Annotated in this window: 56 protein-coding genes and 1 pseudogene (2 of these 57 only partly in view); 23 read left to right on the top strand and 34 right to left on the bottom strand. The window is 63.2% G+C overall.

Annotation, left to right across the window (positions count from 1 at the left end; all coding sequences use genetic code 11):
• The 3 genes from AC0NIH_RS16360 to AC0NIH_RS16350 all read right to left on the bottom strand — a co-directional run.
• Nucleotides 1-227, bottom strand: the 5' portion of a protein-coding gene (locus AC0NIH_RS16360) for a peptidoglycan recognition protein family protein (protein ID WP_287272223.1). Its footprint begins 529 nt before the window's first position; only the first 227 of its 756 coding nucleotides appear in the window; the start codon lies at nucleotides 225-227; the stop codon falls past the left edge of the window.
• On the bottom strand, nucleotides 224-943 hold the full coding sequence (locus tag AC0NIH_RS16355; protein ID WP_023778030.1) for a J domain-containing protein: 720 nt from the start codon (nucleotides 941-943) through the stop codon (nucleotides 224-226). The genes AC0NIH_RS16360 and AC0NIH_RS16355 overlap by 4 nt, the downstream gene beginning before the upstream one ends.
• Before the next feature lie 160 nt (nucleotides 944-1103).
• Complete coding sequence (locus AC0NIH_RS16350; RefSeq protein WP_023765142.1) at nucleotides 1104-1313, bottom strand: hypothetical protein; 210 nt, start codon at nucleotides 1311-1313, stop codon at nucleotides 1104-1106.
• A 181-nt stretch (nucleotides 1314-1494) separates the two neighbouring features.
• Between AC0NIH_RS16350 and AC0NIH_RS16345 the strand changes: the two genes are divergently transcribed.
• The 5 genes from AC0NIH_RS16345 (at nucleotide 1495) to AC0NIH_RS16325 (ending at nucleotide 7987) form a co-directional block, all read left to right on the top strand.
• Nucleotides 1495-5244, top strand: coding sequence for a hydantoinase B/oxoprolinase family protein (locus AC0NIH_RS16345; protein WP_473462203.1), 3750 nt, complete (start codon nucleotides 1495-1497; stop codon nucleotides 5242-5244).
• 31 nt (nucleotides 5245-5275) lie between these two features.
• A complete protein-coding gene (locus AC0NIH_RS16340) occupies nucleotides 5276-6574 on the top strand; it encodes a BtaA family protein (protein ID WP_473462119.1) in 1299 nt (432 codons plus the stop codon).
• Complete coding sequence (locus AC0NIH_RS16335; RefSeq protein ID WP_473462121.1) at nucleotides 6571-7254, top strand: class I SAM-dependent methyltransferase; 684 nt, start codon at nucleotides 6571-6573, stop codon at nucleotides 7252-7254. The genes AC0NIH_RS16340 and AC0NIH_RS16335 overlap by 4 nt, the downstream gene beginning before the upstream one ends.
• A gap of 119 nt (nucleotides 7255-7373) precedes the next feature.
• Nucleotides 7374-7670 (top strand): type II toxin-antitoxin system RelE/ParE family toxin, encoded by a 297-nt coding sequence (locus AC0NIH_RS16330; protein WP_352708925.1) that lies wholly within the window; start codon nucleotides 7374-7376, stop codon nucleotides 7668-7670.
• Between the two features lie 8 nt (nucleotides 7671-7678).
• A complete protein-coding gene (locus AC0NIH_RS16325) occupies nucleotides 7679-7987 on the top strand; it encodes a HigA family addiction module antitoxin (RefSeq protein ID WP_013894649.1) in 309 nt (102 codons plus the stop codon).
• Nucleotides 7988-8021: 34 nt separating this feature from the next.
• Here AC0NIH_RS16325 and AC0NIH_RS16320 read toward each other — a convergent pair whose 3' ends face one another.
• Nucleotides 8022-9401 carry a serine hydrolase domain-containing protein gene (locus AC0NIH_RS16320; RefSeq protein WP_473462125.1) on the bottom strand — a complete coding sequence of 460 codons (1380 nt, stop codon included), beginning with the start codon at nucleotides 9399-9401 and terminating at the stop codon, nucleotides 8022-8024.
• A 258-nt stretch (nucleotides 9402-9659) separates the two neighbouring features.
• On the opposite strand from AC0NIH_RS16320, the gene AC0NIH_RS16315 reads away from it, so the two are divergent.
• On the top strand, nucleotides 9660-10460 hold the full coding sequence (locus AC0NIH_RS16315) for a glycoside hydrolase family 25 protein (protein WP_023778025.1): 801 nt from the start codon (nucleotides 9660-9662) through the stop codon (nucleotides 10458-10460).
• Between the two features lie 241 nt (nucleotides 10461-10701).
• Entirely contained in the window at nucleotides 10702-11880 is a 1179-nt protein-coding gene (locus AC0NIH_RS16310; protein WP_473462128.1) for a lytic murein transglycosylase, read from the top strand.
• A 78-nt stretch (nucleotides 11881-11958) separates the two neighbouring features.
• On the opposite strand, the gene AC0NIH_RS16305 is transcribed toward AC0NIH_RS16310, so the two are convergent.
• Nucleotides 11959-13179 carry an alanine racemase gene (locus AC0NIH_RS16305; RefSeq protein WP_013894645.1) on the bottom strand — a complete coding sequence of 407 codons (1221 nt, stop codon included), beginning with the start codon at nucleotides 13177-13179 and terminating at the stop codon, nucleotides 11959-11961.
• Nucleotides 13180-13402: 223 nt separating this feature from the next.
• On the opposite strand from AC0NIH_RS16305, the gene AC0NIH_RS16300 reads away from it, so the two are divergent.
• Nucleotides 13403-14320, top strand: coding sequence for a DMT family transporter (locus tag AC0NIH_RS16300; protein WP_224686145.1), 918 nt, complete (start codon nucleotides 13403-13405; stop codon nucleotides 14318-14320).
• A 380-nt stretch (nucleotides 14321-14700) separates the two neighbouring features.
• Here the strand turns inward: AC0NIH_RS16300 and metF are convergent, their stop codons facing one another.
• Both metF and AC0NIH_RS16290 read right to left on the bottom strand, forming a co-directional pair.
• Nucleotides 14701-15618 (bottom strand): methylenetetrahydrofolate reductase [NAD(P)H], encoded by a 918-nt coding sequence (gene metF / locus AC0NIH_RS16295; protein WP_473462131.1) that lies wholly within the window; start codon nucleotides 15616-15618, stop codon nucleotides 14701-14703.
• Nucleotides 15618-16640 (bottom strand): ArsR/SmtB family transcription factor, encoded by a 1023-nt coding sequence (locus AC0NIH_RS16290; protein ID WP_473462134.1) that lies wholly within the window; start codon nucleotides 16638-16640, stop codon nucleotides 15618-15620. Before AC0NIH_RS16290 ends, metF begins: the two co-directional genes overlap by 1 nt.
• Nucleotides 16641-16831: 191 nt before the next feature.
• Between AC0NIH_RS16290 and tsaA the strand changes: the two genes are divergently transcribed.
• Both tsaA and AC0NIH_RS16280 read left to right on the top strand, forming a co-directional pair.
• On the top strand, nucleotides 16832-17371 hold the full coding sequence (gene tsaA, locus AC0NIH_RS16285) for a tRNA (N6-threonylcarbamoyladenosine(37)-N6)-methyltransferase TrmO (RefSeq protein ID WP_473462136.1): 540 nt from the start codon (nucleotides 16832-16834) through the stop codon (nucleotides 17369-17371).
• The gene (locus AC0NIH_RS16280; protein WP_023765154.1) at nucleotides 17368-17682 is read left to right on the top strand and encodes a DUF2293 domain-containing protein; all 315 of its coding nucleotides are present in this window, start codon (nucleotides 17368-17370) and stop codon (nucleotides 17680-17682) included. The genes tsaA and AC0NIH_RS16280 overlap by 4 nt, the downstream gene beginning before the upstream one ends.
• A gap of 6 nt (nucleotides 17683-17688) precedes the next feature.
• On the opposite strand, the gene AC0NIH_RS16275 is transcribed toward AC0NIH_RS16280, so the two are convergent.
• Complete coding sequence (locus AC0NIH_RS16275; protein WP_473462138.1) at nucleotides 17689-18198, bottom strand: hypothetical protein; 510 nt, start codon at nucleotides 18196-18198, stop codon at nucleotides 17689-17691.
• A 156-nt stretch (nucleotides 18199-18354) separates the two neighbouring features.
• Here AC0NIH_RS16275 and AC0NIH_RS16270 point away from each other — a divergent pair.
• Together AC0NIH_RS16270 and AC0NIH_RS16265 are read left to right on the top strand one after the other, a co-directional pair.
• Nucleotides 18355-19318, top strand: a pseudogene (locus tag AC0NIH_RS16270) (D-amino acid aminotransferase).
• Between the two features lie 132 nt (nucleotides 19319-19450).
• Complete coding sequence (locus AC0NIH_RS16265; RefSeq protein WP_473462141.1) at nucleotides 19451-20293, top strand: SDR family oxidoreductase; 843 nt, start codon at nucleotides 19451-19453, stop codon at nucleotides 20291-20293.
• Between the two features lie 50 nt (nucleotides 20294-20343).
• Here AC0NIH_RS16265 and AC0NIH_RS16260 read toward each other — a convergent pair whose 3' ends face one another.
• Together AC0NIH_RS16260 and AC0NIH_RS16255 are read right to left on the bottom strand one after the other, a co-directional pair.
• Nucleotides 20344-20961, bottom strand: coding sequence for an MOSC domain-containing protein (locus AC0NIH_RS16260; protein ID WP_473462143.1), 618 nt, complete (start codon nucleotides 20959-20961; stop codon nucleotides 20344-20346).
• A gap of 4 nt (nucleotides 20962-20965) precedes the next feature.
• On the bottom strand, nucleotides 20966-21535 hold the full coding sequence (locus AC0NIH_RS16255) for a TetR/AcrR family transcriptional regulator (RefSeq protein WP_249490893.1): 570 nt from the start codon (nucleotides 21533-21535) through the stop codon (nucleotides 20966-20968).
• 199 nt (nucleotides 21536-21734) lie between these two features.
• Here AC0NIH_RS16255 and AC0NIH_RS16250 point away from each other — a divergent pair, with 199 nt between their 5' ends.
• From AC0NIH_RS16250 to AC0NIH_RS16240, 3 genes are all read left to right on the top strand, one after another.
• Nucleotides 21735-22157: a tautomerase family protein gene (locus AC0NIH_RS16250; RefSeq protein WP_287272198.1), complete on the top strand. Its 423-nt coding sequence runs from the start codon at nucleotides 21735-21737 to the stop codon at nucleotides 22155-22157.
• A 19-nt stretch (nucleotides 22158-22176) separates the two neighbouring features.
• Entirely contained in the window at nucleotides 22177-22575 is a 399-nt protein-coding gene (locus tag AC0NIH_RS16245; protein WP_023765161.1) for a VOC family protein, read from the top strand.
• 105 nt (nucleotides 22576-22680) lie between these two features.
• Nucleotides 22681-23247, top strand: a complete 567-nt coding sequence (locus AC0NIH_RS16240; RefSeq protein WP_473462147.1) for a methyltransferase family protein — start codon at nucleotides 22681-22683, stop codon at nucleotides 23245-23247.
• Between the two features lie 21 nt (nucleotides 23248-23268).
• Here AC0NIH_RS16240 and AC0NIH_RS16235 read toward each other — a convergent pair whose 3' ends face one another.
• The 3 genes from AC0NIH_RS16235 to ettA form a co-directional block, all read right to left on the bottom strand.
• Nucleotides 23269-24390, bottom strand: a complete 1122-nt coding sequence (locus AC0NIH_RS16235) for a beta-ketoacyl-ACP synthase III (protein WP_287272193.1) — start codon at nucleotides 24388-24390, stop codon at nucleotides 23269-23271.
• A gap of 148 nt (nucleotides 24391-24538) precedes the next feature.
• Nucleotides 24539-25309: a trans-aconitate 2-methyltransferase gene (gene tam / locus AC0NIH_RS16230; RefSeq protein WP_473462149.1), complete on the bottom strand. Its 771-nt coding sequence runs from the start codon at nucleotides 25307-25309 to the stop codon at nucleotides 24539-24541.
• A 47-nt stretch (nucleotides 25310-25356) separates the two neighbouring features.
• The gene (ettA, locus tag AC0NIH_RS16225; RefSeq protein ID WP_013894629.1) at nucleotides 25357-27006 is read right to left on the bottom strand and encodes an energy-dependent translational throttle protein EttA; all 1650 of its coding nucleotides are present in this window, start codon (nucleotides 27004-27006) and stop codon (nucleotides 25357-25359) included.
• Nucleotides 27007-27249: 243 nt separating this feature from the next.
• Here ettA and AC0NIH_RS16220 point away from each other — a divergent pair, with 243 nt between their 5' ends.
• The gene (locus tag AC0NIH_RS16220; protein ID WP_473462152.1) at nucleotides 27250-28536 is read left to right on the top strand and encodes a GGDEF domain-containing protein; all 1287 of its coding nucleotides are present in this window, start codon (nucleotides 27250-27252) and stop codon (nucleotides 28534-28536) included.
• Between the two features lie 46 nt (nucleotides 28537-28582).
• Here AC0NIH_RS16220 and AC0NIH_RS16215 read toward each other — a convergent pair whose 3' ends face one another.
• The gene (locus AC0NIH_RS16215; protein WP_473462155.1) at nucleotides 28583-29584 is read right to left on the bottom strand and encodes a ribonuclease T2 family protein; all 1002 of its coding nucleotides are present in this window, start codon (nucleotides 29582-29584) and stop codon (nucleotides 28583-28585) included.
• Nucleotides 29585-29772: 188 nt separating this feature from the next.
• On the opposite strand from AC0NIH_RS16215, the gene AC0NIH_RS16210 reads away from it, so the two are divergent.
• The 3 genes from AC0NIH_RS16210 to AC0NIH_RS16200 all read left to right on the top strand — a co-directional run bounded on the left by AC0NIH_RS16210 (nucleotide 29773) and on the right by AC0NIH_RS16200 (nucleotide 33609).
• Complete coding sequence (locus AC0NIH_RS16210) at nucleotides 29773-30705, top strand: alpha/beta fold hydrolase (RefSeq protein ID WP_473462157.1); 933 nt, start codon at nucleotides 29773-29775, stop codon at nucleotides 30703-30705.
• 82 nt (nucleotides 30706-30787) lie between these two features.
• Nucleotides 30788-31963 (top strand): CaiB/BaiF CoA transferase family protein, encoded by a 1176-nt coding sequence (locus AC0NIH_RS16205; protein ID WP_352714868.1) that lies wholly within the window; start codon nucleotides 30788-30790, stop codon nucleotides 31961-31963.
• Complete coding sequence (locus tag AC0NIH_RS16200) at nucleotides 31960-33609, top strand: thiamine pyrophosphate-binding protein (protein WP_473462160.1); 1650 nt, start codon at nucleotides 31960-31962, stop codon at nucleotides 33607-33609. Before AC0NIH_RS16205 ends, AC0NIH_RS16200 begins: the two co-directional genes overlap by 4 nt.
• A 35-nt stretch (nucleotides 33610-33644) precedes the next feature.
• On the opposite strand, the gene AC0NIH_RS16195 is transcribed toward AC0NIH_RS16200, so the two are convergent.
• From AC0NIH_RS16195 to AC0NIH_RS16175, 5 genes are all read right to left on the bottom strand, one after another.
• Nucleotides 33645-34085: a CHRD domain-containing protein gene (locus tag AC0NIH_RS16195; RefSeq protein ID WP_023765172.1), complete on the bottom strand. Its 441-nt coding sequence runs from the start codon at nucleotides 34083-34085 to the stop codon at nucleotides 33645-33647.
• A 171-nt stretch (nucleotides 34086-34256) separates the two neighbouring features.
• The gene (locus AC0NIH_RS16190; RefSeq protein ID WP_224686166.1) at nucleotides 34257-35228 is read right to left on the bottom strand and encodes an ABC transporter substrate-binding protein; all 972 of its coding nucleotides are present in this window, start codon (nucleotides 35226-35228) and stop codon (nucleotides 34257-34259) included.
• Nucleotides 35229-35268: 40 nt separating this feature from the next.
• Complete coding sequence (locus AC0NIH_RS16185; RefSeq protein ID WP_473462163.1) at nucleotides 35269-36423, bottom strand: ABC transporter permease; 1155 nt, start codon at nucleotides 36421-36423, stop codon at nucleotides 35269-35271.
• Nucleotides 36420-37298: an ABC transporter permease gene (locus tag AC0NIH_RS16180; RefSeq protein WP_473462205.1), complete on the bottom strand. Its 879-nt coding sequence runs from the start codon at nucleotides 37296-37298 to the stop codon at nucleotides 36420-36422. The genes AC0NIH_RS16185 and AC0NIH_RS16180 overlap by 4 nt, the downstream gene beginning before the upstream one ends.
• A gap of 354 nt (nucleotides 37299-37652) precedes the next feature.
• Nucleotides 37653-38444, bottom strand: a complete 792-nt coding sequence (locus tag AC0NIH_RS16175) for an ABC transporter ATP-binding protein (RefSeq protein ID WP_473462166.1) — start codon at nucleotides 38442-38444, stop codon at nucleotides 37653-37655.
• Between the two features lie 130 nt (nucleotides 38445-38574).
• On the opposite strand from AC0NIH_RS16175, the gene AC0NIH_RS16170 reads away from it, so the two are divergent.
• On the top strand, nucleotides 38575-38979 hold the full coding sequence (locus AC0NIH_RS16170; protein WP_473462168.1) for a cupin domain-containing protein: 405 nt from the start codon (nucleotides 38575-38577) through the stop codon (nucleotides 38977-38979).
• Between the two features lie 17 nt (nucleotides 38980-38996).
• Here AC0NIH_RS16170 and AC0NIH_RS16165 read toward each other — a convergent pair whose 3' ends face one another.
• The 6 genes from AC0NIH_RS16165 to aptA form a co-directional block, all read right to left on the bottom strand.
• Nucleotides 38997-39374 (bottom strand): hypothetical protein, encoded by a 378-nt coding sequence (locus tag AC0NIH_RS16165; protein ID WP_023777999.1) that lies wholly within the window; start codon nucleotides 39372-39374, stop codon nucleotides 38997-38999.
• Between the two features lie 23 nt (nucleotides 39375-39397).
• Entirely contained in the window at nucleotides 39398-39769 is a 372-nt protein-coding gene (locus AC0NIH_RS16160) for a hypothetical protein (RefSeq protein WP_352714879.1), read from the bottom strand.
• Between the two features lie 2 nt (nucleotides 39770-39771).
• Complete coding sequence (gene hydA, locus AC0NIH_RS16155; protein WP_287272157.1) at nucleotides 39772-41223, bottom strand: dihydropyrimidinase; 1452 nt, start codon at nucleotides 41221-41223, stop codon at nucleotides 39772-39774.
• Between the two features lie 65 nt (nucleotides 41224-41288).
• Nucleotides 41289-42539, bottom strand: coding sequence for a Zn-dependent hydrolase (locus AC0NIH_RS16150; protein WP_249490892.1), 1251 nt, complete (start codon nucleotides 42537-42539; stop codon nucleotides 41289-41291).
• 3 nt (nucleotides 42540-42542) lie between these two features.
• The gene (locus AC0NIH_RS16145) at nucleotides 42543-42989 is read right to left on the bottom strand and encodes an endonuclease domain-containing protein (RefSeq protein ID WP_287272155.1); all 447 of its coding nucleotides are present in this window, start codon (nucleotides 42987-42989) and stop codon (nucleotides 42543-42545) included.
• 112 nt (nucleotides 42990-43101) lie between these two features.
• A complete protein-coding gene (gene aptA, locus AC0NIH_RS16140; RefSeq protein ID WP_473462173.1) occupies nucleotides 43102-44430 on the bottom strand; it encodes an omega-aminotransferase AptA in 1329 nt (442 codons plus the stop codon).
• Nucleotides 44431-44657: 227 nt separating this feature from the next.
• Here aptA and AC0NIH_RS16135 point away from each other — a divergent pair, with 227 nt between their 5' ends.
• Nucleotides 44658-45293, top strand: coding sequence for a TetR family transcriptional regulator C-terminal domain-containing protein (locus AC0NIH_RS16135; RefSeq protein ID WP_013894611.1), 636 nt, complete (start codon nucleotides 44658-44660; stop codon nucleotides 45291-45293).
• A gap of 21 nt (nucleotides 45294-45314) precedes the next feature.
• On the opposite strand, the gene AC0NIH_RS16130 is transcribed toward AC0NIH_RS16135, so the two are convergent.
• Entirely contained in the window at nucleotides 45315-46187 is an 873-nt protein-coding gene (locus AC0NIH_RS16130) for a helix-turn-helix transcriptional regulator (RefSeq protein ID WP_023777994.1), read from the bottom strand.
• 118 nt (nucleotides 46188-46305) lie between these two features.
• Here AC0NIH_RS16130 and AC0NIH_RS16125 point away from each other — a divergent pair, with 118 nt between their 5' ends.
• On the top strand, nucleotides 46306-47145 hold the full coding sequence (locus tag AC0NIH_RS16125) for an SDR family NAD(P)-dependent oxidoreductase (protein WP_473462208.1): 840 nt from the start codon (nucleotides 46306-46308) through the stop codon (nucleotides 47143-47145).
• Nucleotides 47142-47864, top strand: coding sequence for an SDR family oxidoreductase (locus AC0NIH_RS16120; RefSeq protein ID WP_352714890.1), 723 nt, complete (start codon nucleotides 47142-47144; stop codon nucleotides 47862-47864). Before AC0NIH_RS16125 ends, AC0NIH_RS16120 begins: the two co-directional genes overlap by 4 nt.
• A 27-nt stretch (nucleotides 47865-47891) precedes the next feature.
• On the opposite strand, the gene AC0NIH_RS16115 is transcribed toward AC0NIH_RS16120, so the two are convergent.
• From AC0NIH_RS16115 to AC0NIH_RS16080, 8 genes are all read right to left on the bottom strand, one after another.
• Nucleotides 47892-48329: a hypothetical protein gene (locus tag AC0NIH_RS16115; RefSeq protein WP_473462176.1), complete on the bottom strand. Its 438-nt coding sequence runs from the start codon at nucleotides 48327-48329 to the stop codon at nucleotides 47892-47894.
• 173 nt (nucleotides 48330-48502) lie between these two features.
• The gene (locus AC0NIH_RS16110) at nucleotides 48503-48880 is read right to left on the bottom strand and encodes a DoxX family protein (RefSeq protein ID WP_473462178.1); all 378 of its coding nucleotides are present in this window, start codon (nucleotides 48878-48880) and stop codon (nucleotides 48503-48505) included.
• A gap of 68 nt (nucleotides 48881-48948) precedes the next feature.
• Nucleotides 48949-49407 (bottom strand): carboxymuconolactone decarboxylase family protein, encoded by a 459-nt coding sequence (locus AC0NIH_RS16105; RefSeq protein WP_473462180.1) that lies wholly within the window; start codon nucleotides 49405-49407, stop codon nucleotides 48949-48951.
• Nucleotides 49408-49435: 28 nt separating this feature from the next.
• On the bottom strand, nucleotides 49436-49954 hold the full coding sequence (locus AC0NIH_RS16100) for an RrF2 family transcriptional regulator (RefSeq protein WP_473462182.1): 519 nt from the start codon (nucleotides 49952-49954) through the stop codon (nucleotides 49436-49438).
• Between the two features lie 184 nt (nucleotides 49955-50138).
• Nucleotides 50139-51329: an integrase core domain-containing protein gene (locus AC0NIH_RS16095; RefSeq protein WP_023767545.1), complete on the bottom strand. Its 1191-nt coding sequence runs from the start codon at nucleotides 51327-51329 to the stop codon at nucleotides 50139-50141.
• 374 nt (nucleotides 51330-51703) lie between these two features.
• A complete protein-coding gene (gene preA, locus AC0NIH_RS16090; protein WP_473469224.1) occupies nucleotides 51704-53017 on the bottom strand; it encodes an NAD-dependent dihydropyrimidine dehydrogenase subunit PreA in 1314 nt (437 codons plus the stop codon).
• A 12-nt stretch (nucleotides 53018-53029) separates the two neighbouring features.
• The gene (locus tag AC0NIH_RS16085; RefSeq protein ID WP_473469222.1) at nucleotides 53030-53872 is read right to left on the bottom strand and encodes a class I SAM-dependent methyltransferase; all 843 of its coding nucleotides are present in this window, start codon (nucleotides 53870-53872) and stop codon (nucleotides 53030-53032) included.
• 5 nt (nucleotides 53873-53877) lie between these two features.
• On the bottom strand, nucleotides 53878-55059 hold the 3' portion of the coding sequence (locus AC0NIH_RS16080) for an NAD(P)-dependent oxidoreductase (protein WP_473469220.1). The gene runs 174 nt beyond the window's last position; the window shows 1182 of its 1356 coding nt (coding positions 175-1356); its start codon lies beyond the right edge, outside the window; it ends in the stop codon at nucleotides 53878-53880.

Genomic DNA, 55059 nt, shown 5'->3' with positions numbered 1-55059 from the left:
CGGTCGCTTTCCCTGACCATCTGCACGATGTGGCCATTCTCATGCACGAGATAATGCGACGAGACTTCGCTGGCCGGGTCGCACAGCCACGCCTCTGCCCCGGCACCCGTCGCCATGCCGGTATAGTGCAACACGATCATATCGGGTTTCATCGTGTCGCGCCTTGGCCCGAAATTCGGCGACACCCTGACCTCGGCGCGCGGCTCGTCGGGCAGGAAGCCGCTCATACGTGCCGCAGGCCTCGCTCGATCATCTCATAGGCGGCGTTGATCGCCGCGACCCTGGTCGTCGCGATCTTGATGAATTCCTGCGGCAAGCCGCGCGCGATCAGCCGGTCGGGATGATTGTCGGAAACCAGCTTGCGGTACCGCTTCCTGACCTCCTCGAACGGCTTGCCGCGCTCGATGCCGAGCACGACATAGGGGTCGCCAGCGCCAAGATTGACGTGTCGCGCCAGGATGGCCTCATAATGTGCCTCGTCGATGCGGAAAATCTCCGCGATCCGATGCAAGAAGGTGCCTTCATGCTCATGCACCAAGCCGTCGGCCTTTGCGATGTGGAACAGGCCGTCGAGTATGTCTTCCAGCATCACGCAGTTGGAATGCCCAGAGCCGCACATCTGCGCCATCCGTTCGGCATAGGTCTCGAATCCGGCCACGTCGCGCTGCGCCAGATCGAATAGCCGCGCCACATTGCGCGTCTCCTTCGGCGGCACTTCGAAGATTTCCTGGAAAGCGCGCACCTCGTCCTGGGTGACGATGCCGTCGGCCTTGGCCATCTTGGCCGAAAGCGCGATCATGGCCACCGAGAAGGCGACGCGGCGGCGCAGGTCCGCGTCGCCGGAGAACACCGTGCGCACGGCCTCGACGACGTCGGCGACGCCCGACGTCGTCGAAGACGAAACCCGTGTTATGAATTCGCCAAGGCGGTCCCAAATCGACATGGCCAGCTTCATAAAGCCAACCGGACCCCGCTATCAAGCCAATAACGGCCACTGTCCGGTGTCGGTGAGGAGAGCGCCTCGTCGGTTCCGATGGTCGCCTCCACAAGAAAAGGCCGGCATGACGCCGGCCTTTTCTCCCAAGGCACTTACTGCTTACAAGCTACTGCGCGGGCGCAGGAGCAGGCGTTGCCGGAGCCGGCTCGGCAGGCTTGGTCGAATTATCGGCCGGGGCCGCGGGTTTCATCGGCTCGGAGGCCGGCGGATTGGTGCTCTGCGTGGTGGTGTTGTCAGTGCCTGTGCCGCTGTCGCTGCAGGCAGCGAGGCCCAGCAGGGCAAGCGCGGACACGGACGCAAGAATGAGCTTTTTCATGACATCTCTCCTTCAACACACGTTCACGTTGCAGTGAACGGTCGAAGGGGAAATGCATCACATCGCCATGAGTTTCGTAACGTTGCGTTTCCGCGTGTAACATCAACGGGATGCGTTGCCGCTGATGCCTTGGCGCATTAACAACGAAAGCTGGAAACGAAAAATGCCGGAGACAGCCGCCATGGCCGCGAAATGGGACTTCTGGATCGACCGCGGCGGCACCTTCACCGATGTCGTCGGCCGAGACCCGCAAGGGGGACTGCATCCGCGCAAGCTCCTTTCGGAGAACCCGGAAGCCTATGCCGATGCCGCCATCCAGGGCATACGTGACCTGCTCCGGCTTGAACCTAGCACCGCGGTTCCGCCCGGCCGGATCGGCGACATCAAGATGGGCACCACGGTGGCTACCAATGCGCTTCTGGAGCGCAAGGGCGACCGCGTGCTCCTGCTCATCACCAAGGGGTTTCGCGATGCGCTCAGGATCGCCTATCAGGCGCGCCCGGACATCTTCGCCAAGGAGATCATCCTTCCCGAACAGCTTTATGAGCGCGTCATCGAGGTCAACGAGCGTGTGCTGGCCGATGGCTCCGTCGAACGGCTGCTCGACATCGCCGCTTGTCGGCCGGCAATCGAACAGGCCAAGGCCGACGGCATCGATGCCGTAGCCATCGTCTTCATGCATGCCTGGAAATACCCCGATCACGAGAAGGCGGTGGCAAAAGTCTGCCGCAAGCTTGGTTTCGGCCAGGTCTCGGTCAGCCACGAGGTTTCGCCGCTGATCAAGCTGGTGGGCCGCGGCGACACAACCGTGGTCGACGCCTATCTGTCGCCCATCCTGTCGAGGTATGTGCAGAAGGTGGCGGGAGAACTGGGTGCGGCGGAAGAGACTGACCAATCCCCCCGCCTGATGTTCATGATGTCTTCTGGCGGCCTCACCGCCGCCAATATGTTCCAGGGCAAGGACGCGCTGCTGTCGGGTCCGGCCGGCGGCGTCGTCGGCATGGTCGAGACAGCGAAATCCGCCGGTTTCGACAAGGTCATCGGCTTCGACATGGGCGGTACATCAACCGATGTCGCCCACTATGATGGCGAGTATGAACGCGCCTTCGATACCGAAGTCGCCGGCGTGCGGGTCCGCGCCCCGATGATGCGCATCCACACCGTCGCCGCCGGCGGCGGTTCGATCCTGCATTACGAGGCCGGCCGCTTTCGTGCCGGCCCGGACTCCGCCGGCGCCAATCCCGGCCCCGCCGCCTACCGGCGTGGCGGACCGCTCGCAGTCACCGACGCCAACGTCATGCTGGGCAAGCTGCAGCCCGATTTCTTCCCGGCGATCTTCGGCCCCGACCAGGATCAGCCGCTCGACGTCGAGGCCGTGCGCGCGAAATTCAGCGCACTTGCCGCCGAGATCGGTGACGGCCGCTCGCCCGAGGCGGTCGCGGAAGGCTTCATCACCATCGCCGTCGAGAACATGGCCAACGCCATCAAGAAGATTTCCGTGCAGCGCGGCTACGACGTCACCGAATATCTGCTCAACTGCTTTGGCGGCGCCGGCGGCCAGCACGCATGCCTGGTTGCCGACGCGCTCGGCATGGAGGCGGTGCTGATCCACCCTTTCTCCGGCCTGCTTTCGGCCTATGGCATCGGCCTGGCCTCCGTCTTTGCCTCGCGCCAGCAGGCGCTGCTAAAGCCGCTTGCGGAGGAGTCCCGAACGGAGATCGGTAGCCTCATTGCCAATTTGAGAAACACCGTCATCGCCGAACTCGCTGCGCAAGGCGTCGCCGAGGACGCGGTTGCCGCAAGGCCGGTGCTGCACATTCGCTACGACGGCACCGACACGACACTGCCGGTGAATTTCGAAAGTGACTCGATTTTCCAGGCGAAGCGCGATTTCGAGATCGCCCACAAGGCGCAATTCGGTTTCGTCTATGACGACAAGCCGATGATCGTCGAGACCGTCAGCGTCGAAGGCACCGACACCGGCGGCGGCGGCCGCGACGAAAGCGATTCAGAAACCGAGGATCTCACCTTAAGCCCTTCGCAGAGCCGCGAAATCTTCACCGAGGGAGAATGGCGTGCATCCGGCATTTTCCGCCGTGAGGCGCTGAAGCCGGGCAACAGGATTGCCGGTCCCGCCCTGATCATCGAGCCGAACCAGACCATCGTCGTCGAGCCGGGCTGGCAGGCCGAGATCACCGCCAGGAACCATGTGCTGCTGCGCCGTGTCGAAAGAAAGCGCCGTCAGGCAGCGCTCGGCACCGAAGCCGACCCGGTGGTGCTGGAGGTCTTCAACAACCTCTTCATGTCGATCGCAGAGCAGATGGGGGTGACGCTGCAGAACACCGCCTACTCCGTCAACATCAAGGAAAGGCTGGATTTTTCCTGCGCTGTCTTCGATCACACCGGTGCGCTGGTCGCCAACGCGCCGCACATGCCGGTCCACCTCGGCTCAATGGACCGTTCGGTCGAGACCATTATCCGGCTGAACTCCGGCGACATCCATCCCGGCGACGTCTTTGCCCTCAACGCGCCCTATAATGGCGGCACGCATCTGCCCGACATCACCGTTGTGACGCCGGTGTTTTCCCTCCCCCTTGAGGGGAGGGTGGCCGCGCAGCGGCCGGGTGGGGTCCTCTCAGAAGGCACCGCAAGAACGTCGAGCACTGCCTCGGCGACCCCCTCCACCGCCTTCGGCGGCACCTCCCCCTCAAGGGGGGAGGAAGTCCTCTTCTACGTTGCCTCGCGCGGTCACCACGCCGATATCGGCGGCACAGCGCCCGGATCGATGACGCCGCTCGCCACCACGGTCGACGAGGAAGGTGTCCTGTTCGACAATTTCCGCATCGTCGACCGCGGGAAATTCCGCGAGACGGAATTGCAGACGCTGCTCACCGACCACCGCTATCCGGCCCGCAACCCGCACCAGAACATCGCCGACCTCAAGGCGCAGATCGCCGCCAACGAGAAAGGCGTCGCCGAACTGCGCAAGATGGTCGCGCATTTCGGCCTCGATGTCGTCGAGGCCTATATGGGTCACGTCCAGGACAACGCCGCCGAAAGCGTGCGCCGCGTGCTGGAGCGATTGCCCGACACGTCGCGATACGAATACCCGACCGACACCGGCCAGATCATCAAGGTGAAGATATCGGTCGACCGGCAAAAACGCGAGGCGACCGTCGACTTCACCGGCACGTCACCGGTCATGAAGAACAACTTCAACGCACCCGAGCCTGTCGCCCGTGCGGCGGTGCTTTATGCCTTCCGTGTCATGGTCGAGGACATGATCCCGATGAATGCCGGGTGCCTCAGGCCAATCAACATCATCATTCCCGATGGCTGCATGCTGAAGCCCGCCTACCCCGCCGCCGTCGTCGCCGGCAATGTCGAGACCTCGCAGCATGTCACCAACGCGCTGTTCGGCGCCATGGGCGCGATGGCCAATGCGCAGGGCACGATGAACAATTTGACCTTCGGCAACAAGCAATACCAGTATTACGAGACGATCTGCTCCGGCTCGCCGGCAGGCCAGATGAACTCCGGCCGCGGCTTTGCCGGCACGTCCGGCGTCCACACCCACATGACCAATTCCCGCCTCACCGACCCGGAAGTGCTGGAACTCCGCTTTCCCGTGGTGCTGGAGGATTTCCACATCCGCGAAGGGTCCGGCGGCACGGGCAAATGGAATGCCGGCGACGGCACCAAACGCACCATCCGCTTTCTCGAAAAGATGGAATGCGCGATCCTGTCCTCGCACCGCAACCGTCCGCCGCAGGGGCTGGACGGTGGTGGTGATGGTGAGGTCGGATCGACCAAGGTGCGCCGCAAGGACGGTCGCGTCGACACGTTGAAGGCCTGCGACCAGACCGTGCTGGATGCCGGTGAGGCTGTTATCCTGACGACACCGACGCCGGGCGGGTTTGGCAAGGCCTGAACCTCCGTCAACAGGCTGTCACCGGCCTGTCATGACCCTGCGCTACCCGCTTGCGGCAAAGCAAATGGGGAATCACTTTGTCATGACGGACGTCTCCTCGGATCTGGTTTTTCGCCGCGGCAAGGAAGTTGGAAGGGCCGTCTACCAGAACCGCGCGCTTTCGAAAGCCGGTATTTCCGAGCGGCTGTTCGCCTTCCTGTTTTCCGGCCTCGTCTATCCGCAGATCTGGGAAGACCCCGATGTCGACATGGAGGCCATGCAGCTTGGCCAGGGCCACCGCGTCGTCACCATCGCCTCGGGTGGCTGCAACATCCTGGCCTACCTCACCCGCTCGCCGGCAAGGATCGACGCCGTCGACCTCAACGCCGCGCACATCGCGCTGAACCGCATGAAGCTGGAGGCGGTGCGCCGTCTGCCCTCGCAGGGCGATCTGTTTCGTTTCTTCGGTGCTGCCGATACCAGCCACAATTCGCAAGCCTACGACCGCTTCATCGCGCCGCATCTCGATCCGGTCAGCCGTCACTATTGGGAGCGCCGCAACTGGCGCGGCATCAGGCGCATCGGCGTTTTCGACCGCAACTTCTACCAGACCGGCCTGCTCGGCCTGTTCATCGCCATGGGCCACCGCACGGCGAAATTCTTCGGCGTCGACCCAGCGGGCATCATGCAGGCCCGCAACATCGGCGAACAGCGCCGCTTCTTCAACGAGGAACTGGCGCCGGTCTTCGACAGGAAGCTTCTGAAATGGGCGACCTCGCGCAAGGCCTCCCTGTTCGGCCTCGGCATTCCGCCGGCGCAGTATGATTCGCTGATCACCTCCGGCGACGGCACAATGGCCAGCGTGCTGAAGGCCCGGCTGGAAAAACTCGCCTGCGATTTTCCCCTGGAAAACAATTATTTCGCCTGGCAGGCTTTCGCCCGCCGCTATCCCGAGCCCGGCGAAGCCGCCCTGCCCGCCTATCTGGAAAAGCCTAACTACGACACCATCCGCGGCAACATCGATCGCGTCGCCATCCACCATGCCAATCTGATCGAGTTCCTGGCCGGCAAGGATGCCGGCACTGTCGACCGCTTCATCCTGCTCGACGCCCAGGACTGGATGACCGACGACCAGCTCAATGCACTGTGGTCGGAAATCACCCGCACCGCCTCCACCGGCGCCCGCGTCATCTTCCGCACCGCCGCCGAGCCCAGCCTGTTGCCGGGCCGCGTCTCCACTTCGTTGCTCGACCAATGGGACTACCAGAACGAGGCATCGCGCGACTTCTCGGCCCGCGACCGCTCGGCCATCTATGGCGGCTTCCACCTCTATGTGAAGCGTCCGGCATGAGCACGACGGAACTGCCGGCCAGCCCCGAATTCAAGGCCAACCATGCCGAACTGATGGACGGCGTCTACCGCTGGCAGCGTCACATCTACGACCTGACCCGCAAATATTATCTTCTCGGCCGCGACCGGCTGATTTCAGGGCTGGATGTTCCAGCCGGCGGCAGCGTGCTGGAACTCGGCTGCGGCACCGGCCGCAACATCATCCTGGCCGCCCGTCGCTATCCCGATGCCCGCTTCTTCGGCCTCGACATTTCGGCCGAGATGCTGGAGACGGCCGGCAAGGTGATCGACCGCAAAGGCCTGTCCAGCCGCGTCACGCTGGCAAGAGGCGACGCGACCGATTTCGATGCCGGCGCGCTCTTCGGCACCGAACGCTTCGACCGCGTCTTCGTGTCCTATTCGCTGTCGATGATCCCCGGCTGGGAGAAGACGGTGTCGGCGGCACTGGCAGCACTTGCCCCCGACGGTTCGCTGCATATCGTCGACTTCGGCCAGCAGGAGGGGCTGCCCGGCTGGTTCCGAACGTTGCTGCGCGGCTGGCTCAGAAAATTCCACGTCTCGCCACGTGAGTCTCTGCGCGAAGTTCTGGAATCGGAATCCCGGCGAACCGATGCAAGCTTCCATTTTCGCACCCTTTATCGCGGCTACGCGTGGCTGGCTGTGATCAAGATCGCCATCTGAAAAATAGCAGCCATCGGGATCAATCCCCTCAGTGAGACGATAGCTACCGCGCTCAGCAAGATAGATTGCCTGGTGACCCAAGGAGTGGTACATTATCTCCATGCTGCTGAAGGCATGTGATGATCGTCGGCTTTAGGGACGGATGGCTGCGGGCTTTCTTCGTAGAAGATACCCACTCCCGCAATATTCCGTCCGACCTCGAAAGCCGCTTGTTCCGCAAGCTCCAGATGATTGACGACGCGATGGTCGATCAGGATTTGCGCGTGCCGCCAAGCAATCATTTCGAGAAGTTGCGCGGCAATCTCGAAGGCTTCCATTCCATCCGCGTCAACAAGCAATGGCGGCTGGTCTTCCGCTGGGATGGCGGCCGCGGTGAGGCGTCGGACATCTATCTGGACGACCACGGTTATAAGTGAGGTGAGACATGTTGATGACTGCACGCAAGCCGGCAACGGTTGGTGAAATTCTCTCGGAAGAATTCATGCAGCCGCTCGGCCTGACACAGGCAGCCTTGGCCGACGCGATGGGCGTTCAACGCAAGCACGTGAACGAATTGTGCAACGACCGCCGCAGCGTGACGGCGGCGACTGCGCTCATTTTGGCGCGGGTGTTTGGCAACAGTCCGGACTTCTGGTTGAACGTCCAACGCCGCAGCGATCTTTGGGCGGTTATGAATTCGCCCGACGAGCGCGCGCGTGTCGATCGCGCCAAGCCTTTGGCGACGGCTGCATAGACAGGACTTTGAGGCGACCGGCGGCCGCCGCGTTCTAATGCAATGCCTTCACCAGCGCTCCCACCATCGTCCGCGGGCGGTAGCCGAGCTTGGCAGGCGTCAGGCCGAGCCGTACCACCACCAACTGCTCGGACGGGATGATGGTGACGGTCTGCCCGTCATGACCTTGCATCCAGTAAGTGTCCTTGGGCAGGCCCGCTGCGACACCAGCGCCAGGCTTCTCCTCGTCGCCGGGTGCTTCGATCCACAACTGGCCCTTGCCGTAGACCTTGGAAGCCGGTGCCGGTTCGCGCATCCAGTCGACGAAGCCGGCCGGCAGGATCTGGTTGCCGTTCCAGACACCGCCCTGCAGCAGGAACTGGCCGAAGCGCGCCCAGTCATGCGCGGTGGCGTAGAGATAGGACGAGCCGACGAATGTGCCCTGCTCATCGGTTTCGAGCACCGCACTGTGCATGCCGAGCGGCTCGAACAGCGCGCTGCGCGGCAATGTCAGCGCTTTGGCCTTGTCGCCGATCGCGTCCTGCCAGAGCCGCGACAGCATCACCGCCGTGCCGCTTGAATAGGAAAACACCTTGCCGACCTCGCCAGTCAGCGGCTTGGATTCGGCAAAGCCCGCCATGTCGGGTTCGAGATAGAGCATGCGCGTGACATCGGCGACGTCGCCGTAATCCTCGTTGAATTCCAGCCCGCTCGACATCGCCATCATGTCGGCAAGGCTGATCGCGGCGCGGCCATCTGTCTTCCACGGCGCGAACAGGCCCTTGTTGTCGATGGTCATCTTGCCGTCCTTGACCAGCGTGCCGATGATGGCGGCATTCACCGTCTTGGTCATCGACCAGCCGAGCAGCGGCGTCTTGGCGGAAAACCCCTCGCCATAGCGTTCGGCGACGACGCGACCGTTCTTGACCACCACGATCGCCCGCATGCCGGCGCCGGTCAGCGCCGCATCGTCGAGCAGCTTTGCAATCACTGGATCCTGTGAAGCGTCGACCCGCTCGCCCTCCGGCCACAGCGTATCCCGGCTGGTCGCGACAGGCTCGACATGGACTGCCGTGCGCCGCGCCTTGCCGACGTCGCCGTCGGGGACCGAGGCGCAGCCCAGCCCGTCGCGGGCGACGGCGACGCTCTTGCCGAGGAAGCCGAGCAAACCAGCGGAAACCGTACCGCGGTTCTTGTCGACCGAAACCCGCATCAGCCGCAGCAGTGGGTGGCCCGGCGCCTGCACGTCGACGGCAAGCACCTCGTTGGGGTCGCGTCCGGCGATGAAGACATTGGAGCAGACGATCTTGGCCGAATAGCCCGAGCCGACGCGGATCAATTCCGGCGGCGCGATATAAAGCCAGGCAAACAAAGCGGCGACCGCCAGCACGATCAGGCCAAGCAGCCATTTGACGATCTTGACGACGATCCGCATCTTTTCGGTCCCTGCTCTTCAGCTGCCCGGTCACTTCCGGCTCGATCTATGTCATCGATTTGCCGCCATTGCTTCGGCAAAATCGAGGTTCTTGTCGAGCGCCATCAACCTGTTATCAACCATGATCGGCGATCACTGGAGAATCAGGAGATGCTGTGGGGCGATCTCCTGAGGGCTGACACGTGCCGACCAAGGCACTGAGGTCACCCCGCAACAACAACCCATCAGCGACCGGCTGAATCCGGCTTGGAAGTTGTGATGCGCCGTCTTGCGGCTCTTTTCATGCTCACGCTGCTTGGCGCCTGCTCGACCGTGGACGATCTCTCGCCGCTGTCGCCATCTTCGTCCAGCAGTGGGACGGTTGCCGTGCGCGCGCCGCGCTTCGGCGATTCCAAGCCGCATGAATGGGACAGCGGGGCGCCATGGAACTATGCCGTCCATGGCACCGACGTCTCCAAGTACCAGACCTCGGTCGATTGGCCGGCGGCCAGGGCGAGCGGCATTTCCTTCGCCTTCATCAAGGCGACCGAGGGCGGAGACCGCTTCGACGAATATTTCAACGAGCATTGGGCGCGCACCAAAGCCGCGGGCGTTCCGCGCGCGGCCTATCACTTCTTCTATTTCTGCACGCCGGCGGCCGTCCAGGCGCGCTGGTTCATCCAGAATGTCCCCGTCGACCGCTCCTCGATGCCGCCGGTGCTCGACATGGAATGGAATCCGAAATCGCCGACCTGCAGGCTGCGCCCCGACGCGGCCACGGTGCGCGCGGAGATGGCCACCTTCCTCGAAATCATCGAGCGGCATTACGGCAAGAAGCCGATCATCTACACCTCGGTCGATTTCTTCGACGACAACGAACTGTCGACCTTCCGCGGTTATCCCTACTGGCTGCGCTCCGTCGCCGGCCATCCGCGCGAGAAGTACGGCAGCCACCCCTTCACCTTCTGGCAGTATACCGGCACAGGCATCGTTCCCGGCATGACCGGCAAGTCCGATATCAATGTGTTCAACGGCAGCGAGGCCGCCTGGAACAAGTGGCTGCGGCAGAACACCCGTTGATACCGGGTTCAACCGCAGCAACGCCTTAGATCAAATCACTCCAGCAGAGTTTCCGTTGAACCGGGTTCAACGGCAGCGAATCCGCCCGGATATGTGGCTACGGCAGAAGAACCGTTGACACCGGGCCTGCCGCCTGCTTTTCGACACAGCCAGCGGTAATGAGTGCAACCGCCGGTAATTCAGGGTGTTGGGCTTCCAGGCAAGCCGCGACAACGCCCTTCTTCGCTTCGAAAGGAAGCCGATGCGACTGCGTTTCCAAGCCCTCGCGGCGCTGTTGCTGTGCGCCACGGCCTTGCCGGCGGTGGCGCAGGAATGCGGCGGCGATTTCGAAACCTGGAAACAGGGGGTCGCGGCCGAGGCCAAGGCCGCGGGTGTCGGTCCCGTCGGCCTCGATGCGCTTGAAGATGCCAACTTCGACGAGAGGGCTCTGGCGCGCGACCGCGCCCAGGGCGTCTTCACCCAGACCTTCGTTCAATTCTCAAACCGCATGATCTCGGCCTACCGGCTCAAGCAAGGTGCGGCGAACATGAAGAAATATGCCGATATCTTCGCTCGCGCCGACCAGCAGTTCGGCGTCCAGGCACCGGTCATCACCGCCTTTTGGGCACTGGAGACGGACTTCGGCGCCGTGCAGGGCGATTTCCACACGCTGAGCGCGCTGGTCACACTGTCGCATGATTGCCGCCGCCCGCAACTGTTCCGGCAGCAACTCGTACCACTGCTGGAACTGATTGATCGCGGCGTATTGCCGGCCGATGTCACCGGCGCCTGGGCCGGCGAGATCGGCCAGACCCAAATCCTGCCTTCGGACTATCTGGCGCGCGGCGTCGACGGCGATGGCGACGGCAAGATCGACCTGCGCGGCAGCGCGCCCGACGTGATCATGACCACGGCCAACAAGGTGCTGTCGCGCGGCTGGAAGCGTGACGAACCCTGGATCCAGGAAGTGCGCGTGCCCGACGAGATGCCGTGGGACCAGACCGGGCGCACCAACAAATTGCCGCTGACACAGTGGGCGCAGTGGGGCATCACCAATCCCGACGGCTCGCCGCTTGTCGACAAGGGCCTGAAGGCTGGCCTCGCCTTGCCCATGGGCCGCAAGGGCCCGGCCTTCCTCACCTACGACAATTTCGACGTCTATCTCGAATGGAATCAGTCCTTCACCTATGCGCTGACCGCGGCCAACCTCGCGGCAAGGCTCGCCGGCGCACCGCCGCTTGATCCACGCAACCCTGAACCAGGCCTCGACAACAACCAGATGAAGGCACTGCAAACCAAGCTCGAAGCCCGGGGCTACGACGTCGGTACGGTCGACGGCATCCTTGGCACCAACACCCGCGAAGCCATTCGCAAGGAGCAGATGCGGCTGGGGTTGCCCGTGGACGGTTGGCCGACACCGGAGCTTTTGGCGAAACTGTGAAGGGAGCGAGTAGCGAGTAGCGAGTAGCGAGTAGCGAGGAAGATAATGCCGTATTCGCTACTCACTATTCCCTATTCGCTAATCCGCCATCGTCTCCAAACTGGCGAAGCCCTGCGGCGCGTCGCCCTCGTCGAACGGCGTCGCCACCTCGACGAAGGTGTCGGGATAGAACCCGTTGAAGCGGGTCCTTAGCGACAGCGAATAGGCGCCGATATGGCCGATCTCGATCCAGTCGCCGGTGTCGACGGTTTCCGGCAGCCAGAACGGCCGGGACAGGATGTCGACGGAATCGCAGGTCGCGCCGCAGACCTTGAACGGTACGATGTTCTTTTCCTCGCCATTGCGCGAACGGATCGCCGGATCGGGGATGAAGCGGGCCGGCAGCGTGATCTTGCCGGTCCATGAATCAGACAGCGAAGCCCAGATGCCGTCATTGATGTAGAGCCGCTTGCCCTTGCGCAACAGCACCCGCACGATCAGCGACAGGCAGCGCGCCACGATCACCCTGCCCGGCTCAGCCACCAATGGAATCTGATCGAACTGGTACTCCTTCAGGTCGCCGGAAAGCCGCGACATGATCTGGCCGAGCGACGGCATCTCGATCTGCTTGCGGTTGGGATCGTGCCCGTATTCAGCGGGAAAGCCGCCGCCGACATCCAACCCGGCAATATCGAAGGTCAGCCGGTTGCGCACCCAGTCCGCCGAGGCCAGCGCCCGCTCATAGGTGTCGGGGTCCTCGATCTGGCTGCCGACGTGGAAGCAAAGCCCAACCTTGTAGCCGGTGCGGTTCAGCCGCTCGGCGAGCTCGACCGCATAGGCCGGCCCGGCGCCGAACTTCTTCGACAGCTCGTAGGCGGCCGATCCTTTCGTCTGGATGCGCACGAACACGCTGATCGCACCCGGATCGATATCGAGCGCCCGCACCACGCGCGTCAGCTTGGTGATTTCGTCCTCATGGTCGAGCGAGATGACGCGGATGGCGTATTTCTCGAGCGCCAGCTTGATGTCCGACTGCGCCTTGACCGGGTGCATGTAGAGCATCTCGGCATCGGGCGAGACGGCGCGGACGGCGGAAAACTCGCCCGGCGATGCAACGTCGAAAGCAGTGACACCGGCCTCGACCAGGGTCTTCAGCACGATCTGCTCGCCATTGGTCTTGACCGCATAGGCGGTCTTGCCGGGAAACATGCCCATGAACTGCCTGGCGTCGGCCTTGAGCACCTGCGGGCGGAAGCAATAGACCGGATCGTCCGGGCGAAGCGCCAGGGCCGCCTCGCGGGCATTCTCGAATCGCTGCATTGACGAATCCTCGACTTCGGCCTGCGCACAATTAATCCAAGCTAGCGGCCAATGAAAACAATTCTGTGTCTCGTGCGCCCGGCGCAGCGACTCTAGTTTTGGGGCAGCGTTTGCCATCGATCAGGTTTCGGGTGGCCCTTGCCGCCGAACCCGATATGCCATCTGCCTGACCGGTCGGGATTCAAACCGGCATTTCAGCCCGTCTTGGGGGAGGATGATTCACATGGCAATGGCCGCGACAGCACCGCCACGCGGACCGATGACGCTCACCGACTGGGGGCAATTGCTGCTGCTCGGTGCGATCTGGGGCGGCTCGTTCTTCTTCGCCCGCATAGCGGTGGCGGAACTTCACCCGCTGGTGCTGGTGCTGTTTCGCGTCGCCATCGCCGCGATCGCGCTGCAGCTTTATCTCGGCCTGCGCGGCCCCTCCTTCCGCCTCGCCCTGCCTCACGCCGGCCTGTTCTTCCTGCTGGCCTTCACCAACAACGTCATCCCCTTCTCGCTAATCTTTGCCGGCCAGACGAAGCTTGGCGCCGGTGTCGCCTCGGTGCTCAATGCCACCACGCCGTTCTGGACGCTGATCCTCGCCAATGCGCTGACATCGGACGAGAAGCTCTCCTGGAACAAGCTTGCCGGCATTGCGCTTGGCGTTGCCGGCACCGCGGTGATGATCGGACCGGGCCTGCTCGCCGGGCTCGGCGGCCCGGTCTGGGCCAAATTCGCGCTGATCGGCGCTTCGCTATCCTATGGCGTCGCCCTGATGGTCGCACGCCGCTTCAAGGGCGTGCCCTCGCCGGTCATCGCCACCGGACAGATGACCGCCTCGACCATTATCATGATCCCGATCGTGCTCTTCGCCCATGGCCCGGCCGGCCTGTTCTCGGCCTCGCCGCCGGTATGGACGGCCGTCTTTGCGCTGGCGCTGCTGTCCACCGCCTTCGCCTACATCCTCTATTTCAATCTCGTCGCCTCGGCCGGGGCGACCAACGCCTCGCTGGTCACGCTCATCGTGCCAGCCAGCGCCATGCTGCTCGGTTTCATGTTCCTCGGCGAACGGCTGGAACTGTTCGAGATCGGCGGCGTGGTGCTGATCGCGCTTGGCCTTGTCACCATCGATGGGCGGCTATTTGTCAAAAGGTAGCACTGCCATGACACAGCAACGACACGCCGTCGCCACAATTTATTCACAGGCCTGAAGCGGGTTTTTGCGCAGGAGTTTCAAAGCCTAACGGCAAAACCGGGGTCGCAAATTCCACAATCACGTCGCAATGCAGCACATTTTCCGCTTGCCTGTGGCACAAATGAACCTAGACTCCCACTCATAGCTCTTTAAGAGGAGGCTATGTCATGGGACTTACGAGGCCAATCAACGCATTGATGATCTGTGCTGCGTTTGCTTTCATCGGCGCCCTCATTATGGGCGTCCTTCCCTGAACCCGCCAAACCGGGGAAGACCAGCACCAAATAGTCCAGACAGTTCGAAAGGCCGGGTTTTACCCGGCCTTTTGCTATCCAGCTTGCCTATGCCGCGGCCGACCCGGCCACCTCATCCTCGTGCGAACGGATGCCGATCATGTGGCAGATCGCGAACACCAGGTCGGCCCGATTCATGGTGTAGAAGTGGAAGTCGCCCACCCCGCGCTCGACCAGGTCCAGCACCTGTTCGGCGGCCACGGCTGACGCCACCAGCGCATGCGTCTGCGGGTCGTTCTGCAAGCCGTCGAAACGCTCGGCCAGCCATGCCGGCACCAGCGCACCGCAGCGCGCCGAGAAATTGGCGACCTGGGTGAAATTGTGCACTGGCAAGATCCCGGGAACGATCGGGATGTAGATACCGGCGCGGCGCGCGCGCTCGACATACCGTTCGTAGAGATCGTTGTCGAAGAAGAACTGGGTGATCGCCCGCGTCGCGCCATTGTCGACCTTGCGCTTCAGCATGTCGATGTCGGTGGCAAAGTCAGGGCTTTCCGGATGCTTTTCCGGATAGGCCGAAACCGAAATGTCGAAGTCGCCGGCGCTCTTCAGCGCCCCGACCAGCTCAGCCCCGTTGGCATAGCCGTCCGCATGTGGACGGTAGGCGGTGCCGACGCCCGCGGCCGGATCGCCGCGCAAGGCGACGAAGCGCTTCACGCCTATATCGGCAAATTCCTGGATGACTGCATCGACCTCATGGCGGGCGGCATCCACGCAGGTCATGTGCGCGGCCGGCGTCAGGCTTGTTTCCTGCAGGATGCGGCTGATGGTGCGCGCGGTCCGCTCGCGCGTCGAACCGCCGGCGCCATAGGTCACCGAGACGAATTTCGGCTTCAGTGGCTCCAGCCGCGTGACCGTGTCCCACAGCCTTGCCTCCATCTCGTCGGACTTCGGCGGGAAGAATTCGAACGAAACCCGGACCTTATCGCCAATGTCGGGGCGGCGGGAAAAACGGAACTGGTTCATCAGGCGATTTCCCCTATCGAGGTCAATTTGGTCTGCTGGCTGTCATTGGCGGGATCGGCAATCAGCAGGCGACGGTCGCGGCCAAGCCAGAGTTTTACCGTGAGCCTGGCTTCGTTGCCGCCGCGCGGCTCGAACTCCTGGGCGTCCTCGAGGTCGAGGCCGGCCTCGGCAAACCATTCGCCGATCTGCCGGTCGGAAAAGCCGAGCCGCATATGCGCATGCTCTTCGCGCAGGAACTCCAGCGTGTGCGGTGCAAAGTCGACGATGACCAGCCTGCCCGCCGGCCGCAACAGCCGCGCCGCCTCATGGATGGCGCGGGCCGGATCGTCGAGGTAATGCAGCACCTGATGGATGGTGACGAGATCGAAGGCGTCGCGCTCGACCGGCGGCGAAAAGATGTCGCCCTGCCGCACCTGCGCATTCGAAACGCCGGCCTTGTCGAGATTGGCGCGCGCCACGGTCAGCATCTCGCGCGACATGTCGATGCCGATGCCGCGCCGGTAGAGCGGCGAGAAGATTTCGAGCAGCCGCCCGGTGCCGGTACCGAGATCGAGCATCGACTGGAACGGCCGCTTGCCGACCAGCTTCAGCATGGCGGCCTCGACGGCACGGTCCGGCACGTGCAGCGAGCGGATATGATCCCAGCTCGCCGCGTTCACCGAGAAATACTCGGTGGCGCGATCCTGCCGCTTGCGCTTGACCGAGGCCAGCCGTTCCAGATCGCGCTCGACTTGCGGATCGGCGCCGCGAATGCCGGAAACCAGCCCCATGACGAAGTCACGAGCGGAATCGGCATCCGAGAGCCGGAAGAAGGCCCACGAGCCTTCCTGATAGCGGCCGATCAGCCCTGCCTCCAGCAACAGCTTCAGGTGCCGGGAGACACGCGGCTGCGACTGGCCGAGAATTTCGGTAAGATCGGAAACCGTGAGGTCGCCTCGCGACAACAATGCCAGTATGCGCAGGCGGCTGGATTCGGCCGCCGCCTTCAATGTGTCCACCATGGTGTCGAGCGAGACGTGCATCAGCGTATTCTTTTCAGCCTATTCACTTTGAAAAAGATATAAACATATGTTTATGTCGATTTTAAAAACCTTGCAAGCGCTATGTCGCTTCCGGACAGGAAAATGCCGCATGCGTGATTTCCCGGCGCATATCGCCCAAAAGTGCGCAACGGTTTTGGGGCAATGACATGCACCAGCAAGAGATGGGTAAAATGACCGGACCGCGTGAGATGTTCGAGGGACGAGAAGGCGAGCGGAGGCTGGATCATGATCCGGCAGCAATGCCGCCCGATGCCGGCGTCGTCTTCATCGGCCGCATCGCCTCGCCGTGGGCGACGCGGGAAAGCTGCCCGAAGAACATGCGCGCTGCCCGTGAGACCGGACAGCCCGCCATGCTCACCATCGATGCGCCCTACCGCGAAGGCCTGCGCGGCCTGGAGCGGTCCAGCCACGTCGTTATCCTGTCCTGGCTGCATCACGCGCCGCGGAATCTGATTGTGCAGAAACCGCGCCATGCGGCTGAAGCCAAAGGCGTATTCGGCCTGCGCTCCCCTGCCCGCCCGAACCCGGTCGGCCTGCATGTGGCGCGGCTCGTGGGACTCGACATCACCACCGGGCGCGTCGATCTCGACGCCATCGACGTGCTCGACGGCACGCCGGTTATCGACATCAAGCCTTACTTCGCCTCGACCGATGCCATTGCCGAGGCGACCGTTGAGGGGCAAGAGGAATCCGATCGGGGTCAACGATGACCGCGCCGACAGGCCGCCGCCGCGCCATCGCCAAGGCGCTGACAGCGCTTCTGCCGCTGGCGCCCTACGCCGACATGGAGAAGATCCGCACGGATGCCGGCTCGGTGCATATGAAAACCTTGCCGCCGACGATCGCGGTGTGGCTGGCGGCGATTGCCCATATCCGCCATATGCACACCGATTACGAAAAACTGCTCGCCGACGGCTATGACCGCGACTCGGCGCGTTTCTTCGTCATCGAGCAGACCAACGTGGTGCTGACCCGCTGGCGCGCCACCCGCCTGCTTGACGCCGACGACGAGGACGAATGAGACCTGTTACTGCCGTGTCAGCACGGCGACCGCATTGTATGGTCGGCCATCGGCATGGCCGACCCATGTCCAGGACAGTTTTTCCTTGAAAAACCGGACGGTGATGTCGCCGCCATCGATGCACTTGTCCTGACCGTAGGCGATGCTCTCGTGGAACTCCGCCGAGCTGTCATCCCTGGAAGTCTGGGACAATGATCCGCCGCAGCCGAGCGAGGGATAGTCGATCGACCCGCTGCCATCGCCAATCGTCATGGCGATCGACCAGTCGGCGCCGGCGTCGCCCGCCGGACTCTGGTGGCCGCTGCCGATCCAGGTGCCGGTCAGCGTCGGCGCCGTGACGCTCACCGCGCAAGGCAGGTTCTGGAAGATCGGCGTCAGTTCACTGCCCGTCTTCTCACAGCGATAGGTCTGGCCGCCCTGGCAAAGTTCGTCGCCCTCTTTCACGCACTGCGCGCTGGCTTCGCCGGCTGCGGCGAAAATCGACAAAGCCGCAACAACGATCTCAAGCCTGTTCATTTCCCCCTCCATCTCAGCACCCGACCATAAGGCAATTCCAGCCTGATGTATCGACCACGTCCCCTGGGAGGACGAACAGCGCCGGGCGGCTGGCTCTATGCCTTCTGACCGGGGCCGATAGCCTGCGGATACCGCCTTGCGCGACAGGAGACCCCGATGCGACAGACGACGGCAATAGAGAATTCGAAGCCGCTGCCCGCGGTCAGCGAGCATCACGTTGACCCGCATTCCTATCCCGACGGCATCGCCTTCCTCGACGGCCAATATCTGCCGATGTCGCAAGCCAAGATATCGGTGCTGGACTGGGGGTTCCTGCATTCCGACGCCACCTATGACACCGTGCATGTCTGGGACGGTCGCTTCTTCCGCCTTGACCTGCATCTTGACCGTTTCTTCGGCGGGCTGGAAAAACTGCGCATGACGATACCCTTCGACCGCGATGGCGTGGCCGAAATCCTGCACGATTGCGTGGCGTTGTCGGGCCATCGGGCCGCCTATGTCGAAATGCTGTGCACGCGCGGCGCCTCGCCGACCTTCAGCCGTGATCCGCGCCAGGCGATCAACCGCTTCATGGCGTTCGCCGTGCCGTTCGGCTCCGTCGCCAATGCCGAGCAGTTGCGGCGCGGCCTGCGCGTCGCCATCAGCGACAAGGTGCGCATTCCGCCGGCCTCGATCGACCCGGCAATCAAGAATTACCACTGGCTCGACCTGGTTCAGGGGCTTTATGACGCCTACGACCGCGGCGCCGAGACCGCATTGGTTCTCGACTTCAATGGCAACGTCGCCGAGGGTCCAGGCTTCAACGTCTTCTGCGTTCAAGCATGGCAGACTGTCGACGCCGGCCATCGGCGTGCTGCCGGGAATAACAAGGCGCACCGTCTTCGATCTCTGTGCAGAGGCAGGTCTCGCCGCGACGGCCGCCGATGTCAGCGTCGCCGCGCTGCGCGAAGCCGACGAGGTCTTCATCACCTCGACCGCCGGCGGCATCATGCCGGTGACGGAGATCGACGGCGCGGCGATCGCCGGCGGCAAGGTCGGGCCAGTCACTAGCCGGCTGATGGCGCTCTATTGGCAAAAGCACGACGATCCGGCGTGGTCGAGTGCGGTGAATTATCGCTGACGCCAGACATCTCATTCAAAAAGTTTTCCCCTCGCCTCTGGAAAATCGCGGGATAGGCCGTATATGCCCGAAAGCGGAGAAGCCTCCGCTTTCACCTGAAAATTGCGCCCGCAGGGGCAAGGATTCCACATCATGACAAACAAGGTTTGGTTCATCACCGGATCGTCGAAGGGCTTTGGCCGCGTCTGGGCCGAGGCCGCGTTGGCACGTGGCGACCGCGTTGCCGCAACGGCCCGCGATGCCGGCACGCTCGCCGATCTCGTCGAGAAATATGGCGACAACGTCGCCGTGATAAAGCTCGATGTCACCGACAAGAAAGCCGTCGATGCCGCGATTGCCGAAGCGCACAGGCGCTTTGGCCGGCTCGACGTCGTCATCAACAACGCCGGCTACGGCCATTTCGGCGCCATCGAGGAAGTCAGCGAGCAGGAAGCCCGCGACCAGATCGAAACCAACGTGTTCGGCGCGCTCTGGGTCACGCAGGCCGCACTGCCGATCATGCGGGCGCAGCGGTCGGGCCACATCATCCAGATCTCGTCGATCGGCGGCGTCAACGCCTTTGCCTCGCTCGGCCTCTACCACGCCTCGAAATGGGCGCTGGAAGCCTTCAGCCAGTCGCTGAGCATCGAGGTCGCGGAATTCGGCATCCATGTCACTTTAGTCGAGCCGGGTGGTTTTTCCACCGACTGGGCCGGCCCGTCGGCCAAGGTCTCCCAGGCGATCGAAGCCTATGCGCCTGCCCGCGCCAGGATGGCGGAGCGCCGCGCCAACGCGGTCGCCGGCGATCCCGAGGCGACCGGCCCGGCGATGCTGGCCATCGTCGACGCCGCCGAGCCGCCGCTCAGGGTGTTCTTCGGCGACGGCGGCCTGCCGATGATCCGCCAGGAATACGCCAACCGCCTCGCCACCTGGGAAAAGTGGGATGAGGTTTCCATCATGGCGCAAGGCGCCAAGAAGAACCGCAAGGCTGCCTGACAGGGCCTCGGCTGCGCGGCCAAGGGCTGCGCAGCCGCACCGTTTCCGATCTAGGCGGGATAGGTCCACTGCTCCGGCACCCGCGCCGAAATCTCCTCGCCGGCCTTGATCGTTCCGGGCTTTTCCACCCAGGCGACCACGCCGCGCAGGCGCTTGGCCGCTTTCGGGAACAACAGCGCACCGGCTTCGATGTCGGCCATCCCGGTATGTTCGGCGATCGACCGGCCGGCGATGCGGCATGGTCCGTTCTGTGCGTCGACCTTGAGGGTCACGCCGCCCTTGAAGAACAGCAGCGTGCCGGCCGGCAGCATCGACAGATGCGGTACGCCTTCGATCACCAGATTGGCGCCGATCCATTCCGGCTTGATCTCGTCAAGGCCCATCCGTTCGGCGACCATTGCGAGTTCGTCCACGGCCACGATCGACAATTGCCGTTCGTTGCGCATTTCGGTGCCGCGTGGATACCAGGGCTCGCGGCCGCCCGAGCGTCGCGTCGCGCCGGCGTGGAAATCACCCGATATGCCGTCGAAGCCCAGCCGCAACTCCTGCACCGGACGCGTCTCGAAATGATCTGACGGCGCGACATAGAGGGCGGCCGCGTGTGCGGAAAGCTTCTTTGCCGGGATGATTTCGACCGGCTTTTCGGCCTCGGGGAAGAGATCCAGCATGGCTTCAGTCCTTGGATGACACGCCCTGGTTTTGCCCTTCGGCCGGCAGAGCCGCAAGAGCGGTTTGGGCCAAAATACGCAACTCTTCGACCGATGCGCCATCCCGCGCCTGGATCGACATGCCGTTCATGACACCGGCGAGGTATTTGGCAAAGCCCTCGACCGAGAGAGCTTCCGCGAAGTCACCCATCGCCCTGCCCTTGGCCAATCGCTCCGCGATCGCCGCTTCGCTCGCCTTACGATAGGCCCTGAGTTCATCCGCAATGGCTTGCGCTTGCGGCGAGGCCGCCAGCGCACCGCTGACAAACAGGCATCCGCCGGGTTTGCCGGGCCTGGAATAGGCCTCCGCCGCGCCGAGCAGCAACCGCCGGATCGCCTCCCGCGTCGGCACCGGCGCGCTCAGCGCATCCAGCGCAAAGCCGATCTCGGTCTGGTGGTAGCGCGTCAGCGCCCTGCGGAACAAGGTCTCTTTGTCGGTGAAGGCGTTGTAGATCTGCGGCGGCGTCAGCCCCATAGCCTCGCGCAGCATGGCCAGCGACGTCGCCTCGTAGCCATGCTCCCAGAACAGGTGCATCGCCGCATCCAGTGCCTGATCGGGATTGAACGCACGCGGCCTGCCCCCGCGCGGCTTTTCCAAATTATCCATAGCGATCGATACGAAACCTATTGACTCATCTCCGACGCATAACGTACCAATCGATACGAAACATGGCAAGCCGGGAAGACAACCCGACCGGCAAGGCCCTGCAACCCGAGGATAAAGGAGAGCCCAAATGCCAATCACCGTGACCGCCCCCGAAGGCGTACTGACCCCGGCCGGAGAGCGCCAAATCCTGCCGCGCCTCAGCGCCGCCCTCATCGAAGCATCCGGTGCCACCGGCAATTCCTTCTTCACCGCGATCGTCGGCGGCACGGTCCACATTTTGCCGCCTCACCACATCTATGCCGGTGGCGCCAATCGGCCGGTCGTCATGGTCGAGCTGAAATTGCCGAACATCGGCCTGGGCTCGGTCGAAGCCCGCAAGGACTTCATCTCCGCTGCCGCCGCGATTGTGGCCGAGCTCTGCGTGCCGGACCACAGACCTGAAAACACCTGGATCAACATCGTCAATGCGCCCGACGGCGGCTGGGGCATTGGTGACAGGCAATATTCAGGCGACACGCTCATTGCAGCCGCCGCCGCCGCCGCGCAGTGACCTGGCAGGAGCGACAAGGATGCGGCTCTCCCCTTCGCTGTTCTTCACCACCGGCTGCGAACCGGCATTGGCCTTCTACGAACAGTGCGGTCTTGGCCGGGGGACGATCCTGCTGCGCTGGGGCGACAACGACATGCCGGTGCGGACCGAGGCGATGCGCGGAAAAATCCTGCATGCGCGGTTTGAAGGTCCGGGTGTGCTGTTCCATGCTTCCGACAATGACGATGCGGAGCCAATGAGGGGCTCCGCAATAATGCTGGAGTTCGAAGACCTGGCCGCCATGCGGGAGCTGTTCGCCCGCATGGCCGTAGGCGGACGGATCACCGTGCCCCTGGCAAGGCAATATTGGGGAACCTTTTTCGGCATGCTGGTCGACGCCTTTGGCGTGCAGTGGATGTTCAGTTGTTCGGGTGAGTGAGGACGAGGATCACGATCTTCTTACTGGAAATGGAACCAGCTCCGCATTGCTGCCGTGCCGAGCCGGTCTCATGGTAACGTCCAGACAAATTGACGGAGGTTCGTGATGCGCCCCGGCACGGCAATCGCGCTGCTTTGGTTGATCTGGGCGGTATCGTGGGCCGCCGCGGCGTTCTGGGCCGCCCCGGCAATGAAGCGCGCCGGCTTTCGGGCGGAGGCGCCGTACCGGGTGGTGCTGATATTCGGCACAATTCTGCTGTTCATTCCGGCGCATAATTATGTCGGCCGTTTTCGCCTGTGGTTCCCCAACCTTGCCGTGGCCTGGATCTGCGTCGCGCTGATCGCAATCGGCCTCGCCTTCTCATGGTGGGCGCGGCTGCATCTTGGCCGGCTGTGGTCGGGAACGGTCACCGCCAAGGCCGAGCACCGCGTCATCGACACCGGGCCTTACGGCCTCGTTCGCCACCCGATCTACACCGGACTGCTCCTGGGAATCCTGGCCACCATGGCGACGAAAGGCACCGTCTGGGGCGTCGTCGGCGCCATCCTTTTGACCCTCGGCATCGTCATGAAGGCCAAGCTCGAGGAGCGTTTCCTGCGCACAGAACTCGGAACCGCCTATGACGATTACGCTGGGCGAGTGCCGATGCTGGTGCCCTTCGCGCCAGCCTGACGCGGCGGGGCGCCCTGGACGTCAGAGCATCCTGATCAGCGCACCGCCGATCGAATAGCCCGCGCCAAACGCGCAGATCAGGCCGAAATCGCCGGGCTTCATGTCGGCATGGTTCTCCGACAGCGCCACGATGGCGCCGGCGCCCGCCGTATTGCCCAGCCGCTCCAGCACCATCGGCGCACGATCGTGATCGACATCGTGGCCGAAGGACAGCTTCAAAATCATCGCGTTCATGCGCGCATTGGCCTGGTGCAGCCAGAAGCGCCTGATCGCCTGCGGCGTCAGCCCGTGCTCGGCCAGGAATTCGACGATGAACTTTTGCCCGGCGACGGTGACTTCCTTGAACACCTTGTTGCCGACCTGCTTGATCAAATTGCCTTCCAGGTTGATCATGTAGGGATCGTCCTGGGCGGTGCGGGTATGATAGCCCAGATTGGTGCGGATGTTGTTCGACATCTGCGTCCAGATGCGGGTGTCGAGCACCTCGAAGCGTCCCGGCCGCTTCTCGCCTTGGGCAAGCCCCTCCACCACCATCGACACCGAGGCGTCCCCGAAGATGAAGTGCGTCTGCCGGTCGCGGAAATTGAGATGGCCGGTGATGATTTCCGGCGTGGTCACCAGAATGCGCTTGTGCGCGCCCGAGCGCACCAGATTGACGGCCATGTGAAGCGCCGCCGCGGCGGACGAACAGCCAAGCCCCATGTCGAAGCCGGCGCCCTTCGTACCCAGGGCCTCCTGCATTTCGATGGCGATCGCCGGATAAGGCCGCTGGTGATGCGAGGCCGAACAGATGATCAGGTCGATGTCGGATGGCTGCAGCCCGGCATGGTCGAGTGCCTTCCTGGCCGAGGCGATGCCGAACTCGGCCTCCAGCGACAGCGCATCGTCCGGACGTGCCGGAATGCGCGGCGTCATGCGGGTCGGATCTAGGATGCCTTCGCGCTCGATCACATGACGGGAGCGCACGCCGGAGGCATGGACGATGAAATCGCTGTCGGATTTCTGCAGCAAGGTCTCGCCGGTGCTCTCGCGCCGCGCGTTCTCCGTATCGACCCAGCTGTTGAAGCTCTCGACCAGCTCTTCATTCGTGATGACAGCTTCAGGGATTTCAGCGCCGATGCCGCTGATGATGACGCGATGCATATTTCAGTCCGTCCCATCCGCAGGCGTTGCGGCTTCATGTGGGCGCCGAAGCGCTTCGGCGCAACCCTTTTCTCATCGGCGGGTTTACGCCGGCTTAAACCGGCTCGATTTCACAGGCCCACAATTTGGTGTTGGTCTACGGATAGCCCTAGCCAGCCCGCTTGGCGACGATGAAGATACGCGGGAAGCGCAGCAGCACCTTGCCATTCGCGGTCTTTGGATAGGCCTTGGCGATCTTGGCAGTGTAGCTGTCGAGGAACATCTTGCGCTCGTCCGCCTCAAGTGGATCGAGGAACGGCTTCAGCCCGGTCGACTTCACCCATTCGACGATCGCCTCGGCATCGGCCAGCGGATGGTTGTAGACGGTGTGCCAGATATCGAGCCGATCGGAGTGCGGCGATAAAAGGTCGTAATAGAACGACACCGGCGGCAGCGGCGCACGCGCCGCGTTTCCTATCTTTGCCGCAAACGGCACTTCAGCGGCGGTTTCCCGCATCAGACGATGCGAATCCTCGCCCATATTGTCGGGCATCTGCACAGCCAGCGCGCCGCCGGGCGCCAGAAAACCCATCAGTCTTTGAAACACCGCCGGATGCGTCGGCAACCACTGGAACACCGCATTGGCGAAGATGACGTTGACCGGCTCGGCCGGCTTCCATGTCGCGGCATCGGCCAGATCGAACGTCACGTTGGGCAGGCGCGCCCTCGCCTTTTCGATCATGTCGGGAGAGGTGTCGAAGCCGCGCACCTCGGCATCCGGCCAGCGCTCGACCAGCAATTCAGTCGAGTTGCCCGGCCCGCAGCCGATATCGACGACCCGGCGTGGGAAATCGACCGGCACTTGCGCAACCAGATCCCGCGCGGGCCGCGTGCGCTCATCCTCGAATTTCAGATATTGGGCGGCGGACCAGTCAGCCATTCGAGCTCCTCATGTCGTGCTGAGAAATCGCCGCCCCTACGATCCCCTTACCGCGTCAGCCTCTTATACGTCATGCGGTGCGGGTTGACGGCTTCGGGCCCGAGCCGGCGGATCTTGTCCTGCTCGTAATCCTCGAAATTGCCTTCGAACCATTCGACATGGCTGTCGCCCTCGAAGGCGAGGATGTGCGTCGCCAGACGGTCGAGGAACATGCGATCGTGCGAGATGATGACCGCGCAGCCGCCAAAATTTTCCAGCGCGTCTTCGAGCGCCGCCAGCGTTTCCGTATCGAGATCGTTGGTCGGTTCGTCGAGCAGCAGCACATTGCCGCCTGTCTTCAGCATCTTGGCCAGGTGCACGCGGTTGCGCTGGCCGCCGGAGAGGTTGCCGACCTTCTGCTGCTGGTCGCCGCCACGGAAGTTGAACGACGCGCAATAGGCGCGGGTGTTGGCCTCGAACTTGCCGAGCTTGACCACTTCGGCGCCACCCGAAATTTCTTCCCAGACGGTCTTCGACGGATCGAGAGCGTCGCGGCTCTGGTCGACATAGCCGAGCTTGACCGTCTCGCCGACGCGGATCGTGCCGGCATCGGGCTTTTCCTGGCCGGTGATCATGCGGAACAGCGTCGTCTTGCCGGCGCCGTTCGGGCCGATGACACCGACGATGCCGCCTGGCGGCAGCTTGAATTCCAGTCCGTCGATCAGCAGCGTGTCGCCAAAACCCTTGGACAGGCCGTCGACCTCGATCACCACATTGCCGAGCCGCTCACCGTGCGGAATGACGATCTGGGTATCGCTCGGCCGCCGCTTGTCGGCTGCATCCAACAGGTCCTGGAAGGCCTGGATACGCGCCTTGGACTTGGTCTGGCGAGCCTTCGGGCTCGACTGGATCCACTCGCGCTCGCGACCGATGGCGCGCTGGCGGGCATCGTCCTCGCGGCCTTCCTGCTTGAGGCGCTTGGCCTTGGCTTCGAGATATTTGGTGTAATTGCCCTCATAGGGAATGCCGCGGCCGCGATCGAGTTCGAGGATCCAGCCGGTGACATTGTCGAGGAAATAGCGATCGTGGGTGATGATCATCACGGCGCCCGGATAGGCGCGCAGATGCTTTTCCAGCCACGCCGTGGTTTCGGCGTCGAGATGGTTGGTCGGTTCGTCGAGCAGCAGAAGGTCGGGCTGGCGCAGCAGCAACTGGCAGAGCGCGACGCGGCGGCGCTCGCCGCCCGAAAGCTTGGTGACTTCCGAATCCTTGGGCGGGCAGCCCAGCGCTTCCATGGCCATCTCGACCTGCTGTTCGAGATCCCACAGGTTCAGCCGGTCCATCTCGTCCTGGAGCTTGGCCGACTCGTCGGCCGTCTCGTCGGAATAGTTCATCATCAATTCGTTGTAGCGCTCGATGATGGCGGTCTTGGCGGCGACGCCTTCCATGATGTTCTCGAACACCGTCTTCTTCGGGTCGAGCGCCGGCTCCTGGGCCAGGTAACCGACGGTGGCGCCTTCGGCAAGCCACGCCTCGCCGCTCCACTCCTTGTCGATGCCGGCCATGATCTTGAGGATCGTTGACTTGCCGGCGCCGTTGGGACCCAGAATGCCGATCTTGGCATCTGGATAGAAGGACAGATGAACATTCTCGAGCACCTTCTTGGTGCCGTAGGCCTTGTTGAGGCCGGCCATGTGATAGATGAACTGGCGTGCCACGCGCGCTTTCCCTGAAAAACTGAATGGATTTGTCGAATTGAATGGAGGTTGGCCGCTATGTAGGCGATGCCGGGCCGAACGGCAATCCTTTTGCCACATCAGGCAAGCCACACGCGGAAAGGGAGAAGTTTTGCACCGCCACCGGTCGCGCTGAAATCTCCGGTTAACCGTTCGGCGTCAAAACAGGATCGGTGGGAATCGCCGGCTTGCCGCGATTTCGGAAAATAGATCGGATCGACGGCAGTGCTGAACAGTTTCCTGCTCCTTGCCGAGGCGGTCCTCTACTTCAGCGTCATGGTGACGCTTTTCCGGTTTCGCAAGCGCATTGGCCTTGGCGTCTTCGTCTGCGCGCTCGCCGTCATGCATTTCCTCGAGACCTACCTCGCCAGCGTCTTTTACGTCGCCTTGCCGTTCGGAATGGTCTCGCCGGGCTCGGCTGTGCTGTTTTCGGGCAAGCTGGTGATGCTGCTCCTGCTCTACATGAAGGAGGACGCCGCCACCGTGCGCCAGCCGATCTACGGCCTTTTGCTCGGCAATGGGCTGATGATCGGGCTGGTGCTGCTTTTGCGCCTGCACGCCATCGCACCGCTCCCCGACGGCAGGCTGCCCGATATCGGCTTCATCGACGAGATGGGCTGGCTGATGGTGTGGGGCACGACGCTGCTGTTCATCGACGCCATCCTGATCATCCTGCTCTATGAAAAGCTTGGACGCACCCTGCGCAAGGCGCAGTTCGCGCGCATCCTGATTTGTGTCGCCTGCGTGCTGACCTTCGACCAGGCCGGCTTCTTCACCGCTTTGCATTTCGTCGCCGGCGCGCCCATCGCGGTCTTCTTCGGCGGCTGGTTCGCCAAGATGGCGGCGGCGCTGACCTTCAGCGCCATGCTCGTCGCCTACCTCAGATGGTTCGAAGCCCGGGAGATTTCGGTCCCGCGTGGATTGACCGACATTTTCGACACGCTGACCTATCGCGAACGCTATGAAGCGCTGGTCGAGCATGTCGGCCGCGACGGCCTGACCGGTCTGCTGCACCGCGGGCGCTTCGACGCCGATGGCGAGGCCGCCGTCGAGGTCAGCTTGCGCACCGCCAGGCCGCTCAGCCTGCTGATCATCGATGTCGACCATTTCAAGTCGATCAACGACCGCTTCGGCCACGCCGAGGGCGACAAGGTGCTGAAAGCGGTGGCGACACTGCTCCGCGAGGTGGCCAGCGCCGAGGACCAGGTGTTCCGGATCGGCGGCGAGGAATTCGCCATCCTGAGCTCGCGTCCGCATGCGGTCGCCCGGCTGTTCGGCGAAAGCATCCGCCATGCGGTCAAGGCATCGGCGACCGCCAGCCGCTTCGAACTGACCGTCAGCGCCGGCGTTTCCAGCGTCGGCGAGACGACCCGCTGCCTTGCCGACCTGTTCGCGCTCGCCGACCAGCGCCTCTACAAGGCGAAGTCGACCGGGCGCGACCGCATCGTCGGCGAGCCGGGCGGCCATGAGCCCGACACCGCGGTCGCCTGGACCAGGTCCGCTCGGATCTAGCTCTGTTTGTTACGCCTTTCGCTGCGGCAGGCGCGAAGAGAACCCGTCACTGGAACCCGATCGCGTCGACGGTGCCGGTCGGGCAGCCGGCCTTGTTGGTCGGCACCGAGGCCAGCAGCAAATCCTTGAGCGAACTGCCGGGGCCGATCGGTCCGGCGAGGCCGAGCGTCAGTTCGCCGACCAGCCGCCTGCCGCTCGACGGATCGATGACGCAGGAGACACGCACGCGGTCCCCCGCCCCCGCGCCGAACGCGGCGTCGAAGGCACCGCGGATCTGGTCCGCCGTCAGCTTGCCGCCGATGCTCTTGGCGAAGAGAGCGCGCACCGGAGAGCTGTTGACCTCGCGCATCAGGCCGAGCGCGTCGGAAAAATACTCCTGCTGGGTCTTGCCGTAGCAGGTGCCGTGCTTGATCCATTCATGCCGCTCGAGCTGGGAAGCCGTGCCCGGCATGACCTTGTTGAGCTCCGCGCGCGTGCCCGCGTCCAGATTGACAGGCGGAAGATCCTTCCAGTGACCGGGATTGTCATTGGCCTTGTCGCTCGCCGGCACCTGGCAATAGAAATTGCCGTTGGGCTGCGGCCACAGGCCGTGCAGGGTGAAATTGGTGGCATCGAATTCGTTCGGGTTCTGCGCCTTGCATTCGGTCTTGTTCGACTTGGTCTCGCAAAAGGCCGGCTGCCAGCTCAGCGCGAAGACATATTCGGGTTTTCCCGAGGGCTTGCCTTGCCCGCCCGGCGCCGCCGGCACCGCCGCGGCACTGCTGCCCGAGAGATGACCGCAGGAAACCTTCACCCAGCGGCGCTCCGGATCGGCGCCCGGCACCAGGATCAGATAATGCGTCGGCGTATCCTTGTTGCCGGCAAGCAACTGGTAGCTCTTTCCGGCGTCGGTCGACACGTTGCCGGGGTTCTTGCCGTTCTTGATGGCCTGTGTTGCCGGACAGGAGGCATCGGCGACGAAGGTGCCGTTCATCTTGACGTCGGCATGCGCGGCACCGGTCAGTGATGCCGCCAGCAAGGCCAATCCGAAAACGATACCAATGCGCATGAGAAATCCCCGGCTGAAGAAGTGGGCGACAGACTGAAGCTGTCTCCATGTTAGAATTGCGATATTTTGCTGGCCAAACGCAAGAAACATCGTCGTGTGAAAGCAGGCAAGGCGGATTGACGCAAAACCGGCACCGGCGCAAACAAAGTCCTGTAACAGACAGGACACGGGTGGGGGACCGGGCGGCCATGCCATTCAGCCAGCAGCGCTTGGTTCGTTCGCCGACCGGCGCCGACCTCAATCTCCTGGTCAGGCAGGCCGATGGCCGGCCACGGGCAGTCATCCAAATCAACCACGGTCTGGCCGAGCATGCCGCGCGCTATGCCGGTTTCGCCGACTTCCTCGCCGAGCGTGGTTTCCACGTCTATGTCCACGACCATCGCGGCCATGGCGCGACCAGGGCACCCGACGCGCCGCTCGGCAGATTCGCCGACAAGGACGGACCCTCCAGGGTGATCGCCGATGTCGACGCCATCCACGATCTCATCGCCGTCGAATGCCCTAGCCTCCCGGTCTTCCTCTTCGGCCACTCGATGGGCGCGTCCGTGGCGCTGAACTACCTTTTGGCCCATTCGCCGCGCGTCCATGCAGCCGCAATCTGGAACGGCAATTTTTCGCAAGGGCTGCTTGGGCAGCTGGCACTCGGCATCCTCGCCTGGGAACGGATGCGGCTGGGCTCCGACGTCCCGTCGCGCCTGCTGCCGAAACTCACCTTCCAGGCCTGGGGCAAGGCAGTGCCCAACCACCGGACGCTGTTCGACTGGCTGTCGCGCGACGAGGCCGAGGTGGCCAGATACATCGCCGACCCGCTGTGCGGCTGGGACGCCTCTGTCTCGATGTGGCGCGACGTGGTCTCGATGGCGCTGAATGGCGGCAAGGATGCCGGCTTTGCCGGTATCCGGCGCGACCTTCCCATCGCCATCGTCGGCGGCGAGAAGGACCCCGCCTCGGACTATGGCAAGGGCATCACCCATCTCGCCAATCGCATGCGCAGGATGGGCTTTTCGAATCTCGTTTCAAAGGTTTACGCCGACACCCGCCACGAAAGCCTGAACGAGGTGAACCGCGATGCCATCATGGACGATTTCGCCGCCTGGGCCGACGGCGTGCTGAAGGGTTGAAAGGGTTTGGCCCATCGCAAGGGCCGTGACAGCGGCGCAAGGTGTTGATAGAGGCTGCGGTTCCGACCAATTCTGGTGATTTATGGCCGAACCACCCCTGAAAGGCGTCCGCGTCGTCGAACTTGCCCGCATCCTTGCCGGGCCCTGGGCCGGGCAGTTGCTCGCCGATCTCGGCGCCGATGTCATCAAGGTCGAAAGCCCCGATGGCGGCGACGACACCCGCAAATGGGGACCGCCCTTCGTCATGAGCCATGACGGCGAAAACCTGTCGGCTGCCTATTACCATTCCTGCAATCGCGGCAAGCGTTCGATCGCCGTCGACTTCTCGACACCGGAAGGTGCCGAGACAGTGCGCCGGCTGGTCGCCACCTCGGACGTGCTGATCGAGAACTTCAAGCTCGGCGGGCTCAGGAAATACGGGCTCGACTATGACAGCCTGCGCAAGACAAACCCGCGCCTCGTCTATTGCTCGATCACCGGCTTTGGCCAGGATGGACCGTATGCGCCACGCGCCGGCTACGACTTCATCATCCAGGCCATGGCCGGCATGATGTCGATCACCGGCGAGGCCGGCCGCGAACCGCAAAAGGCCGGCGTCGCCATCTCCGATATCTTCACCGGCCTATATTCCGTCATCGCCATCCAGGCAGCCCTGCGCCATGCTGAGCAGACCGGCGAAGGCCAGCACATCGACATGGCGCTGTTCGACACCCAGATCTCGGCGCTCGGCAACCAGAACCTCAACTATCTCGTCTCCGGCAAGTCGCCGGTGCAGATGGGCAACGCCCATATGAACATCGCCCCTTACGAGGTGGTGCCGGTCCGGGACGGCCACATCATCCTGGCGGTCGGCAATGATGGCCAGTTCGCCAAATTCTGTGCCGCCATAGGGTTGGACGAATTGCCGGCAAATCCCGATTTCGCCACCAATCCGGCGCGGGTCGCCAACCGGGTCAAGTTGCGCGAGCACATGATCGAGGCGCTGAAAAGCTGGGATCGTGACCCGCTGCTGGCCAAGCTGGAAGCGGCGAGCGTGCCGGCGAGCCCGATCAACACGATCGGCCAGATGTTCGCCGACCCGCAGACCATCGCGCGCGGCATGCGGCTCGACCTCGACGACGGTCACGGCAACCGCCTACCTTCGGTGCGCGCGCCGATGGTGATGTCCGGCACACCGCTCGTCTATGAGCGCCCCTCGCCGCGCCTCGGCGAGCACACGCAAGAAATCCTTGCCGAACTGGAGAGGTCTGGAAAATGAAGACCGGCGGACAACTCATCGTCGACGCGCTCGAAGCCAACGGCACCGACCGCATCTATTGCGTGCCGGGCGAATCCTACCTCGCGGTGCTCGACGCGCTGCATGATTCCAAGATCCGCACCATCGTTTGCCGCCAGGAAGGCGGTGCGGCGATGATGGCCGACTGCCATGGCCGGCTGACCGGTAAGCCAGGCATCTGCTTCGTCACCCGCGGTCCGGGCGCCACCAACGCGTCGGCCGGCATCCACATCGCCATGCAGGATTCGATACCCGTCATCCTGTTCATCGGCCAGGTCGCCAGCCACGCCAAGGAGCGCGAGGCTTTCCAGGAGGTGGACTACAAGAGGTTCTTCGGCGACATCGCCAAATGGGTGGTCGAGATCGACGATGCCGCGCGCATCCCCGAATTCGTCACCCGCGCCTTCGCGGTGGCGACATCGGGCCGTCCGGGCCCGGTGGTCATCTCGCTGCCCGAGGACATGCTGACCAGCGTCGTCGAAGCGCCCATCGCCTTGCCGCACACGCCCGTTGAAACCCGGCCGGGGGAAGCCGAACTCGGTGCGCTGGAAACACTGCTGGGCAAAGCCAGGCGTCCCTTCGTCATTCTCGGCGGCACGCGCTGGGACGCGGAGGCCGTGGCACGGATACGCGCGATCGCCGAGGCGTGGTCGCTGCCGGTTGGCTGCTCCTTCCGCCGCCAGATGCTGTTCGATCACCTGCATCCGAACTATGCCGGCGATGTCGGCATCGGCATCAACCCGAAACTGGCCACCGCGATCAAGCAGGCCGACCTCGTGCTGCTGATCGGCGGCCGCATGGGCGAGATGCCATCCTCCGACTACACGCTGCTGAAAAGCCCCTACCCCGACCAGACGCTGGTGCATGTCCATGCCGATGCCGGCGAGCTCGGCCGCGTCTACCGGCCGACACTGGCAATCAACGCCTCGCCTTCCGCCTTCGTCGAAGCCTTCGCCGGGCGCAAGCCGGCTGCGGCGCCGACCTGGGCCGATGAGACCGCCAAATTGCACGCCGCCTATCTCGACTGGTCGACACCGCCGGAGAGCGGCCCCGGACCGGTCCAGATGGGGCCGATCATGAATTATCTGGAGAAGATGCTGCCCGACGACGCCATCCTCACCAATGGCGCCGGCAATTACGCCACCTGGGTGCATCGCTTCCACCGCTTCCGCCGCTTCGCCACTCAGGGTGCGCCGACATCGGGCTCGATGGGCTATGGCACGCCGGCGGCGGTCGCCGCCAAGGATCTGTTCCCGGACCGCACCGTCGTCGCCTTCGCCGGTGACGGCTGCTTCCTGATGAACGGGCAGGAATTCGCCACCGCGGTCCAGTACGACCTGCCGATCGTCGTCGTCGTCGTCAACAACGGCATCTACGGCACCATCCGCATGCACCAGGAGCGCGAATATCCCGGCCGGGTGGTCGCCACCGATCTCAAGAACCCCGACTTCGCCGCCTTGGCCCGCGCCTATGGCGGCCATGGCGAGACGGTGGAGAGGACGGCGGATTTCGCAGCCGCCTTCGAGCGTGCCCGCGCCAGCGGCAAGCCGGCGATCGTCGAAATCCGGCTCGATCCGGAGGCGATCACGCCGACCCGGACAATGACGCAGATCCGCGACAAGGGCTAAGGCGAAAGGCAGCCTGCTGCCTCTCGCCGACTACACTACATCGCCTTTTCGATCTGGCCGCGGATCTCGCCGTCCGGGTTAGCCTTGGTGTGGACATTGACGTAATATTTGCCGGCCTCCAGGTCGGCTGCCTGCGCATCGGTGAGCGTCGCCGACCCCTTGATCGGGCTCTTGAGCTTCTTGAAGGGGATGACGGGGTCCGCATTCGCACCCATCGCGGCCGGGCCATGAATGTGCGCGGCCGAAGCCGGTCCGCTGAGGCCGGAATATTTGACGTTCCAGCTAAGCTTTTTCTTGGTGGTGTCGAAGGTTAAGGTGGCGGTGCCCTTGCCCTTGGTGGTGACGGGCGGGCTCTGCTGACTGCCGTCGAGCGTCGCCTTGTATTTCACCGTTTCGGCCATGGCCGGTGATGAGATCAGGAATGCGGTCGAAATGGCCAGCGCCGAAAGCACTGGCAGAAAAGATAGTGTGCGCATGAAGAACCTCCGATTGGCTTTGGCATGCCTCGCACCGACCTAGGCGCACGCACGCTTAACCTAACGGCCAGGCGCCGCAATGTTTCCCTGCACACGCATTTGTGACTGGCCACGCAAAAAAGGGGCGGTCGCCCGCCCCTTGTCGCATTCGCATGAAGCGGATCGTGCCGCTTACTTGACCGCCTTGTCGGTGATCGCGGTCGTGTAGGCGCCTTTCGGCTCCTTGGTGATGATCTTCTGGTCCAGCAGCGCCTTGGCGGTGCGCTCGTAGGTCGCCGGATCGAGCTTGCCGTCGGCGTTGTCGATCAGCTTGGCGACTTCGCTCATCATGCGCTTCTGGTGGTTCTCGTCCTGGCCGCCACCGTCCATGACGATGCCTGCGGCTTCGTCATTGTTGTCGATGGCGTATTTCCAGCCCTTCATCGAGGCGCGCACGAAACGCACCATCTTGTCCTCGAAGGCAGGATCCTTGAGCTTGTCTTCCGAGGCATAGAGCCCGTCCTCGAGCAGGTCGTTGCCCATCGCCGAGTAATTGAAGACGGTCAGCTGTTCCGGCTTGTAGCCGGCATCGATCAGCTGCCAGTACTCGTTGTAGGTCATGACCGAGATGCAGTCCGCCTGCTTCTGGATCAGCGGCTGGACGTCGAAACTCTGCTTGAGAACGGTGACGCCGTCGGGGCCGCCATCGGTCTTGAGGCCGAGCTTGTTCATCCAGGCGTAGAACGGGTATTCGTTGCCGAAGAACCAGACGCCGAGCGTGTGGCCCTTGAAATCGGCTTCGGTCTTGATCGGACCGTCTTTCGGGCAGACCAGCTCCATGCCCGCCTTCTTGAACGGCTGGGCGATGTTGACCAGCGGCACGCCCTTTTCGCGGGCGGCCAGCGCGCCGCCCATCCAGTCGACGATGACGTCGGCGCCGCCGCCGGCGATCACCTGCTCGGGAGCGATATCGGGGCCGCCGGGCTTGATGTCGACGTCGAGACCCTCGGCCTCATAGAAACCCTTGGCCTTGGCGACATAGTAGCCGGCAAACTGGGCCTGCGTGACCCATTTCAGCTGCAACGTCACCTTGTCGGCGGCCATTGCCTGGAACGCGGCGAGCGACATCGCGCCGGCCAGAACAGGAATAATCAGTCTTTTCATTTTTTTACCCTCTGAAGTTAGTGCCCTAAACCCACCGCCCCTATCCACCACGGACAGAGGGATGCCAAAACGTGACGGCTCTTTCGACAAGAGCGACCACGCCATAAAAGACCGAACCCGCAAGTGCTGCAACTGCGATTTCGGCCCAGACCATGTCGATGTTCATCCGCCCGACCTCGGTCGAGATGCGGAAGCCCATGCCGACGACAGGCGTGCCGAAGAACTCGGCGACGATGGCGCCGATCAGCGCCAGCGTCGAGTTGATCTTCAGCGCGTTGAAGATGAAAGGTGCTGCGGCCGGCAGCCTTAACTTGATGAGCGTCGGCCAGTAGCCCGACGCATAGGTGCGCATCAGGTCGCGCTCCATATGGCCGGAAGCGGCGAGGCCGGCTACCGTGTTCACCAGCATCGGGAAGAAGGTCATGATGATGACGACAGCCGCCTTGGACTGCCAGTCGAAGCCGAACCACATCACCATGATGGGCGCTACGCCGATGATCGGCAGTGCCGACACCATGTTGCCGATCGGCAGCAGCCCGCGCCGCAGGAACGGCACCCGGTCGGCCAGGATCGCGGTGATGAAGCCGGCGCCGCTGCCCACGACATAGCCGAAGATTACCGCCTTGAAGATGGTCTGCCGGACGTCGGCGCCGAGTATCGGCAGCGAACCGGCGATGCGCGCGCCGATGGCGCTCGGCGGCGGCAGCAGGATGAAGGGAATGCCGGCGCCACGCGTCACCGCTTCCCAGATGATCAGGATCCAGGCGCCGAAGATGGCCGGGATGATCAGGCGGAGCGCGGTGCGTGCCCAATTTGCCATCGGGCGAAGCCCCGACAACACCGCCACGCAACGACAGCCAAGCAGCCAGGCCGCCGTGAGCAGCAAAAAGTACGGTGCCAGTGCCGAGCCTTCAAAACCTGCAATGCCTGAGATCAGCAACCAGGCGACGAGATGGGCGCCGGCAAACAGGACGACGGCTTCCGCAAGCGAAGGAATCCTGATCATCGAGATCAGCGCCGCCACTATGGCCAAGGCGAGCATCAAGCTCTTCGTTCCGATGTAGGGATAGTTGATGCTTGCGGTCGGGTCCGCGAGCGCTGCCGCTTCCGGCTTCGACATCGCGCCGAGCGCCATTGCGATCACGCACAGCACGATCGCCAGCACCGCTTGCCAGGATGGCTTCAGCCAGTTCATGCCGGCCTCCCGCCCATGGCGCGGTCGACGAGGCGCCCGGCAATGCCGACCACCATGACCAGAAGTGCCGCCACGATCGAACCGGCAACCAGCGCCGACCAGATGTCGATCGACTGGCTGTAATAGGCGCCGGCGAGCAGCTTGGCGCCGATGCCCGCGACCGCACCGGTCGGCAGTTCGCCGACGATGGCGCCGACCAGGCTTGCCGCCACCGCCACCTTCATCGAGGTGAACAGGAGCGGCACTGAGGCCGGCACCCGCAGCTTCCAGAAGGTCTGCGAGGCACTGGCATTGTAGGTGTGCATCAGGTCGAGATGCATGATCTCGGGCGAGCGTAGTCCCTTCACCATGCCCACCGTCACCGGAAAGAAGGACAGATAGGTCGAGATCATCGCCTTCGGGATCAGCCCGGTGATGCCGACCGCCGCCAGAACGACGATGATCATCGGCGCCACCGCCAGGATCGGAATCGTTTGCGAGGCGATGATCCACGGCATCAGGCTGCGGTCGAGCGTCGCCACATGCACGATGCCGACGGCGATGATGATGCCGAGCGCGGTGCCGAAGGCAAAGCCGAGCAGCGTCGAGGACAGCGTCACCCAGGCATTATAGACGAGGCTGCGGTTCGAATTGATGGGCCGCAGGAAGGTGTTTTCGAAGAAATTCACCGCCACCTGATGCGGCGCCGGCAGCGTCGGCTTCGGCTGCGCCAGCGTCTTGCCGATGAATTCGACGGTGCCGGGGGTTTCGTTGGCACGGCTATCGAGATCGCGCTGGAACGGCGCGTTGAGGATAACGGCGACGACGTACCAGAGCACGACGACGCCCAAGAGGATCGAGGTGACCGGGATGAGCTTGTCGCGGAAGGTGTCCATCAGGGACATTCCCTTCTTCCCGCCAACGGGAGAGAGCGATGCCACCCATTCTTCGTCATCCTAGGGCGAAGCAAGGAGCGAAGCGACGCGGCGCAGACCCTAGGATCCATGCCGTTACCTGTCCGACCCGCAGCGGCGCGGAATATGGCTGCCTGCGCCTCGCTCTGCGTGGCGGGTATTCTCAGCCGCTTGCACCCTTCGGCCGGCGTCACGGCATGGATCCTAGGGTCTGCGCACGCCGCTTCGCGTCGGCTCCGCCCTAGGATGACGAAGGCGTGGTTGGCCTCACCCGACCTCCGCTTCGCTCCGGCCACCCTCTCCCCGTGGGGAGGAGGGAACTCATCTCCCGCCCGCTCAATCATCATAGCTGTGCCCTGCCCTCAAGCCATCGCGGACGCGCGCGGCAATTGCCAGGAATTCCGGCGTCTCGCGGATGTCGAGCGGCCGCTCCTTCGGCAGTGTCGATTCGATGATGTCGCTGACCCGGCCCGGGCGCGGCGACATGACGACGATCCGCGTCGAGAGATACACGGCTTCGGGAATGGAGTGGGTGACGAAGCAGATGGTCTTGTTGGTGCGCCCCCACAGCTTCAGCAACTGCTCGTTGAGGTGGTCGCGCACGATCTCGTCCAGCGCGCCGAACGGTTCGTCCATCAAAAGCAGGTCGGCATCGAAGGCCAGCGCGCGGGCGATCGAGGCGCGCTGCTGCATGCCGCCGGAAAGCTGCCAGGGATATTTCTTCTCGAAACCCGCGAGGTTGACGAGGTCGAGCGTGCGCTTGATCCGTTCGCCCTGCTCGGCCCTGGACAGACCCATGATCTCGAGCGGCAGCGCGACGTTGCGCTCGATGGTGCGCCAGGGAAACAGGGCGGCGGCCTGGAAGACATAGCCATAGGCGCGTTTCTCGCGCGCCTGTTCTGCTGTCATGCCGTTGACCGAGATCGTTCCCGAGGTCGGCTTCTCCAGGTCCGCTATGACGCGCAGCAAGGTGGTCTTGCCGCAGCCCGACGGCCCGATGAAGGAGACGAACTCGCCCTTGCCGATGGTCAGGTCGACATTGGACAGCGCCTGGACCGGTCCGTCATTGGTCTGGAAAGTGAGGCCAAGTTTGCTTGCCGCGACGACGGCTGGCGAAATCCCTGTCATCGGCCGCGGCCTGCCTGTTCCCGCCACAGGGGCGCCGGCCGGATTCCGATTGCTTTTATCGCGATGTTGTTTTCCACTCGCCCTGTCCCATTGGCCCTGTTTCGCTCAATCGACGCCCGGAGTTTCCCCGATGTCGCCCAAACCCACTTGTCATCTTATCCGCCCTGAAAGCACTTATGAAGGCAAGCAGGGTTTGACCTATTTCGCCGGTATTGCAACGGGGTCGGTAGGCTCCTCCGGCATCTGCATGCATGTGCTCACCATGCCGCCCGGCGCTCGCGCCAAGGCGCATCTGCACGAGAACCATGAAACGGCGATCTACGTGCTCTCCGGCGAGGTCCATACCTGGTACGGCGACAGGCTCGAACATCACATCGTCGTCAAGGCCGGCGACCTCTTCTACATTCCGGCCGGCGTGCCGCATCTTCCGGCCAATCTGAGCAACGCCCCGTCTTCGGCCGTCATCGCCCGCACCGATCCCAATGAACAGGAAAGCGTCGTCCTGCTGCCGGAACTGGATGCGCTGGTCGCCTGACGCCGACGGGAGCGCGGTCATTTGCACCGCGCGACTTCCCCCATCACATTGCCGTCCTCATCGGCGACCGTCAGCTTCTTGGCGTTCTTGGCGCTGCGCTTGATGGTGAATTTGGTCGGCTCCTGTCCCTCTTCACCTTCCGCCTCACATGTCGCCGTCGCTACGAGCGATCCGTCAGCCAGCGTTTGCGTCTTCGTGAACGTGCAGGCGCTGGCGGCGGTGATCAATTCCTTGGCGGTCAAAAGCAGCATCTGATCGGCGGCGACTTCCTGGCCGTTGCGGTTGATGCAGCCATATTTGTCGCCATAGGGTTTCGACAGGTCGATGCCTGCCGCGAAAGCCTGGCCAGCAGCCAGAACGGCAACCATCGCAACAGACAGACCATAACCACGCATGCTCATTCCCCCATTGCCCAACGTCAAGAACATGATTGCAGCGGCCCCAGTTCTTCCAGGCCGGGAATGGTGACGAAGAAGCCAGCCTCTCCCTTGTTGGTGACCAGGATTGTTTCGACCGTCGTTCCCGCCTCGCCCTCGGCGGAACAGGTCGAACGCAGCGATTGCGTACCGAGCGCCGACGTCAATTGCTGGTCGAACCGGCAACCACTGCCATAGGTCTCGATGCCTTCCGCGGTCAGCAGGATATAGGCATCACTGTCCTGGTAGCCGGCCTTCACGCCGGCGCAGCCGACATCGTTGCCCCAGGAACCAGGCAGCACGCCGGCCGCATTTGCCGGACCACCGGCAACAGCCGCCAAGACCACCGAGATCAGCGCGGCCGAACGCGCCAAGCTCAGACCCCCGTCGCCGGGATGCCTGACCGTTCCACCTTGCGCGGCGCGGTGATGTCCTTCCACGTCGACAGCGCCCGGTTGACCGCCGCGTTGGGCTCTCGTCCGACGAATTGGCCGTGGCCGGGCTTGGCCTTGACCTCGGCTTCCTCGATCGACAGCTCGCCGCGCGAGAACACGAAGCGCGGCAGGCCGGTCACCTCGACACCTTCGAACACATTGTAGTCGATGACCGACTGCTGCTTCTTCGACGAAATCGTCTTTTTGCGTTTCGGATCCCAGACGATGATGTCGGCATCCGCGCCTTCGACGATGGCGCCCTTCTTCGGGTACATGTTGAGTATCTTTGCGATGTTGGTCGAGGTCACCGCGACGAACTCGTTCATTGTCAGCCGCCCGGTGTTGACGCCCTTGGTCCACAGCACCGGCATGCGATCCTCGAGGCCGCCGGTGCCGTTCGGAATCTTGGTGAAATCGCCGACGCCGTTGCGTTTCTGCTTGGTGGTGAAAGCGCAATGGTCGGTCGCGACCACTTGCAGGGAGCCTGCCTGCAGGCCGGCCCACAGCGATTCCTGGTGCAGTTTGTTGCGGAAGGGCGGGCTCATCACGCGGCGCGCCGCATGGTCCCAGTCCTTGTTGAAATACTCGCTCTCGTCCAGCGTCAGGTGCTGGATCAGCGGCTCACCGAACACCCGCATGCCCTTCTGGCGCGCCCGGCGGATCGCCTCATGGCTCTGCTCGCAGGAGACATGCACGACGTAAAGCGGCACGCCGGCCATATCAGCGATCATGATGGCACGGTTGGTCGCCTCGCCTTCCACTTCCGGTGGACGCGAATAGGCGTGGCCCTCGGGACCGTTATTGCCGGCTGCCAGCAGCTTCTGCGAAAGGGCCGCGACCACGTCGCCATTCTCGGCGTGCACCAGCGGCAGCGCGCCAAGGTCGGCGCAGCGCTGGAACGACGCATACATCTCGTCGTCATCCACCATCAGCGCGCCCTTGTAGGCCATGAAGTGCTTGAACGAGGTGATGCCCTTGTCGACGACGGTTGCCATCTCGTCGAACACCTGCTTGCTCCACCAGGTGACCGCCATGTGGAAGGAGTAGTCGCAGGCAGCCTTGGAGGTCTTGTTGTCCCACATCTGCAGGGCTTCGAGCAGCGATTGCTGCGGCGCCGGCAGGCAGAAATCGACCACCATCGTCGTCCCGCCGGCAAGGGCGGCCCGCGTGCCGGATTCGAAATCGTCGGCCGAATAGGTGCCCATGAACGGCATTTCGAGATGGGTGTGCGGATCGATGCCGCCCGGCATGATGTAACAGCCGGTGGCGTCATACTCGTGGTCGCCATGCAGATCCGAGCCGATGGCGACGATCTTGCCGTGGCTGAACAGCACGTCGGCCTTCCATGTGCGGTCGGCGGTGACGACGGTGCCGTTCTTGATGACTTTGGTCATTTTCTTGTTCCCTTGTTCTCTTCGCGCTTCTTTGCGAGCGGCGTTTGGAAGGTAAATCTTTGAATTCACTCCACGATGACAGCCGTCTCCACCACCGCATGGAACAGCACGTCGGCGCCAGCGCTCGCCCATTCCTTGGTGATCTCCTCTGCCTCGTTGTGGCTCAACCCATCAACGCAGGGGCACATCACCATGGCGGTCGGAGCGACGCGGTTGATCCAGCAGGCGTCGTGGCCGGCGCCGGAGACGATGTTGCGGTGCGTATAGCCGAGCCGTTCGGCGGCATCGCGGATCGCCTTGACGCAGCCGGCATCGAAGGTCACCGGATCGAAATGGCCGACCTGTTCGATCTTGTACTGGATGTCGAGCGCATCGCAGATCGTCTCGATGCCTTCGCGGATACGGCCATCCATGGCGTCGAGCACTTCCTTCTCCGGCGAGCGGATATCGATGGTGAAGACGGTGCGTCCGGCGATGATGTTGCGCGAGTTGGGATAGACTTCCATATGGCCGACCGCGCCGACGGCGTCGGGCTGGTAGTCCATGGCGATCTCGTGCACCAGTTCGATCACCCGGGCCATGCCGAGCCCGGCATTGCGGCGCTTGGGCATCGGCGTCGAGCCGGTATGCGCCTCCTTGCCGGTCAGCGTCACCTGCAGCCATTTCAGTCCCTGGCCGTGGGTGACGACGCCGATGTCGATATCTTCGTCCTCGAGGATCGGGCCTTGCTCGATATGCAATTCGAAAAAGGCGTGAATCTTGCGGTCGCCGACCTTCTCCGAACCCTTCCAGCCGATGCGCTCCAGCTCCTCGCCGAATTTCTTGCCGTTCTTGTCGGTATGCTCGTAGACGTCGGCCTGGTCGAGCACGCCGGCGAACACGCCGGATGCCATCATCGCCGGCGCGAAGCGAGCGCCTTCCTCGTTGGTCCAGTTGGTGACGACGATCGGATGTTTGGTTTTGATGCCGAGATCGTTGAGCGAACGCACGATCTCCAGGCCGCCGAGCACGCCGAGCACGCCGTCATACTTGCCACCGGTCGGCTGCGTGTCGAGATGGCTGCCGACGTAGACCGGCGGCAGGCTGGGGTCGGTGCCTTCGCGGCGGGCAAACATCGTGCCCATCTCGTCGACGCCCATGTCGAGCCCGGCCGCATCGCACCAGCGCTTGAACAGGTGCCGGCCCTCGCCGTCCTCATCGGTCACGGTCTGGCGATTGTTGCCGCCGGCAATGCCGGGGCCGATCTTCGCCATCTCCATGATCGAATCCCACAAACGATCTGAATTGATTCGCAGATTCTCGCCGGGTGCGGCCATGCTCTAAAACCCTATCGATTGCGGGGCGCCAACGTCCCCCTCCCCCTCGAGGGGAGGGTGGCCGCGAAGCGGTCGGGTGGGGTCGCCTGACATAGACTCGACCTTCCCCTTGACCACCTGCGCGACATGCCACGCGCTATTTATGACATCGGGCTCGTCAACACGAAAGACATCAAAGCCGAGCGAACGCAGATACGCATCACGAACGGCATCGTGGCGTTTGCCCTTCTCATGCTCGTGCATATCACCGTCGACCTCCACGATCAGCTTTACCCCGAGGCAAGCAAAGTCGACGATATAGGGGCCGATCGGGCACTGGCGGCGAAACTTGATGCCAGCCGCTTTCAGCTCGCGCAGCTCGTACCACAACAGCGATTCGCCCTTGGTCGCGTGAACTCGAAGCGTACGTGCTTTCTGGCGCATTTCGAAGCTCACGCGGGTACGGGGCATCAGAGGCAGCCTCGCGGCAAAATATCAGGTCGGCGCCCGGTCGCACGGACCCCACCCGACCGCTTCGCGGCCACCCTCCCCTCGAGGGGGAGGGATATCCGCGCCCAGATCTTCAATCTATCGACCTCAGCACTTCGCGCACATAGTCGATCAGTTCGTTGATCTGGCCCTTGGTGATGATCAGCGGCGGCGACAGTGCGATGATATCGCCGGTGGTGCGGATCAGCGCGCCGCGCTCGAACGCCTTGACGAAGGCCGAGAAGGCCCGCTTGGTCGGGCTGCCGGCGATGGGCGCCAGTTCGATCGCGCCGATCAGGCCGATATTCCTGATGTCGATGACATGCGGCTCGCCCTTCAGCGAATGCAGCGCGTCTTCCCAATAGGGTGCCAGTTCCTCGCCACGGGTCAGCAGCCCCTCTTCCTTGTAGGTGTCGAGCGTGCCGAGTGCCGCCGCGCAGGCGACCGGATTGCCCGAATAGGTGTAGCCGTGGAAGAACTCGATCATGTGCTCCGGGCCGGTCATGAAGGCGTCGTGGATTTCCTTCTTCACGAACACCGCGCCCATCGGGATGACGCCGTTGGAGACACCCTTGGCGGTGGTCATGATGTCGGGCGTGACGCCGAAATAATCGGCGGCGAACGGTGCGCCGAGACGCCCGAAACCGGTGATGACCTCGTCGAAGATCAACAGGATGCCGTGCTTGGTGCAGATTTCGCGAAGCTTCGCGAGATAACCCTTGGGCGGCAGGATGACGCCGGTGGAACCGGCGACCGGCTCGACGATGACGGCGGCGATGGTCGACGCGTCATGGAGCGTAACGATGCGCTCCAGTTCGTTGGCGAGCTCCGCGCCATATTCCGGCACGCCCTTCGAGAAAGCGTTCTTCTCCGGCAAATGGGTGTGCGGCATGTGGTCGACGCCGCCGAGCAGCGTGCCGAACATCTTGCGGTTGGTGACGATGCCGCCGACCGAGATGCCGCCGAAATTGACGCCGTGATAGCCGCGCTCGCGGCCGATCAGGCGGGTGCGCGAGCCCTCGCCCTTCACCCGGTGATAGGCGATAGCCATTTTCAGCGCGGTCTCGACCGATTCCGAACCGGAATTGGTGAAGAACACATGGTCCATGCCCTTGGGCGCGATGTCGACGAGCCGGTTGGCCAGTTCGAACACGATGGGATGGCCCATCTGGAAGGCCGGCGCATAATCGAGCTCGGCGGCCTGATGCTGAATCGCCTCGGTGATCTTCGGCCGGCAGTGGCCGGCATTGACGCACCACAGGCCCGCGGTGCCGTCCAGCACCTTGCGGCCATCGCTGGTCGTGTAGTGCATGTCCTTGGCGGACACGAACATGCGTGGCGCCTGCTTGAACTGCCGGTTTGCCGTGAATGGCATCCAGAATGCGCTGAGATCGTTCGGCGTGACTTTCAGCCGGTTGGACATGACCAAGACTTCCCCTTGTAACCTGTTTCGGTGCGTCCAACGCTTGGTCTTTGCCGCGCTTTCGTGCTACGCAAATTTTTGACCGATTGGACAAACGTTAGCACCGCCCTGTCGGCGGTCAAGGGATTACTAGCGGAAATGCGGCTCCTGAAGTGCGTTCCACAGCCTGGGGAAAAACTGGTCCAGAGAATTGGTCCAGATGATCCTGAACACGAGGTGTCGCAACGGTGAACACCGGCACGGAAGCCCCTCGCCGCACCCGCATACAGCAGGAAAAGCGCGAACTGATCCTGGAAGCAGCCCTCGAGGTGTTCTCCACCAACGGTTTCCGTGGCTCGACCATCGACCAGATCGCTGAAGCCGCGGGCATGTCGAAGCCCAACCTGCTCTATTATTTCCGCCGCAAGGAAGACATTCACGAGACGTTGATGCAGCGCCTGCTCGACACATGGCTGGCGCCGCTCAGGGAACTCGACGACATCGGCGATCCGATGACGGAACTCAGGAGCTACATCAGGCGCAAGCTGGAGATGGCGCGCGATTTTCCGCGCGAGAGCCGGCTGTTCGCCAACGAGATCCTGCAAGGCGCGCCACGTATCATGCCGCTGCTGGCCGGCGAGCTGAAGACGCTGGTCGACGAGAAGGCCGCCGTCATCAAGGGCTGGATGCGCGCCGGCAAGATCGCCAGGACAGATCCCTGGCACCTGATTTTCTCGATCTGGGCAACCACGCAGCATTACGCCGACTTCGACGTCCAGGTCCGCGCCGTGCTCGGCCCGAACCGTGGCGGCGACGGCCGTTTCGAGGATGCGGCGAGGTTCCTGGAGCAATTGTTCCTCGAGGGACTGAAGCCGAAGGGCTGACTTCGGCCTTGCCACGATCGCTCAGGCGCTGCGCCGCTTGGCCGGCAGCGCGTCCAGCAAAGCCTGCAGCTTGGCGATCGAGTTCTGCTCGGCGAGCGGCGTGTAAACGACCAGCCGCATGTCGGAACCATCGTCGATCGACAGGCTCATATGCTCGAAGGCCATCGCGCCGGCCGTGGGGTGCCGGACGTGCTTCAGGCCAGCCAGCCTTCGGGCCACGTCCCGCCGGGGCCACCAGTCGCGGAACTCCGGGCTCGATCGCATCATCAGCGCGATCAGCCGGTCGAAGTCCGGATCGCCGACATATTTGGCGCTTTCGGCGCGAAACGATGCGAGCACCACGCGGGCAAGCTCCTCCCAGTCGACCAGCAAGCGGCGGTGGTGCGGATTTGTGAAGACCATATGGACGATGTTGCGGGCATCTCCCTCAAGCAGGCCATAATCGCCGAACACCGCGACCGCCGCCGGGTTCCAGGCAAGCACGTCCCAGCGCCGGCCGACGACATAGGCGGGTTGCAGGACAAGGCTCTGGAGCATGTGCAGCAAGGCGCCATCGACCTTTTCCGGTGCGGCCACGCGGCGCTCCGGCTGTTGGCGGCCGGCAAGGATGAACAGATGGCGCTTCTCGATGGCGTCGAGGCGCAACGCCTCGCTCAGCGCGGTCAGCACCTCGACCGAGGGCCTGACGTCCCTGCCCTGTTCCAGCCAGGTGTACCAGGTCGTGCCGACGCCGGCGATCATCGCCACCTCCTCGCGACGCAGGCCCGGCGTGCGACGCCTGAGGCCCGTGGCGATGCCCGTTGCGGACGGCGTCAGCCTTTCTCGGCGCGAGCGCAGGAAGGCGCCAAGCTCGCGCCGGCGGCTGTCTTCAGCGGAATGTGAGGGAGCATCCATGCGTCTATTATAGCAGTACCGATACCAGGATAAAGTTTGAACTGTTTGAGATCGGCCCGATGTCCCATCTTGCATTGCGAGCAGCAGACAGGAGGCTCCAAACATGGACCTGCCAAACATGGATCTGAAAGACAAGACTATCCTCATCACCGGCTCGACCGACGGCGTTGGCCGCGTCGTCGCGCAAAGGCTGGGCGGGGCCGGCGCCCGCATCCTGGTACACGGCCGCGATGCTGTGCGCGGCAAGGCAACGGTCGCCGATATCGAAGCCGCCGGCGGCAAGGCCGAGTTCTTCGCCGCCGACCTCGCCTCCCTGGCACAGGTTCGCCACCTCGCCGAGGCCGTACGTGAAAAGACAGGCCGGCTTGATATCCTCATCAACAATGCCGGCGTCGGAACGGCCGGCGCCAAACGGCAGATCAGCGCCGACGGCCATGAACTGCGTTTCGCGGTCAATTATCTCGCCGGCTTCCTGCTGACCTCGGAGCTTCTGCCACTACTGAAGGCGAGTGCTCCAGCGCGCATCGTCAATGTCGCCTCCGCCGGCCAACAGGCGATCGACTTCGGCGATGTCATGCTGACCCATGGCTATAGCGGCGTGCGCGCCTATTGCCAGAGCAAGCTGGCGCAGATCCTGTTCACCGTCGACCTGACGGAACAGTTGCAAGGCACGGGCGTCACCGTCAACGCCCTGCATCCGGCGAGCTACATGAACACCACCATGGTCCGGCAGGCCGGGGTCACGCCATGGAGTTCGGTCGAGACCGGTGCCGACGCCATCGTCAATCTCGCCACCTCGCCAGCACTCGAAGGCCGCAGCGGCCTCTATTTCGATGGCCTGCGAGAAGCGCGCGCCGACCCCCAGGCCTACGACGCCGGAGCACGACAACAATTGCGAAGCCTCAGCCTCCACCTTGTCGGCCAGGCTTCCACAAAATCGAAGGAACAGCATTCATGACCGACGGAACTGAACACACAGTCATCATCGGTGGCTCGTCCGGCATCGGCCTGGCGACGGCGCGAAAACTGCTAGGCCCGGGCATGAAGGTGACCATCACCGGGCGCAACCAGGATAAGCTCAACGGCGCCTGGAAGAGCCTTGGCGGTGCCGCTGACAAGGTAGCATTCGATGCTTCAAAGCCGGAGGAGGTCCGCCAGTTCTTCGAGCGTCTCGGCCCGTTCGACCATCTTGTTCTGGCGGCAAGCGGTGGCAAGGGCCTTGGCCCGTTCCACACCCTCGATCTCGCCGACATCGGCAGCGGCGTCGAGGAGAAGGTGCGGCCGCAACTGTCCTGCCTGCAGGCGGCATTGCCGACACTCAACAAATCCGGATCGGTAACCTTCATATCGGCGGTATCAGCTCAGACCACCATGCCCGGCGTTGCCGGCATCGGTGCCGTCAACGGCATGTTGCTGACCGTGACACCGATCCTGGCTGTCGAGCTAAAGCCGCTGCGCGTCAATGTCGTCGCTCCCGGCGTCATCGACACGCCCTGGTGGGATTTTCTGCCGGACGAGCAGCGGCAGGCGGTCTTTGCTGAATATGCCGGCAAGACGCCGGTCGGCAGGATCGGCCGCGCCGACGACGTCGCTTCGGCGATAGCCTTCCTCGTCTCCAACGGCTTCATGACCGGCCAGGTGCTGACCTGCGACGGCGGGCTGCGGTTCGCGGCGTAATGGAGGGAACGCGGCAGCCGGAGCGGGCTAGCGTCCAGCGATTATCCCTGCACCGATAGACGCGACGACGAACAGCAGCAGTATCCAAAAGCCGAATAGGCTTGCTTTTTGATATATAGGTTTACCGGTATCGGTTTTTGTTCGCAGGAAAAATAGTACATCGGGAAATCCCATCACCAAGAGAATAATAAAAAAACCAATCTCGCCTATAAATTCGGAACGAAAACGCTTCTCAACCAAGGGATACAGCGCGACTGATCCATAGACGAGGAAAATGAACAGAGTGAACCGTGTCGCTGACTTTTCTAAAAAAGCAGGTGACGCTAGCAAGCTTTTTTCACCTGAATTTCGCAAAAACACGAAAATTATCAATAAACTTGAGATGAAATAAAGGTCAAGTAATACAAAAGCTTCTCCGGCCGTAATTGAACGAAAATGGTCTGAAAGGACAACGACGATCGTCATCACCATGCCTGCTATTAGCAGCCATCTCAGCTCGCTTCGCGCTCTCCCTCTGAAAATGTACATCTAGCGCTCAACGAAATTTCGAACAGGGATTTTAATATCGTCGCCATCCTAACAATAGGTATCAAAGTTATCTGTATGCACCGAGCCAGTGAACGGCCTACGTCTGTCGACTAAAGCGACTGCGCGATCAGCGTCAGAAAACCGCCGCCCAGCGCGACATTGCCGACGAAGCCGTTGATGCGCGCCGCGCGGTCCGGACCCTGGTGATCCCAGAAATTGTGGAACATCGGCGTGGCGGCGATCAGGAACAACAAGAGCACCGCGCAAGCAAGCGCGGTCCACAGACCCGCCATCACCAGCGCGCCCGCGATGATCTGCAGGACGATGCCGACCCAAAGCGTCAGCCGCGCCCGCGGCACACCGCGCGCGGCCATGAGCCCTGTGAGGAAGGCCGCGTTCTGGATGTTGCGCAGGCCGGCGAGGACAAAAGCGCCGCCGAGCAACAGGCGGCCGAGGAACAACAAGGTCGAAGGCAAATCGGCAGGCATGAAACGCTCCCTTTGAAATCAATCGGGAGCGCCACCTCCCTGCGGCGCTCCCCAACACAATCGGATGATCAGGCTGCTTTGGCAGCCGGCATCGGATGAATGGCATGGAACGGGATGCAAAGCCGGTTCCAGGTGTTGATCATGCCGATCGCGACAGAAAGCTTCACCAGTTCCTCTTCCGAGAAATGCGCGAGCGTGCGGGCATAGAGCTCATCCGAAACACCGTCATTGGCGATCAGGGTCACAGCCTCAGTCCAGGCCAAGGCGGCGCGTTCGCGCTCGGAAAACAGCGGCGATTCCTTCCAGGCCGCGACCAGATAGAGCCGTTGCTCGGTTTCGCCGTCGCGCCGCGCCTCGCGGCTGTGCATCTCGACGCAATAGGAGCAACCGTTGATCTGCGAGGCCCTGAGCTTGATCAGGTGCAGCAGGCTCACCTCGAGCCCGCATTCGTCGACCGCCTTGTTGAGCGCCGACACCGCCTTCATGATTTCGGGCGCCTTGGCGAAAAATTGCAGCCTCTGTTTCATCGTCTTTCCTTTCACAGCTTCGGGGGTTTTAGGTTTGCGTTGTCGAACCGGGTTTCTGCGGCCGCTGGTGGCGCTCCACGAAAGCGCAGCTCGCGGCAAGCGATCTCGGATCGCCTTCCGCCTGGTAAGTGGCCACGATGTCGGACAGCCTGGTTTCGGCGAGTGCGGCGCGATAGGCGCGCTCGGCCTTCAGCATCGCCGCATTGATGCCGCAGGGTTTGACATAGGCCGAGGCATCGAGCTTGACCGGGCCGTTGCGGCGGATCTCGCCACACCGAAACGCCGGCTCGCGTCCTTCGACGGCCAGCACGATGTCGAGCAGCGTGATGCGCTCTGCAGGCTTTGCCAGCCTGTAGCCGCCAGCCGGTCCCGGCACCGATTCCAGGATATGCGCCGCGCTCAGCATGTTGAGATGTTTCAGGAGATAGCTCGGCGACAGCCCGAAGGACTCTGCGAGCGCTGCGCCCGGCATGGTGCTGTTGCCCTCGACGCTGGCCAGCGTGGCCGCGCAGTGGATGGCCGCTTCAACGCCCTCGCCCAGCTTCATGGGATTGATCTCCTATTCATGGACATACATTGTCGTGGATATTTTTTATCTGCAATAGGAAAATGGAGAGTCCTCTGCTTTCGAAACGAGAATACGCTGGTGATTGGCGAAAGCGGCGATGACAGTGTCCAGCCGATAGATAGGTAACACTTTGAACCGGATACATAGGTAACACTTCTCCCCTCTATTCGTCCGCCGCAGCGCCAAGCGGTTTGGTTGGCGCGGCGCTGCGGCGGACGAGCTTCATGCGCCTCGTGTCGATGATGCCCAGGGGATGGGCATAGAAGGAAAGCGCCCATTGGCCATCCTCGGTTTCGGTGGCCGCGACCGCTTCACCGGCCAGTGTTTGCGAGACATAGATGAAGCCGCCATTCCATCGGATCTCGCCATTGTGGCGCACGTGGCGGACCGCGGCCTCGGCCGGATAATCGGGCTCGGGTGGCGTTCTTGGCATGAGGCGCTGTGAGCGGCGGTAATGCTGGGCTGGAGTGTCCATGGCCAGCGCCTCATGCGGTCGCTCCTCATTGTAGCTGCGCCGAAAGGCCTCGAAGGCTCGACCCTGAGCTGTTCTGTCGGCTTGCGGGTGCTTGGCCAGCGGCAGCATGGTCAGATGAAAGCGCTCATGGCGGCCGTTCTGCTGCGGCTTGCCGGGTGCGATCCGCTCCAGCACGATGCCAAGTTTGACGAAGCGCGCGGCAAGTGGCGTCAGCCCGGCGACGCCGGCCGACGCGAACGGCGGGCCATTGTCGCTTCTGAAGCGATCCGGCAGCCCATGCTCCTCGAACAACCGCTCGAACACCGGCCAGGCCTCGGCATCGGCCGTCGAGCCCGTTGCTTCCAGCGCCAGAAGATAGCGGCTTGACGCATCCATCACCGTCAAGGGCTCGCAACGCCGCTTGTCGCCGGTCGGGAACCAGCCTTTGTGGTCGCCAGTCCACACTGCGTTCGGTTCCTCGGCCGGCGGCCAGGGGCCGTTGCCGCAGGCCCGCAGCCGTGGCCGCTTGCGCGCGCCCACAAGCCCATGTCGTGCAAGGATGGCACCCGCCGTCGAAGCTGACGGCCAGCGCAGCTCGGGGGCCGTGCGCTTGAGCCGCGCCACGATCTTCTTGGGCCCCCACAGTGGATGCGTCTCCTTTGCCGCCACGATCCGTTCCACCAGATCCAGAGCCGTCGCCCGGCCGTGATTGAGCGGCGCCCGTGGCAGATCGCGCAAACCTTCCGGGCCCAACGCACGATAGCGACCAAGCCACTTGTAGCCGATCTTGCGAGAGATGCCGTAGGCCGCACAAATCTCGCTCATCGTCTCCTCACCTGCCAGGCAGTCCACAACAAACCGAAGTCGCTCGTCCATGATGCCAGTCTCTCGCCAAACCATCGCCGGTCCTCCCAGCGAAGGAGAAAACTGTCACCCATCCATCAGGTCCATTCTGTTACCTATCTATCCGGTTCGGACAACAGCCTCTTTCTCCCCGTCACTATACGGGGAGAAATGCCCGGCAGGGCAATGAGGGGCAGCGCCGACTTTGCAATCTAATTTTTGAGCCCTTACAAAATCGACCCGCGCGAACCCAGGGCGATTGCGCCAGACGTCAGTGACGCAGGAGGTTTGCGAAGTTGCGGGGGCGACTGGTGGGCAGGTCATCCCAAAGGTCGCGCCGCCCCTCATCCGCCTGCCGGCACCTTCTCCCCGTATAGTGACGGGGAGAAGGGAAGCTGCTGCGCCCTCGGCGCTCTTCTCGCGACGAAACCCTACTCCGCCGCCACCTTGGCCATCGGATTGTTCGGGTGCGTGGTCCAGTTGGCGTAGATCGGCGACACCGGCCTGCCGGTACGCTGGTCCAGAGCGCCGGCGGCCAGCGGCTCCATGGTGATGCAATTGTCGACCGGGCAGACATTGACGCACAGATTGCAGCCGACGCACTCCGCCTCGATTACCTCGAAATGCCTGACGCCATTGACCAGACTGGTGATCGCCTGGTGCGAGGTGTCCTCGCAGGCGATGTGGCAGCGGCCGCACTTGATGCAGGCGTCCTGGTCGATACGCGCCTTGGCGACATAGTTGAGGTTGAGATACTGCCAGTCGGTGACGTTGGGCGTGGCACGGCCGATAATGTCGTCGAGCGAGGCATGGCCTTTCTCGTCCATCCAGTTTTCGAGACCGGCGATCATCTCCTGCACGATCTTGAAGCCATAGGTCATCGCCGCCGTGCAGACCTGCACATTGCCGGCGCCGAGCGCCATGAACTCGGCTGCATCGCGCCAGGTGGTGATGCCGCCAATGCCGGAGATCGGCAGGCCGCGCGTTTCGGTATCGCGCGCGATCTCGGCCACCATGTTCATGGCGATCGGCTTCACCGCCGGGCCGCAATAGCCGCCATGCGAACCCTTGCCGTCGATGGTCGGTTGCGGCGCAAAATTGTCGAGATCGACACCGGTGATCGAATTGATGGTGTTGATCAGCGACACCGCGTCGGTACCGCCGGCGAGTGCGGCCCTCGCCGGCTTGCGCACATCGGTGATGTTGGGCGTCAGCTTGGTGATGACCGGCATGCGTGTGTTCTGCTTGCACCAGCGCACAACCATTTCGATATATTCCGGCACCTGGCCGACGGCCGCGCCCATGCCGCGTTCCGACATGCCGTGCGGACAGCCGAAATTGAGCTCGATGCCGTCGGCTTCCGTCTCCTCGACCACCGGCAGGATCGCCTTCCAGCTCTCCTCGACGCAGGGCACCATCAGCGAGACGACGATGGCGCGGTCGGGCCAGTCCTTCTTGACCTGCTTGATCTCGCGCAGATTGACCTGCAGGTCGCGGTCGGTGATCAACTCGATGTTGTTGAGGCCGAGCAGGCGGCGGTCGGCACCCCAGATCGCGCCATAGCGCGGGCCGTTGACGTTGACGACAGGCGGCCCTTCCTCGCCCAGCGTCTTCCACACCACGCCGCCCCAGCCGGCCTTGAAGGCGCGGATGACATTGTAGGCCTTGTCGGTCGGCGGCGCCGAGGCCAGCCAGAACGGATTGGGCGATTTGATGCCGACGAAATTGTTGCGGATGTCAGCCATGACAGGTCCCTTTCAACCGAGACGAAGGAGCATTTCCACGGGTGCAAGAATGCCACCTTCAAGCGCGGCGGTGATATTGGCGATCTTGGTGCGGGCATCGCCGCCCATGATCAGGCCAACACCAGGCGGCGGCTTTGTGCCGTCGGCCTGAGCGGCAGCCATCCGTGCGCGCATCGTGGCAAAGAATTCGACGGCAAAGGCGCCGCGTGGCCGTTCCGACGTCACCGAGAAGCCCGCGGTGGTGGCGGCCGATCGATAGTCGTCGGGCGTGGCGACAAAGGACATGGTTTCGTCCGATGCCCATGGCAGTGGAAACGTCAGTGCGCCGGGCTTGAGCCGCATCACATCGTAGACGGCAAAGACGCCGCCCGGCCGCAGCACACGGGCGGCCTCGCTCATCAGCTTCGCCTTGTCGGGAAGGTTCATGCCGACATGCAGGATCATTGCCGCATCGAAGCTGGCATTGCCGAACGGCATGTCCAGTGCGCTGCCTTGGACGAAGTGCGTCCTGTCCGCCATTCCCGTGCGCTTCGACAGGCTGGTCGCGACGTCGACATAGCTCTGCGTCAGGTCGATGCCGGTGACATCGGCGTCGGCACTGTTGGCGACAAAGCGGGCCGGGCCGCCTATACCCGATCCGATGTCAAGCAGCCTGCCAGCCGGCTTCAAACCCATCTGATCGACGAGTTCCCTGGTGGCTGCCACGCCACCGATGTGAAATTCATCGATCGCTTCGAGATCGCTGACGCTCAGATGGGCGACGTCCACGCCCATATCGGCGAGCGCGGCAAGGATGCGCTGCTCCAGGCCAGATATCTCGTAGTGACGGGCGATGCCCGGTTCCACTGTGGCCATGATCCCTATCCCTGCGTCAGGTTCCTGTTGATGCTCTCCGCCGCATCGCGGCCTTGCGCCACGGCCGAGACGGTCAGGTCGTCGCCGCCAAAAATGCAGTCGCCGCCTGCCCAGACCTTGGCCAGCGAGGTCCGCCCTTCCGCATCGACCTTGATGCGGCCGGCTTCGAGCTCGATCGATGCGCCGCTGCCGTTGAGAGCGGTCGGGACAAAGCTCTGGCCGATCGCCTTGAATACCTGGTCGGCAACGAGCGTCAGCGTCTCGCCGGTGCCGGCAAGCTTGTCGCCGTTCATGGCGGTGTATTCGAGTTCGATGGCACTGACCTTGCCGCCATTGGCAACCACCCGCTTCGGCTGCAGCCAGTGGCGGATGGTGACGCCGTTGGCGGCGGCCAGATCCTGCTCGAACTCGGAGGCGTTCATATGCTCCTGGCCGCGCCGGTAGCAGATCGTCACCTCCTCGGCGCCGAGCAGCTTCGACTGTACGGCGGCATCGATCGCCGTCATGCCGCCGCCGATGACGACCACGCGCCGGCCGACCGGCAGGCTCGAGAGGTCGCTGGCCTGGCGCAGTTCGGAGATGAATTCCACCGCATTGGTGACGCCGTCGGCGTCCTCGCCATCGGCGCGCAGCGCATTGACGCCGCCCAACCCCATGCCGAGGAACACCGCGTCGTAATTGCGGATCAGGTCGGAGAGCTGATAGTCGCGGCCGAGCGCCTTGCCGTTCTGGATGTCGATGCCGCCGATCGAAGTGACATAGTCGACTTCGGCCTGGGCGAAATTGTCGACACTCTTGTAGGCGGCGATGCCGTATTCGTTGAGGCCGCCGGCCTTCGGCCGTGCCTCCAGGATGGTCACGTCATGGCCGTGACGGGCGAGCCGGTGCGCGGCGGCGAGGCCGGCAGGCCCGGCGCCGACCACGGCAATCGTCTTGCCCGTCGGCGTGGGGCGCGGATAGAACCGCTTGTTCTCGGCCATCGCGACATCGGTGGCGTAGCGCTGCAGGCGGCCGATCTGCACCGGCTTGCCCTCCGCCACCTCGCGCACGCAGACCTCTTCGCACAGCGTCTCGGTCGGGCAGACGCGGGCGCACATGCCGCCCAAAATGTTTTGGTCGAAGATGGTCTTGGCCGAGCCGATCGGATTGCCGGTCGAGATCTGGCGGATGAACAGCGGGATGTCGAT

It is taken from the genome of Mesorhizobium sp. WSM1386 (genome assembly GCF_055901595.1).
This window is presented reverse-complemented; position numbering and strand designations above follow the sequence as displayed.

Excerpts from the sequence above, each read along its gene's own strand:
- AC0NIH_RS16355 (WP_023778030.1), bottom strand. The coding sequence starts at position 943 with ATGTCGATTTGGGACCGCCTTGGCGAATTCATAACACGGGTTTCGTCT.
- AC0NIH_RS16350 (WP_023765142.1), bottom strand. The coding sequence starts at position 1,313 with ATGAAAAAGCTCATTCTTGCGTCCGTGTCCGCGCTTGCCCTGCTGGGC.
- AC0NIH_RS16345 (WP_473462203.1), top strand. The coding sequence starts at position 1,495 with ATGGCCGCGAAATGGGACTTCTGGATCGACCGCGGCGGCACCTTCACC.
- AC0NIH_RS16340 (WP_473462119.1), top strand. The coding sequence starts at position 5,276 with ATGACCCTGCGCTACCCGCTTGCGGCAAAGCAAATGGGGAATCACTTT.
- AC0NIH_RS16335 (WP_473462121.1), top strand. The coding sequence starts at position 6,571 with ATGAGCACGACGGAACTGCCGGCCAGCCCCGAATTCAAGGCCAACCAT.
- AC0NIH_RS16330 (WP_352708925.1), top strand. The coding sequence starts at position 7,374 with ATGATCGTCGGCTTTAGGGACGGATGGCTGCGGGCTTTCTTCGTAGAA.
- AC0NIH_RS16325 (WP_013894649.1), top strand. The coding sequence starts at position 7,679 with ATGTTGATGACTGCACGCAAGCCGGCAACGGTTGGTGAAATTCTCTCG.
- AC0NIH_RS16320 (WP_473462125.1), bottom strand. The coding sequence starts at position 9,401 with ATGCGGATCGTCGTCAAGATCGTCAAATGGCTGCTTGGCCTGATCGTG.
- AC0NIH_RS16315 (WP_023778025.1), top strand. The coding sequence starts at position 9,660 with ATGCGCCGTCTTGCGGCTCTTTTCATGCTCACGCTGCTTGGCGCCTGC.
- AC0NIH_RS16310 (WP_473462128.1), top strand. The coding sequence starts at position 10,702 with ATGCGACTGCGTTTCCAAGCCCTCGCGGCGCTGTTGCTGTGCGCCACG.
- AC0NIH_RS16305 (WP_013894645.1), bottom strand. The coding sequence starts at position 13,179 with ATGCAGCGATTCGAGAATGCCCGCGAGGCGGCCCTGGCGCTTCGCCCG.
- AC0NIH_RS16300 (WP_224686145.1), top strand. The coding sequence starts at position 13,403 with ATGGCAATGGCCGCGACAGCACCGCCACGCGGACCGATGACGCTCACC.
- metF (WP_473462131.1), bottom strand. The coding sequence starts at position 15,618 with ATGAACCAGTTCCGTTTTTCCCGCCGCCCCGACATTGGCGATAAGGTC.
- AC0NIH_RS16290 (WP_473462134.1), bottom strand. The coding sequence starts at position 16,640 with ATGCACGTCTCGCTCGACACCATGGTGGACACATTGAAGGCGGCGGCC.
- tsaA (WP_473462136.1), top strand. The coding sequence starts at position 16,832 with ATGACCGGACCGCGTGAGATGTTCGAGGGACGAGAAGGCGAGCGGAGG.
- AC0NIH_RS16280 (WP_023765154.1), top strand. The coding sequence starts at position 17,368 with ATGACCGCGCCGACAGGCCGCCGCCGCGCCATCGCCAAGGCGCTGACA.
- AC0NIH_RS16275 (WP_473462138.1), bottom strand. The coding sequence starts at position 18,198 with ATGAACAGGCTTGAGATCGTTGTTGCGGCTTTGTCGATTTTCGCCGCA.
- AC0NIH_RS16265 (WP_473462141.1), top strand. The coding sequence starts at position 19,451 with ATGACAAACAAGGTTTGGTTCATCACCGGATCGTCGAAGGGCTTTGGC.
- AC0NIH_RS16260 (WP_473462143.1), bottom strand. The coding sequence starts at position 20,961 with ATGCTGGATCTCTTCCCCGAGGCCGAAAAGCCGGTCGAAATCATCCCG.
- AC0NIH_RS16255 (WP_249490893.1), bottom strand. The coding sequence starts at position 21,535 with ATGCACCTGTTCTGGGAGCATGGCTACGAGGCGACGTCGCTGGCCATG.
- AC0NIH_RS16250 (WP_287272198.1), top strand. The coding sequence starts at position 21,735 with ATGCCAATCACCGTGACCGCCCCCGAAGGCGTACTGACCCCGGCCGGA.
- AC0NIH_RS16245 (WP_023765161.1), top strand. The coding sequence starts at position 22,177 with ATGCGGCTCTCCCCTTCGCTGTTCTTCACCACCGGCTGCGAACCGGCA.
- AC0NIH_RS16240 (WP_473462147.1), top strand. The coding sequence starts at position 22,681 with ATGCGCCCCGGCACGGCAATCGCGCTGCTTTGGTTGATCTGGGCGGTA.
- AC0NIH_RS16235 (WP_287272193.1), bottom strand. The coding sequence starts at position 24,390 with ATGCATCGCGTCATCATCAGCGGCATCGGCGCTGAAATCCCTGAAGCT.
- tam (WP_473462149.1), bottom strand. The coding sequence starts at position 25,309 with ATGGCTGACTGGTCCGCCGCCCAATATCTGAAATTCGAGGATGAGCGC.
- AC0NIH_RS16215 (WP_473462155.1), bottom strand. The coding sequence starts at position 29,584 with ATGCGCATTGGTATCGTTTTCGGATTGGCCTTGCTGGCGGCATCACTG.
- AC0NIH_RS16210 (WP_473462157.1), top strand. The coding sequence starts at position 29,773 with ATGCCATTCAGCCAGCAGCGCTTGGTTCGTTCGCCGACCGGCGCCGAC.
- AC0NIH_RS16205 (WP_352714868.1), top strand. The coding sequence starts at position 30,788 with ATGGCCGAACCACCCCTGAAAGGCGTCCGCGTCGTCGAACTTGCCCGC.
- AC0NIH_RS16200 (WP_473462160.1), top strand. The coding sequence starts at position 31,960 with ATGAAGACCGGCGGACAACTCATCGTCGACGCGCTCGAAGCCAACGGC.
- AC0NIH_RS16195 (WP_023765172.1), bottom strand. The coding sequence starts at position 34,085 with ATGCGCACACTATCTTTTCTGCCAGTGCTTTCGGCGCTGGCCATTTCG.
- AC0NIH_RS16190 (WP_224686166.1), bottom strand. The coding sequence starts at position 35,228 with ATGAAAAGACTGATTATTCCTGTTCTGGCCGGCGCGATGTCGCTCGCC.
- AC0NIH_RS16185 (WP_473462163.1), bottom strand. The coding sequence starts at position 36,423 with ATGAACTGGCTGAAGCCATCCTGGCAAGCGGTGCTGGCGATCGTGCTG.
- AC0NIH_RS16180 (WP_473462205.1), bottom strand. The coding sequence starts at position 37,298 with ATGGACACCTTCCGCGACAAGCTCATCCCGGTCACCTCGATCCTCTTG.
- AC0NIH_RS16175 (WP_473462166.1), bottom strand. The coding sequence starts at position 38,444 with ATGACAGGGATTTCGCCAGCCGTCGTCGCGGCAAGCAAACTTGGCCTC.
- AC0NIH_RS16170 (WP_473462168.1), top strand. The coding sequence starts at position 38,575 with ATGTCGCCCAAACCCACTTGTCATCTTATCCGCCCTGAAAGCACTTAT.
- AC0NIH_RS16165 (WP_023777999.1), bottom strand. The coding sequence starts at position 39,374 with ATGCGTGGTTATGGTCTGTCTGTTGCGATGGTTGCCGTTCTGGCTGCT.
- hydA (WP_287272157.1), bottom strand. The coding sequence starts at position 41,223 with ATGACCAAAGTCATCAAGAACGGCACCGTCGTCACCGCCGACCGCACA.
- AC0NIH_RS16150 (WP_249490892.1), bottom strand. The coding sequence starts at position 42,539 with ATGGCCGCACCCGGCGAGAATCTGCGAATCAATTCAGATCGTTTGTGG.
- AC0NIH_RS16145 (WP_287272155.1), bottom strand. The coding sequence starts at position 42,989 with ATGCCCCGTACCCGCGTGAGCTTCGAAATGCGCCAGAAAGCACGTACG.
- aptA (WP_473462173.1), bottom strand. The coding sequence starts at position 44,430 with ATGTCCAACCGGCTGAAAGTCACGCCGAACGATCTCAGCGCATTCTGG.
- AC0NIH_RS16130 (WP_023777994.1), bottom strand. The coding sequence starts at position 46,187 with ATGGATGCTCCCTCACATTCCGCTGAAGACAGCCGCCGGCGCGAGCTT.
- AC0NIH_RS16125 (WP_473462208.1), top strand. The coding sequence starts at position 46,306 with ATGGATCTGAAAGACAAGACTATCCTCATCACCGGCTCGACCGACGGC.
- AC0NIH_RS16120 (WP_352714890.1), top strand. The coding sequence starts at position 47,142 with ATGACCGACGGAACTGAACACACAGTCATCATCGGTGGCTCGTCCGGC.
- AC0NIH_RS16115 (WP_473462176.1), bottom strand. The coding sequence starts at position 48,329 with ATGACGATCGTCGTTGTCCTTTCAGACCATTTTCGTTCAATTACGGCC.
- AC0NIH_RS16110 (WP_473462178.1), bottom strand. The coding sequence starts at position 48,880 with ATGCCTGCCGATTTGCCTTCGACCTTGTTGTTCCTCGGCCGCCTGTTG.
- AC0NIH_RS16105 (WP_473462180.1), bottom strand. The coding sequence starts at position 49,407 with ATGAAACAGAGGCTGCAATTTTTCGCCAAGGCGCCCGAAATCATGAAG.
- AC0NIH_RS16100 (WP_473462182.1), bottom strand. The coding sequence starts at position 49,954 with ATGAAGCTGGGCGAGGGCGTTGAAGCGGCCATCCACTGCGCGGCCACG.
- AC0NIH_RS16095 (WP_023767545.1), bottom strand. The coding sequence starts at position 51,329 with ATGGTTTGGCGAGAGACTGGCATCATGGACGAGCGACTTCGGTTTGTT.
- preA (WP_473469224.1), bottom strand. The coding sequence starts at position 53,017 with ATGGCTGACATCCGCAACAATTTCGTCGGCATCAAATCGCCCAATCCG.
- AC0NIH_RS16085 (WP_473469222.1), bottom strand. The coding sequence starts at position 53,872 with ATGGCCACAGTGGAACCGGGCATCGCCCGTCACTACGAGATATCTGGC.